The following is a 57671-nucleotide window of genomic DNA, read 5'->3' on the forward strand; positions in this document are numbered from 1 at the left end:
GGGTATGAACATCGTCCGGACCGGGCTTTCGGGAGCGCTGCAAAATGGGTCTTCGATCCGCCAGAGAGGAGATATTTTTCCTCTCGAGATGGCTACGCGCACCGCTCAAGACCGGAGCGGTTCGGCCGAGCGGCCGGGATCTGACAAGGCTCATCGCGCACGCGGTTGCGGACACCGCTCCGGACGACTGGATTGTCGAACTCGGCGGGGGGACCGGCGCCGTCACCCGGGCTCTCCTGGAGGCCGGAATCTCGCCGCAGCGTCTTGTGGTCCTGGAACGGGACCCGGCTCTCTCCGCCTGGCTGCGCCGTGATTTTCCGGGAACCACGATCATCGCCGGCGATGCGGAGCATCTCCGGCGCCACCTCGCACGGCGCGAGATCGGCGGCGTGCGCCGGATCGTCTCGAGCCTCCCCCTGCTTTCCCTACCAAGGGCACAGCGCAAGGCCATTCTCGCCGAGGCGTTCCAGGTCCTCGGAAGCGAAGGCTCCCTGATCCAGTACAGCTACGGGCCGTCCTGCCCGGTTTCACGCGCGCTCAGAGCGGAACTCGGGATCGAGGCCCGCTCGCTCGGCTTCGCCTGGCGCAACCTGCCGCCGGCCCGGGTCTGGGAGCTGCGGAAGACGATGCGCGGATCCGCTCATCTGGAAAAGTCCCAGGCGGCTGCGTAACGCCCGCCAGGCGGCTCAGGCTTCGTGATGACGGACAATGTAGCGCCCGTCATCAAACCCGGTGAACTGTTCTGAAATGGACGGGTGATTCACCGGACCGTTGTCGCTGTCGTCGAGCAGGTTCTGCTCCGAGACATAGGCGACATAGTAGGTCTCCGGATTTTCCGCGAAGAGATGATAGAACGGCTGATCGCGGCGCGGCCGGCGATCTTCCGGAATGGCCTCGTACCATTCCTCGGTATTGGCGAATTCGGGATCGACGTCGAACACGACACCCCGGAAATCGAACATCCTGTGCCGAACAACTGCGCCGATACCGAACTTGGCTTCGACTACCTTAACCACGGCCTATCACTCCGTTGTTTTTGCTCGCGTCTCGTGGAACTTGTCCGGATTGCCGGTCAGCGTCAACCGTCGCGAGGCGACAGGCTGCGCAGAAAGACACTGTCTCGTTCCGTTTACGACGCGACAACTTTCTTGTTCAGACGCAATTTTGCATACAATGTGATGGAAAGCGAACGGTTCCGTTCGAAATCAAATAAAGTCGGGGAGGTACGAATGTCCGTTGCGGCCGTGCGCGATCAGCTTTTCGGATATCTGAATGGCCGGTTTTATTACGGCTGGGTGATCCTCTCCATCGCCGGTCTCGGGCTTTTCACCAGCGGTCCCGGACAGTCCCATACCTTCAGCGTCTTCGTCGATCCGATCAGCGCCGATCTCGGCATCTCCAGCACGGAAATCGCCTCCGCCTACGGAACCGCTACGCTCTTCGCCGCACTCTGCCTGCCTTTCGCCGGACGTCTGGTAGACCGCTTCGGCCCGCGACGGATGGCGAGTGCGATCGTCCTCTGCCTCGGCCTCGCCTGCCTCTTCTTCGGCGCTGCAGCGAATGTCATCTGGCTTGCTTTCGGATACGGTTTCCTTCGCTTTTTCGGTCAAGGCGCTCTGATGCTCACCTCCGCCAATTTGACCTCCCGCTGGTTTGCGAAAAAGCGTGGCACGGCAATGGGACTGATGGCCCTCGGATTTGGAGCCTCGATCGCCGTGCACCCTCCTCTAGCCCAGTTTCTTATCGAAACTGTCGGCTGGAGGACGGCCTGGACCTATCTTGGCCTGCTGACCTGGGTCCAGATGCTGCCTGCCATATGGCTTCTCGTAATCGACAGTCCGGAAGAAAAAGGGCTGAGCCCAGACGGCGCGATCCGATCAAGACCGACAGAGGGTGTTGGCGAGACCAAGAATGACGACATTCCCGGTCTCACACTTCCCGAAGCGCTGAGGACACCTACCTTCCACCTGATATGGTTCAGCATGGCCTCCATCGCCATGCTGGTGACCTCGCTGCATTTCTACCAGGTGAAGATCTTTACCGCACAAGGCCTCGACCCCACGGTCGCCGCTTGGGTGTTCCCTATCACCGCCGGAACCATGGTCGCGATGATGCCGGTGGTCGGCCGCGTGCTCGACCGCCTCAAGACCCGTTATGCACTGTCGCTGGCGCTCCTTGTGCAGGCTTCCGCACTGCTGATGGTGACCCAGGTCAGCAATGTTCCGACGGCGGTCTTCTATGCCGCACTCTTCGGTCTCAACAATGCCTGCAGCATGACCCTGTTCGGTTATATCTGGCCGCGCTTTTTCGGCCGGCGGCATCTCGGCAGCATCCAGGGCACGGGACAGATGATCATGGTGGTCGGCGCCTCGATCGGACCGCTGCCGATCGGCTATGCGTTCGATACCTTCGGCTCGCCGACCCTGATGATCCAGGGACTGGCGCTCTATCCGGCGGCCTGCGCCGTGCTGGCGCTCTTTATCAGGACCCCGGCGGGCGTTCCCGTCGAAGAGCATCTCGAATAGCGCACGGGACAAGCGTCATTCGAGGGCCTCAAGGCGCTCCGCAGGCAAGGTGACGGTAACGGTCGTTCCCCGATTGAGCTGGCTTTCGATCTTCAGCTCCCCACCATGCGCCTTGGCAATGGCCTGAGTCAGATAAAGGCCGAGCCCCGCACCTTCGATCGAGCGGCTGTAAGTCTCGTCGGTAGCCTGTTCGAACGGATTGAGAACCCGCTCGAGATCGCTTTCGCGAATTCCGATTCCGTTATCCTTCACCGAGAGTGCGATACCCTTTTCCGCATCGACCGTGAGCTTGAGCTCGATATCTCCCCTCGGATCGGTGAATTTCACCGCATTGGTCAAAAGGTTCATCAGAACCTGGCGCACCTGGCGCTCATCGCCCCGGAAGCCTATAGGACCGTCCGGCAGTTCCGCAGTGAACTTGTGCCCCTTCTCGACCAACTTCGGGCGGATCATGGCGATCGTCGCGGATACCGACCTGCCGATATCGAACATGTCCTCCTTCAGTCCCATTTCGCCGAGTTCGATCCGTGAAACATCAAGGATGTCGTTGATCAGCTCCAGCAGATGAGCGCCTGCGGAATGGATATGGTGGACGAACTCGACATATCGCTCGCTCCCGATCGGCCCGAACATCTCCTTCTGAAGCAGATCCGAGAACCCGATGATGCTGTTGAGCGGCGTGCGCAACTCGTGGCTCATATTTGCCAGGAATTGCGTTTTGGCGAGACTTGCGAGATCGGCCCGATGAAGGGCCTCTTCGAGCTGACGGGTCTTCTCCGCGACCTTGCTCTGGAGATCGTGAGCCTGGCGCTTGCGGATCGAAATGTCACGAAACCAGATGATCCGCGCCGCATTTCCCTCGAATGTTATCGGACGACCGCTCAGCAGCATCCAGTGCGTTTCGCCATCGGCGGCATCGTGCTGAACTTCGTACTCCGTCATGGACATGCTGAAATCCGGATCGGCCAGCACGGCCATCAGACTGTCCCGCTCCCCGTCGCCCCGACGCGGCGCCTCGGCCGCCAGTAAGTCCAGAAAATCAGAACCCAGCCAGCTTTTCAGGGGGGTGTTTGCGACCAGACAGGCATTCGTGTCGTTGCAGAGCACCAGCACCCCGACGGGACAGTCCTCCAGAATGTCGCGAAGAGAGGCGATCTCCGCCCCGCCCGACGCAATGCGGATGTCCGCATCCGACAATTCCGTCAGGACCGTCGCGAGGCCGCCGTCATGGCAGGGGCGGCTATCGACACGAACCATCCGGCCCGACTCCAACAGGACGCGCAGATCTTCCCGCGGCTCGCAAAGTGCGAGGTCACCGGTCACAAGATCGGAGGCGAACCCGTTCAGCAACTGGACGTCCTTGTGAGTCTTCTGCAAGGCATGGATATCGCTCGCGTCCATGCCCAGCGACAAAGCGCCGGCGGGAATGCCGAGCAGGTCGAGCACAGCAGCATTGAACGCCTCGAGGCGTCCGCTTCGTCCCCAGAGAACAACGCCATCCCGCGTCGGGTCGGGAGCCTTGCGGAACACGCTCTTGATAACGTCTTCCACATCCGCGGAGAGATCGGTGTTCCACAGTTCATTCATCGCTACTTGTCGGCAAAGTTGTATTCTTGCCGGCCCCAGAATATAAAAAGCAGCGATTTCAATAAAACAATCCCGGCGAATACTCCACAAAATATAAGTGAGATGTTTAACCAAGATTTCCGGTTATTTTGCGAAAATCTCCGCAGTCAATAGAGCGACCCGATCCATGCAGTCCGCTCAGAGAAGTCCGAGCTTTTGCAGCGCGTCGGCCAGATCGTCGCCGAACTGGGCTCCCTTGCGAATAACAGGCACTGAGTCAGGCAACCCGCGAAGCAGCTGATTGTCGCGCGCAAACGCCGTCAATAGCGCACAGGGGATCGCTTCCGTCGCCTTCATGGCTTTCAAGGCGCGGACAAAATCGACGCCATCCAGGCCCGGCATGTTGGCGGACACGAACACGCAGTCCGGACGGGTCTGATAGACATATCCGATCGCCTGGATGGAAGACTGCAGATGCGTGACGCGATAGCCGCAGGCTTCCAGTTCCTTCGTCACGAGCCTGGCCTGCGCCCCGCCTTCCATGATCAGGCCGACTTCGACATCCGTGATAGAGACATCCGCAACATCGAACCGGGAGCGCATCGGCAGCGAGCGGACGATTGTATCGATCGGCCCTTCGCGGGAAATACGCCCGTCCACCACATCTCCGATGCGATCCACGAAAATCCGGACATCGTCCAGCTTCAATGGCGCGGACGCGTCGGAGGCGCCGAGATAATCTTCGAAACGATGTGCCAGTACGGTCAGATTGGGATAGTCGAACGTCCCGCCGGATCCTTTCAGCGAGTGAACGATGCGCGCAATGTTCACAAGCTCCGAGTTATCGAGCCGGCCGCGTTCCGACGCGACATCGAGCATGCGGTCAAGCTGAGCAATGCTATCGTTCGCCTGGTCCAGAAACTCCTGGTGCAACTGTGCTAGATGTTTCTCGAAATCTTCCATCACCTGATCCTGACCACACTGTACAGCGGAAACGCCGCCATTGCCGGGCGGGCCCGGGAACGGCGCTTTGGTAATTCGTTAACCTGCAAACGTTACCATACGGTTAGGAACCGCATTCCCGGCCGAATTATTCTTACGCCGCCCAAAGCGGTTCCATCACTCAGTGCGTCAGGCAGATGCCGCGGCTTCGGAGAGCCCTCAGAAATGAAGAAGATACTTCATGTCGATGACGAGAAGGACATCCGGGCCGTTGCCAAGCTCGCCCTGCAGTCCGTCGGCGGCTTCGACCTGACATCGTGCGCGTCGGGACAGGAAGCGCTCGATTGCGTGGCGGAAATCGCGCCAGACCTGATCATGCTTGACGTCATGATGCCAGGCATGGACGGTCCTTCTACCTTGATCGAGCTTCGCAAACGCGAGGACGTCGCGGAAGTCCCGATCGTATTCATGACGGCAAAGACGCAGCAGGACGAGATCCGCAGTCTGCTGGACCTTGGCGCGATCGGCGTCATCGCGAAACCGTTCGACCCGATGAAACTGAGTGAGGAAGTCCGGAAGGTCTGGTCGACCTGGAAAGAGAACGAAGGGAAAGACTGAGTCCTTTGTTCAGAACGGCACGATGCCGATTTCGGGATCGGCGAACATCCGATCCGCGTCGGAGAGAAGGTTGCCATAGATCTCTGTGAGTTCGGCCAACGTCGCGTCGCCAAACCGCCCCTCTTCGCAGGAAGCTATGCTGTTACAGAACTCCTCGAGCGCACGCGCACTCCGGGAGACATCCGCGTACCCGTAGGTTCCGGAACTGCCCGCGATTGTATGGGCTTCGCGCCGCATCGCCTCCAGCGCCGCGACCCGTTCCGCCCCTTCGGCGTCGCTCTGGAGCACGGCCATCTGGCTTTGCAGTTCCTCGATACGGCCCTTGCAGATTTCGTGAAATTCGGAACGAAGCCTGATGAACGCTTCCCTCATGCTGGTATCGGACACAGTCGAATCCCTTGTTCTCAGTCCCCGGGAAATTCACGGCCGGCAACCGGCGATTGCCGGAACCAGCTTCTTCAGAATAGCGCCGGCGATCTTCCCGTTAGCAATCCTGCACGGGGCGACAAATCGCCTCAGATCGGAGCGGAAACCGCAAACGCGCAACAATCATTCGAATAGAATTACGATTTATTAATCGTCCGATAGCATTGTGCCCGCTGGCACGATTACATCAATTCATCTCGCAGAGGCACCTTGCCACAACTCGGGCGCACAATCGATTCACGTGAAAGCACGGACTTTCCGGCGAAATGGCGAATTTGACCGTGGAACAGCACGATGCCGACACTAATGACCCGGAAGCGGCCCGGCTCAGCGCCCTTCAGGGGCTGACGCGCGCCGTCTATTGGGAATGGGACCTCAAGGACCGCTGCTTCCGCGTTCCCGCAGGCCATGACTCGTCGATATGGTTTCCACGCCTTGGCCCGGAAGGCGCGCCCGATGTCTCGCTGATCGCTCCCTTACACCGCGAGCATGTCCGCCAGACGCTTGAAGAAATCTGCAACGGTTCGGCACCCCAGGAATTCGCGTTCCAGGCCCGCGCGAAAGCATCGGCGCCCTACAAGACGCTGATGCTCAGGACGGCGCGAAGAGCACCGAATCAAACTACCGAGACAGGTATCGTGCAGGACATATCAGAGAGCACGGCCCTTTCCGAAAGGGCGCGTCTCGCCGAGACAAAGCTTCTGGACGCGATAGAATTTCTCGAAGACGGGTTCGTGATCTACGACGCGGACGACCGGCTTGTCGTCTGCAACCGGCGCTACAAGCAGATTTATCCGCTCTCGGCTCATGCCATGGTCCCCGGCGCGACATTCACCGATATTCTGAAAGCCGGACTGGCGGCCGGCGAATATGCGGAGGCCGTTGGTCGCGAGGAGGCGTGGCTTTCGGAACGGCTCGAACAACATCGCCTGTCCGAACTCGAAATCGAGCAGAGACTGGCTGACGGTCGCTGGCTCAGGATTGCGGAGCGGAAGACCGCCGACGGGAGTCACATCGGGCTTCGGATCGACATCACGCGCATCAAACAGAACGCGGAAGCACTCGCGGAGCGCGCCGAGTCCATTCGCGCAATTCTGGACACTGTCGTCGATGCCATCGTGACCATCGATACCCATGGAACAATCCTGACATTCAACCCCGCAGCCGAGCAGATGTTCGCTATGAGCCGCGATGCCGCACTCGGAGAGAATCTCGGCACCCTCATGACGGGTCAGAACGCTTTCCCTCATGACGGGTTCATCTCCAGCTATCTCGGCGGGCAAGCAGCGAATGCCATCGGCAAGGTTCGCGAATTCACCGCAAAAAGGTCCGACGGGACCGAATTCCCGGTCGAACTCGCTGTCGGCCAGATGGAGGTCGGAGGAGAGAAACGCTTTGTGGGCATCATCCGGGACATATCCGAACGCAAGCAACTCGACCGGATCAAACGGGAGTTCATCTCGACGGTCAGCCATGAGCTGAAGACTCCCCTCACCTCGATCACCGGTGCGCTCGGACTGCTTCAGGGCGGACTCGCCGGAGACCTGCCGGAACAGGGACGCGAACTGCTCGAAATCGCCTACAGAAACAGCGAACGCCTGGGTGCGCTGGTTTCGGACATTCTCGACGTCGAGAAAATCGAGGCAGGCCGCATGTCCTATGACATGCGCGAATGCGATATCTCTACTCTGATCGGCGACTGCGTCTCGTCGCTCAAGACATACGCATCGACATACGGCGTCACCGTAGAGACGACCGGGCTTCCGGAAAATCCGATATTCACCGGCGATCCGGACCGGCTTACCCAGGTCATTTCCAATCTGCTCTCGAACGCAATCAAGTTCTCGCGTCAGGGACAGCAGGTCGAAGTAAGAGCCGACAGGAATGACGGTTGGTTCGTACTCAGGGTGCGCGATTTCGGAGAGGGCATTCCTCTCGACCTGCAGGACAAGATCTTCACACGCTTCTTCCGCGTCGACAGCTCCGACGACCGTCACAGCGGCGGCACAGGCCTCGGCCTCAGCATATGCAAACCGATCGTCCAGGCTCATGGCGGCACGATCTCGGTAACGAGCGCACCGGGACAAGGATCGACATTCGAGGTTCGGCTTCCGGCCTGACGGCGACGGCGCCGATCGTCAGTGAAGATGCTCCCGCGCTTCCGCGGTCTTCGAGGTCAGCGCGGACAGGCGCTTCATCAGATACTCGACATCGTCGTCCGAAAGACCGAAATCGTCCGTTTCGAACGCCGTCAGAAGACGTTCGAGAACCCTGAGACTGAACCGCTCGCGGTCGTTCTCCAGACCGTCATATTCGGTGTCGCGCATGACATCGAGGGCCTTGCGCAGGACCGGGTAGCTCCGCTTCGGCAGGCCCGTGCGGTCGAACAGCGCCTTCAGGCCGAGCGCGCCCGAGTCATCGAACAGTTTCTGGGCGTTGATCAGCGGTACGGACGCGAGCTCCGCCATCGCGGCCTGGGCAAAATCCATATCGCCGAGGCAGGCGGCACGGAGAACGATGGATTCCGTCAGCCGGCCGTTGCGGTGCAGTTCGGCGACCAGGTCTTCGACCTTCTGCGACGGCGCCCCGTTGGAGACCAGGCTCAGCGTCGCGTTTTCGCGCGCTTCGAGCAACAGGTCGGTCGCGGTGTTGGCCGGCAGGTCGTGATGCTTCACAAGATGTTCGCGTAGCCTGTCCGAGACGATGGACACCAGACGCTCAGAGATCCCGACCGGCAGTTTCTGACGGTGAACCAGCCCGTCCTGAATATTCTCATCTTCGCCGAAACGTTCGATCGCTTTCTCGAATCCGCTCTCCGAAATGGCGGCTCCCTCGTTCCGGACCAGGGTCTCGACAACCGTCTGGTTGCCCTTGTCGATCAGTGTTTCGGCCAGGGCCTCGGAGACATTGCCCCGCCGCGCAATCGCCGTCTGCTTCATCTCGTCCGCGGCGGAGGCGATCTCGATCAGGTCTTCTTCGCGCAGGACCTCGGAAAATTCCAGCACAGGCATGGCAACGGACTCGACATCCTTTGCCAGCAGAATGGCCACATCGTGCGGCAGATCCTTCGCCGATCGCGCCTCGCGGGCGAGCGCTTCGCGCACCCTGCGTTCCGCATCGCGCGCCATCACCCTGAGGATTTCCTGGGCCATGGGCAGTTCGGTTGCGGAGAAACTGGCGGCCGAAAGCTGGCCGGCAACTTTCGCGGCCGTCACCGCGCGATTTTCCGCCGACGGATCCTTCAGCAGAGCCTGCACGTCCGCGACAGAAAGGGCCCCGCCGGAGCCGCTGCCACCTTTATCACCAGAACCCACCATGCGCTTCCCCACTTCTCGCCGGAAACCAAGCGAAACAGTGTCCCGCAGCAAGGGTTAACGTTCTCTTATCAACCCGTTTTTCGCTGCGGATACATTGCAGAGTGTAACAGGTTTCACCGCGCGTCGCGCAAGTTCTGAGATGGTGCGGCGAGCAGGCCGCACCATCCCCGGTTTTTCGTCGCTCTCAGAGATTGAGCTGATAGCTTGCCGGGACCCAGCGATAGCCGCTTCCCTGCGCTTCCACGAACCCGACCGCCGGGAACGGCATGTGGTAGCCCGTCGCCGGGATCCGGTCCGCGGCCACCATATCGAGCACGCGTTTGCGGCTCGCCGCGGCGGCCTCCTTGTCCATGTCGAAACGCACATGCCAGTCGGGCCGCTGCAGCGACGCGACGTAATGGTTGGTCGTATCCGCCCAAGCGAGCAAACGGCGCCCTTCGCTTTCGAAGTGATAGGCCATATGTCCGGGTGTATGCCCCGCGGCGCCGACCGCCTGAATACCCGTGACCACATCGTCACCCGGTTTCACGAAGGTGGTCTTCTCGGCAAACGGAACGACGTTGCTCTGCACCAGCTTGCCGACGCGGGCGAGGTTTCCTTCAGCCATCGCCGGAGGTGACCAGAAATCGTATTCCGCGGCACCGGTAACGTAGCGCGCGTTCGGGAAGAGCGGCTGTCCGCCTTCCATCAGACCGCCGATATGGTCGGGATGGAAATGGGTCAGCACCACCACGTCGATCTGCTCGGCGGTGAAGCCGGCCTTGGCAAGCGTGGCCGAGAGCTGGCCCGCGTTCGGCCTGCGCCCGTCCCCGTTCCCGCTATCGAACATGATCACTTCGGAACCGGTATTGACGATCACCGGTGTGAAGGAGATTTCCATCCGGGTCTCGGGCAGGAAATTCTCCTTTGCAAGCGCAGCGACATCGTCCTGCATGACGTTCTCGCCGAAAATCGGATGCGGGCCATCGAGCTGAATGGCGCCGTCCCAGATTGTCGTCACCTCGAACGCGCCGAGCTTGAACCGGTAATGCGTCGGGTGCGCCGCCCCCTGCATCGGAGCCGCGGCCTCGGCAACGGACCGCAGCGTCGACAGGACCGCCGGCGCAGCGAGGGCTCCGGCGGCGGCCCCAAGGACCAGTTCGCGCCGGTTCAGTCCATCTTTCTTCAATGTCATTCTCGGTCCTCCCTAGACCAGAAACGAAAGCACGGACGAGATGTAGGCTGACAAGCGCCGACGAAAAGTTCCCGGATCTGCCTATCGGTACTTATCGACCATCCCTTATTGGCGCCTGGCCCTTGTCCAGTACCCGGCATGGCGTATAAAGAAGCTGGATTTCCGCGGGTTAGCGGCCGGCGGAGGGATAAATCAAGCGCATGCGGAGCCCGCTTCAGATGGCATTTTTCAAACACGGATCACGAACAATTCACTATTCGGACCGCCGTTTGGGCGACGGCCCGACACTCGTGCTTGCCAATTCGCTCGGAACCGACTTCAGGATCTGGGATCCGCTGCTGCCACTGCTGGACGGGATCGGGCGGATCGTGCGCTATGACAAGCGCGGGCACGGCCTCAGCGATGTCGCGCCGGCGCCCTATTCGATCCGCGATCTGAGCACCGATCTGAAGGCCGTGACCGAACATGCAGGCCTCGACCGCTTCCTGCTCGGCGGCGTCTCCATCGGCGGGATGATCGCGCAGGACTATGCGGCGCAGTTTCCGGAGCAGGTCGACGGTCTCGTCTGCATGGATACCGCCCCGAAGATCGGCGACGCGAAACTCTGGCAGGACCGCATCGAGGCGATCGCCAGGATCGGCCTCGAAGGCATCGCCGACGGTGTGATGGAGCGCTGGTTCACCGCCTCCTTCCGCAGCAAATACCCGGAACGCACCGCCGGCTGGCGCAATCTGCTGACCCGCACGCCGCAGGAAGGCTATGTCGGCTGCTGCGCCGCGATCCGAGACGCGGACCTGACCGAGGCGACACGCGCGCTCGCCGTTTCGACGCTCGTGATCTGCGGCGCCGAGGACGGCGCGACGCCGCCCGCCCTTGTCCGCGCGATGGCGGAGAGCATGCCCGACGCGCGCTACGTAGAGATCGCGGAAGCGGGCCACATTCCGAGCCTGGAGCAGCCGCAAGCCCTCGCCGACGCAATGAACGCGTTCTTCAGCGAAAAAGGGCTCGTCTGAGCGTCAGCGCGTCCAGTCCAGCCGGAACAGGCGCCCCTCACCGTCCAGATAGACCGCACCGGCAGATCCCGCAGGCAGCACCGCCGACACAGGTGCGCTCGGGATCGCTGTGCGGGCAATCTCCCGAGCGCCTTCCTGGTCAAGTCCGATCGCGACGAAATGGCGGTAGCCCCGGTCCGGCAGCAGCAGGTCGAGGTGACCGTCCCCATCCACATCGGCGATCTCCGAAAGGTCCTGAACCGTGGAACCGCCATGATGATTGGCGAAACCGCCGACCCGTTCCTGCTCCCTCAGGCGTCCGCCGCGCCATTCCAGAAAGACCAGTTCTCCGCGAATATGCGGGCGATCCACATATGCGATCTCGGTAAATCCATCGCCGTCGAAATCGGCAATGCCGGCAATATTGAGCCAGCGGAACGCTGATCCGATATGGCTCGACGTCGCCAGCCGAACCAGCGCCGGGTCGCCGTCGGCGTCGCGGGCCATGCCGAACACGGCGATGGCCGCCCCCTCCTCCGCCGAGGCGACGATGGTCACGATTTCCGGCCGGCCATGCGGTTCGATATCTAGGTCGACGATCCTCGGCTCGAGATCCTCGAACACCTCGTCACCGCTCATCCGGTAGACAGCGGGCTTGCCGTCATCCTCACGACCCACAAGCGCAAGGGCTTCGACCGGATCGCCAAGCGCGCCGTGACGGTACTGTTCGGTTTCTTCGGCATACCAGGCCAGAATACGACCCGTCGCATCGCTGCCGATCCGGCCGTCGCGGACCACCGGCGGCGAAAGCGCGACATCCGCCGGCGGCCACGCCGTTCCGGACGCCGCAACGATCGCGCCACCCTCCCCAAGCCGGTAGATGGAGCCATCGCCGGTCTTCACCAGAACGGCGCCATCCGCCACGGTCAGCGAGGCCCCGGCCTCGGCGAGTGTCACCTCCCTGATCTCAAGCCCCGCAGCGGAAAGCGGAGCCGACAAGATGAGCAACAGTACGGCGCTGCAGGTCAGACATCGATACATCAGGCCCCATCCCAACAGTGATAAAACGGCTTCAATATAAGGCTGGACGCCTCCGCCGGGCTGATCGATTCTGTCGCCGAGCTTCACAGCTGCGCGACCACGGGCAACGCGTCGCGCCGGTCCTCCCAAGGAAGGAGCCTGTCATGAGCTTTGTCTTTACGCCTCCCCCTGCCGTTTCCCTTCTGGTCCGGGGCCGGGACGACCGCTTCCCGGTACACCGCGTCTACTGCGTCGGCCGGAACTATGCCGAGCACGCGATCGAGATGGGGCACGACCCGGACAAGGAGCCGCCCTTCTTCTTCCAGAAAAATCCGGACAATCTCGTGGTGCCGGAACTGAACTTTCCCTATCCGCCGAAATCGAAGGACGTGCATCACGAGATCGAGATGGTCGTGGCCCTGCACAGGGGCGGCAGCGACATTCCGGTCACCGAGGCGATGGAGTGCGTCTTTGGCTACGCCGTCTCGCTCGACATGACGCGGCGCGATCTTCAGGGTGAGATGAAGAAGCTCGGCCGCCCCTGGGAGATCGGCAAGGCCTTCGAGAAATCGGCCCCCTGCGGAGAGATCGTTCCGGCAAGCGATATCGGACATCCCGAGAACGGTGCGATCTGGCTCAAGGTCAATGGGGAGATGCGCCAGGAAGGCGATCTCAATCAGATGATCTGGAAGGTGCCTGAGATGATTTCCTATCTCTCCGGACTGTTCGAGCTCGCCCCCGGCGACATCATCATGTCCGGAACGCCCGCCGGCGTCGGCCCGGTGCAGCGCGGCGACGTGCTGCACGGCCATATCGACGGCATTGGCGAATTGGTGGTCAACGTGGTCTGACCTTTTCGGGCTACCACAGAAAAGGGCGGCTCCGGTGAGCCGCCCTTTTGATTTGCAGGAAACGTCTCTGCCTAGGACTGCGCTTCCCTGGCCTTCTTCCGCTTCTTCCGGATCAGCTGCACCAGCGGCAGGAAGAGCAGAACGATCGCGATGATGGTGATCGGTCCGGCGATCGGGCGGGTGAAGAACACCGTGGCATCGCCGCCCGAGATGATCAGGCTCTGCCGCAGGGCCGGCTCGGCGATCGGGCCGAGCACGATCGCCAGCACCGCCGGCGCAAGCGGATAGTCGAGCTTGCGCAGGAGATAGGCGCCGAAGCCAAAGATCACCATCAGCCAGACATCGTGCATATCCTCCGTCGGCGCATAGCCACCCACGAGGCACAGCACGAAAATGACCGGTGCGAGGATTGTGAACGGCATCTTCAGCACCCACAGGAACACCGGGATGAAGAGGATGTTGATCACCACCGCGAAGAAGTTCGCGGCATAGAGGCTGGCCGTCAGACCCCAGACGAAGTCCGACTGCTCCACGAACATCAGCGGCCCCGGGACCATACCCCAGATCACCATGCCGCCAAGCAGGATGGCGGTCGTCGGAGAGCCCGGAATGCCGAGGGTCAGCATCGGCAGCATCGCACCCGTGGAAGCGGAGTTGTTCGCCGCTTCCGGAGCGATGACGCCGCCGACCTCACCCTTGCCGTAACCTTCCGGGTTCTTTGAGGTCATCTTGGAGATGCCATAGGCCATCAGCGAGCCCGGGGTCGCCCCCGCCGCCGGCAGGATTCCAACGAAGAAGCCGAGCAGAGAGCCGATCCAGGCCGGTTTCCACTCTTTCAAGACATCCTTCATGTGGGTGAAGGTACGCTCGACGGAGATCTGCACCTTTGACATGGAGGGATTTCCGCGCGTGGAGTCGATCGTCCAGAGCATCTCGCCGATGCCATAGACGCCGATCGCCAGCACCAGGAAGTTGATGCCGTGCAGGAAGCCTGTGATGTCGAAGAAGACAAGCCGCGGCGTGCCGCTGATGATGTCCATGCCAACGGCGCTGAACACCAGCCCGATGCAGATCGAGAAGATCGTTTTCGGGATATCGTCGCCGCCAAGCCCCACGAACGTCGCGAAGGCGAGCAGCATAAGAGCAAAGATCTCCTGGTCACCGAAATCGAGCGCGACACTGGCGAGCGCCGGCGCGAAACCTGTAAACAGGATGATCGAGACCGTTCCGCCGAAGAAAGAGGCGATTGCGGCGGCGATCAGCGCCTTGTCCGCAAGCCCCTTCAATGCAAGCGGGCGCCCGTCAAAGGTCGTCGCGACCGCCGTCGAGGCTCCCGGTATTCCGAGCATGATCGAACTGATCGCGCCGCCGTACATGGCCCCGTAATAGATCGCCGCGAGGAAGATGATCGCCGAGGTCGGCGGCACCAGAAAGGTCAGCGGCAGCAGGATCGCCACCCCGTTGACCGAACCGAGGCCCGGCATCGCGCCGATGAACAGTCCGACGGTGACGCCCACAATGACCAGCCCGAGATTGAGCGGTTCGAAGGCGATCAGGAAGCCGTCGAGAAGATGCTGGATGATTTCCATAGGTCAGTCCCCCCGTCCGGCGCTTAGAGGAAGATGTCGTAAAGCGGATAGAACAGCGGCTCCAGGTATCCCTTGGGCAGCACAATCCGCATCGCGACATCGAAGAAAAAGAAGATGATGACAGGGGCAACGGCCGCGACCGTGGCGGTCAGCCTCCAGGTGTGCCGGCCAAGCACCCGCAGATAGAAAAGCAGGAAGATCGGGACCGATCCGTAGACGCCAACGACATGCACGAGGGCGACAAGGCCCACGACGCTGCCGCCGACGAGCACGAACATCCGGATCGCGTGCGCATCCATGAACTGCTCTACGGAGCGCGACTGGGGCGTGGATCGCCGGACCCAGTTTACGATTGTCCAGATATTGCAGATCAGCATGATCCCGGCGAGCCAGAACGGCCAGGCGCCGCCTCCGGGACCTTCGTACTTCACCCAGCCGATGTTCAGCTCGGTGCTCTTCCACATCAGGTAGATGGAAAACACTGCCAATATGACAGCCGTGACCAATTCCGCGCGACGCATCTGCGGCGACCTTCCCGTTCAGTCGTGAAAAGAAAACATTGCGGGATAGCGAGATCCCGAGAACCGTAGCCCCGGAACGGCAAGCGTCCCGGGGCTGTCGGCATTGGCAATGTTACGAGGCGCCCATCTTGGCAAGCATCGCGCGATGCGTCTCGTTGTTGACTTTCCAGTAATCGCGCAGCGCGTCACCGGTCAGGAAATCACCGTAGAGGCTCTTGCTCGTCCGGTAGTCCTGCCATTCCTTGCTGTCATACACCTTCTTGAAGAGAGCGGTGTAGTAGTCCTGCGCTTCCTGGGACATGCCCGGCGCACCGACGACGCTGCGCTGCATGTAATAGGCGAAGTCGACGCCCTTTTCCTTCATCGTAGGCGCGTCCGGGAAGGCCGAGAGACGGTCGTTGGTAAAGGCAACCAGCGGCACGGCGGTCCCGGCCTTGAAGAAGCCCTCGATCTCGGACGGGTTGTTCACCGACGAACTGATGTGATTGCCGGCCAGCTGTTTGGCGACGGTGCCGCCGCCCTTGTAGGGCACATACTTCATCTTCAGGCCGAAATTGGCGTTGAGGAAGTCGGTGATCAGCTGGTCTTCCTGCAACTTGCCGGTACCGCCCATGACCCACTTGTCGCCTTCCTTCTTCACGTGATCGACCCACTGGTCGAACGTCGTGAGTCCGGAATCTTTATTGACCCAGAGCAGGAAGGTGTCTTCCGCCATCCGCGCGATCGGCGCGAACTTGAGGGAGTCCACGCCGAGCCCCGGCTGACGCATCGGAGTGGTGTAGAAGCTGTTCAGGGTCACCATGATGGTGTGATCCTGATCCTTTGCGTTCTGGACATGGACCAGGGCTTCCGCACCCGAGCCGCCCGGCTTGTTGATCGGGATCAACGGCTTGGATGCCATGTTATGCTTTTCGACGATGGTCTGCATCAGGCGCGCCATCTTGTCGGCGCCACCGCCCTTGCCGGCCATAATAACAAAATCGACCGGCTTTACGGGTTCAAACGCCTGAGCCGGTGCGACCGCACCGAAACCGACGCCAGCAAGAACCGCCAGACCTAAAAGACTCCGTCTTGAGAAATTCATGAAACACCTCCCAGTGTGGTTTCACGGGTACTATGTTTTGTTATTGTTACCCGTCGCCAGATAGTAGTCCCACTTTTGTTCGCGGTGACCAACAACTTTTCATGGCATAGAAATGGTATACCAACGCTTCGTATCTTGTATACCAGTTTCTCTGAAAAGCCCGGCTACTCCCCTCCCCACTCTTTATACCATCTGGTTCCGGCTGGATTTTTTCCTCTTTCGGCCGCCGTTTTCCGGCTCTCGACAGGCCGTCTTCGCGCGACTATGGTATACAAGATGCCAAGGTAAATGGCGCCGATGGACCGGGATCGGAGATAGACATAAATGAAAAATGGTTTTTCGATTTTTTGGCGAACATGCCGATCATAGCCACGTCGTTTCGGTGCCGGGGTGAGCAGTCCGCGACTGATGGCAGTCGCCCTTAATCCGACGCTCAGAAGCGAAATGATGGCGTGAATGGACGAAGCCTGTTCAAACCCCGCAGTTAGCGTTTCAACCGAACGCTATTGGGAGAGTGCCCTAGGTGCCGCAAGAGCGTCAGGGATGCTGAGGAAGCAACAAGAAGGCCCGACAGGAATGAATGAGATCAAGACCGGTCAGAAGATCCACCCCGGATCGGGGCGCCGAAAGGCACCGACCTTCAACAAAGGCCGTGTGCTGGACGGAACGGATCTGGAAAAGGTCCGGGCATTGCTCGGCGATCGCCCCCGACGCCGCGACCTGCTGATCGAACATCTGCATCTGATCCAGGACAGCGAGGGCTGCCTTCCGGCAGGCATGCTGCACGCCCTCGCCACCGAGATGCGGATCCCGATGGCGGAGATCTACGAAGTCGCGTCCTTCTATGCCCATTTCGACATCGTAAAGGATGGCGAAGCGCGCCCCGCTCCGGTCACGATCCGCGTCTGCGAGTCCCTGAGTTGCGCCCTTGCCGGCGCGGAACGCCTGATCTCGGAGCTGGAAAGCAATGCGGGTTCCGATATCCGCGTGTTGCGCGCGCCCTGCATGGGCCGCTGCGACCTCGCTCCCGCGGCGGAAGTCGGGCACCGTCATGTGGATCACTGCACCCCGGATAGCGTTCTCGAGGTTGCGAGAAGCGGGGATCTGCATCCTGAAATTCCTGAATATGCAGATTTCTCCGCCTATCGCGCGACCGGCGGCTACAAGGTCCTGGAGGCCTGCACCTCCGGACAGCGCAGCGTCGAGGAGGTGATCGAAACCCTGTCCGACGGGGGTCTGCGCGGGCTCGGCGGCGCCGGTTTCCCGACGGGCCGCAAATGGAGTTTCGTGCGGGCCGAGACCGGTCCCCGCCTGATGGCCGTAAACGGCGACGAGGGCGAGCCCGGCACCTTCAAGGACCGGCTCTATCTCGAAAGCAATCCGCACCAGTTCCTCGAAGGCATGCTGATCGGCGCCTGGGCCGTCGAGGCCGAGGAAGTCTACATCTATCTTCGCGACGAATACCCCGCCGCCCGCGAGATCCTCTTGAAGGAGATCGCGGCGGTAGAAGCCGCCGGGCTCGCTAAACATACGAAGATCCATCTCCGCCGCGGCGCCGGTGCCTATATCTGCGGCGAAGAGTCGGCGATGATCGAGTCCATCGAGGGCAAGCGCGGCCTGCCGCGCCACCGTCCGCCCTTCGTCTCGGTCCGCGGCCTGTTCGACCGTCCGACGCTGGTGAACAATGTCGAGACCCTCTACTGGGTGCCGGAAATCCTGAAGAACGGTGCCGAATGGTTTGCTTCCCAGGGCACGAACGGCTGCAAGGGCTTGCGCAGCTACTCCGTCTCCGGCCGGGTGAAAAACCCGGGCGTGAAACTGGTCGCGGCCGGGACCACGGCACGCGAACTGATCAATGATCATTGCGGCGGCATGGCCGACGGGCACAGCTTCAAGGGCTACCTTCCGGGCGGCCCCTCCGGCGGAATCCTGCCCGCCGACATGGCCGACATTCCGCTCGATTTCGGCCAGCTCGAGAAACACGGCTCCTTCGTCGGCTCGCATGCCGTTGTCATCCTCTCGGACAAGGACGACATGAAGGACGTGGCACTCAATCTGCTGAAATTCTTCGAGGACGAGAGCTGCGGCCAGTGCACGCCCTGCCGCAACGGCACCGAGAAGGCGGTCAAACTGATGAGCCAGCCGAGCTGGGACTCGGACCTTCTGACCGAACTCAGCCAGGTGATGGCCGACGCCTCGATCTGCGGCCTCGGCCAGGCCGCGCCGAACCCGATCAAATCGGTGATGAAATATTTCCCGGGAGACCTGAAATGAGCGAGCGCATCTCTTTCGAGTTGAACGGCGAGACCGTCGAAGCCAATCCGGGCGAAACCATCTGGCAGGTCGCGGACCGTCTCGGGACCGAGATCCCGCATCTCTGCTGGCAGCCGGAAAAGGATTACCGCGCGGACGGTAATTGCCGCGCCTGCATGGTCGAGATCGAGGGCGAGCGTACCCTCGCCGCCTCCTGCATCCGGACGCCGAGTCCCGGCATGAAGGTCCATACCGCCAGCGAGCGGGCGAAGAAGTCCCGCGAGATGGTGTTCGAACTGCTCATCGCCGACCAGCCGGAGCGCGAGACGAGCCACGATCCGGACTCCAAATTCTGGAACTGGGTCGACGCAATGCAGATCGGCGACGCCAGCCGCTTCCCGGCCGGCAGCAGGCCGCTCGCCGACAGCAGCCATTCCGCCATCGCGGTCAATCTGGATGCCTGCATCAACTGCAATCTCTGCGTCCGCGCCTGCCGCGAAGTGCAGGTGAACGACGTCATCGGCATGGCCTATCGCGGCAACGGCTCCAAGATCGTCTTTGATTTCGACGAGGGCATGGGCGAGTCCACCTGCGTTGCCTGCGGCGAATGTGTCCAGGCCTGCCCGACCGGCGCGCTGATGGAAGCGAACCTGCTCGACAAGGCGGGCCATCGCACGGAATACGCAGACCGCGTGGTCGACACGCTCTGCCCCTATTGCGGTGTCGGCTGCCAGACCCGGGTCCATGTGAAGGACGACAAGATCCTCCATATCGACGGGCGCGACGGTCCGGCCAACGTCAACCGGCTCTGCGTCAAGGGCCGCTTCGGTTTCGACTATATCCACCATCCCGACCGGCTGACGGTCCCCCTCATCCGGCGCGACGACGCGCCAAAGGCGGGCGACCAGCAGATCGGCCGCGGAGAGGTTTCGAAATATTTCCGCGAGGCCACGTGGGAGGAAGCTCTCGACCGCGCGGCGGTGGGCCTGAAGAAGGTCTTCGACCGCGACGGCGGCAGCGCGCTTGCCGGATTCGGCTCGGCGAAGTGCTCGAACGAAGAAGCCTATCTCTTCCAGAAACTCATCCGTCAGGGCTTCGGCACGAACAATGTCGACCATTGCACCCGGCTCTGCCACGCCTCCTCCGTCGCGGCCCTCATGGAAGGCCTGAACTCCGGCGCGGTAACGGCACCCTTCACGGCAGCGGAACAGAGCGACTGCATCATCGTCATCGGCGCCCGACCGGCGGAGAACCATCCGGTCGCCGCCACCTTCCTGAAGAACGCGGCGAAGCGCGGCAAGGAACTGATCGTGATGGACCCGCGAGGACAGAATAACGGCCTCTCGCGCCATGCGACCCGCGTGCTGCAGTTCAAGCCAGGCTCTGACGTGGCGCTGCTGAACGGCATGCTGCACACCATCGTCGAGGAAGAGCTCTACGACCGGCAGTATGTCGCCGCGAACACCGAGGGCTTCGAGGCGCTGAAATCCAGCATCAAGGATTTCTCGCCGGAGAAGATGGAGGAGATCTGCGGCATCCCGGCCGAGACGGTTCGCTCCGTCGCGCGGCTCTACGCGACCTCGACCGCCTCGCTGATCTTCTGGGGCATGGGCGTCTCGCAGCACATCCACGGCACCGACAACGCGCGCTGCCTGATCGCTCTGGCGCTCACCACCGGTCAAATCGGCCGTCCGGGCGCCGGCCTGCACCCGCTGCGCGGCCAGAACAACGTCCAGGGCGCCTCCGACGCCGGTCTGATCCCGATGGTCTTCCCCGACTACAAATCGGTCGAGGATGCGGATATCCGCTCCCATTACGAGGAGTTCTGGGGAACCCAGCTCGATCCGAAAAAGGGGCTCACCGTCGTCGAGATCATCGACGCGATCCTCGCCGACGAGATCAAGGCGATGTACATCCTCGGCGAGAACCCGGCGATGTCCGATCCGGATCAGAACCATGCCCGCGCCGCGCTCGCGAAGCTCGAGCATCTCGTCGTGCAGGATATCTTCCTGACCGAGACCGCCTGGCATGCCGATGTTGTGCTGCCCGCTTCGGCTCATGCCGAGAAATGGGGCACTTTCACCAACACCAACCGGCAGGTCCAGATCGCCCGCCCCGTGGTTCCCGCCCCCGGCCAGGCCCGGCAGGACTGGGAACTGGTGCAGGAGCTGGCCCGCCGCATCGGGCTTGACTGGAACTACGGCCATCCTTCGGACGTCTTCGCCGAAATGACCGAAGTCATGCCGTCGCTGAAGAACATCACCTGGCAGCGGCTGGAACGCGAGGAAGCCGTCACCTACCCGTGCGATGCGCCGGACAGGCCGGGCAATGCGATCATCTTCGGCGACCGCTTCCCGACCGCCACCGGGCGGGCCAAGATCGTGCCCGCCCAGGTGACGCCACCGGCCGAACTTCCCGACGCGGACTATCCGATGGTGCTCACCACCGGACGCCTGCTGGAGCACTGGCACACCGGGAGCATGACGCGCCGCTCGGCGACTTTGGATGCCCTGGAACCGGAAGCGATCGCCGCCCTCAACCGCTGGGACATGAAGCGGATGGGCGTTTCGGCGGGCGATTTCGTACGCGTCTCCACCCGGCGCGGAGAAGTCACCCTGAAAGCACGGCAGGATGTCGACGTCCCGGAAGGGATGATCTTCATCCCGTTCTGCTTCGCCGAGGCGGCCGCCAACCTTCTTACCAACCCGCAGCTTGATCCGATGGGCAAGATCCCGGAGTTCAAGTTCTGCGCTGCCAAGATCGAACCATTAACGGAAAAAGTCGAAGCCGCCGAATGAACCAGGCGGCAGGGGGAGGAAGAAATGGCAATCAAGGATCTGGCCGTAGCGTTCAACGGCGGTGAAAGCTCGCGCGCGGCTCTTCGTCTGGCCGTGCGGATGGCGGACAAGTACGGCGCGACCATCACCGGCCTGCATGTCAGCCCGCCGATGAAGCTGGACAGCCTGACCCGTCAGTGGATCCCGGAAAGCACACTCGAATCCCTCAAGCAGGCGGAAGCCGACAATGTCGCCGGGATCGAGGCCAAGTTTCGCGAGGACCTGAAGGCGCTCGGCCACAAGAACAACGGCGACTGGTCCGCCGAAAAAGGCGAGCCGACACGGGTTCTCGCCAAGGCCGCCCGCTATTTCGACATTCTTCTGACCGGGCAGGTCAATGGCAGCAGCGGAACCGCAGACATGTTCCGGCCGGAAGACGTGGTGCTGCTCTCGGGCAAACCGGTAATCATCGTGCCGACGGCCTACAAGGACCGCGCCTTCAACGAGTTCGCGGTCGTCGCCTGGGACGGCAGCCGTCCGGCGGCCCGCGCCCTGACCGACGCAATGCAGATACTCGAAACCAAGAAGCGCCTGGACCTCGTAACCGTGGTACCGGACGACACACCGCCGGATTGCGGCCACGATATCCTGCGCCACCTGCGCCGCCATGGCATCGATGCGCGTCAGGTCGTACTTCGCGAGGAAGGCGGGATCGGCAAGACGATCCTCTCCCACTGCGCCAAGACCGATCCCGATATCATGGTCATGGGTGCCTACAGCCGCACCCGGATCCGGGAGGACATTTTCGGCGGCACGACGCGCGACGTGCTCGAAAACATGACCGTCCCGGTACTCATGGCGCACTGAGCCTGCGGCCAAGCGTCACGAAAGAGTCAAATTGGGCTCCAATCCGCGACTCTTTGCTTTCAACGGCGCCTTTCTTTGAGTAAACAGCTTGCGTCCCGTTGCACCTTCGCAGGTGCAACATTCAGACGGTGCCGTGCGTCCCGGACGCGAGTGCCCTGGACGCAAGGCACCGGAACCATGACTTGGAGAGAGCGACTTGGCCAAGTGGGTGTATAATTTCGGAGCTGGAAAGGCCGACGGTTCGGCCAAACTGCGCGAGCTGCTCGGCGGCAAGGGCGCCAACCTGGCCGAAATGGCCAGCCTCGGCCTGCCGGTTCCGCCGGGTTTCACGATCTCGACCGAGGTCTGCACGCACTATTATGCCAATGGCCGCACCTATCCGGGCGATCTGGAAGCCCAGGTCGAGGCCAGCCTGAAGGCGGTCGAGACCCAGCTCGGCCGCGGCTTCGGCTCCACCGACAAGCCGCTCCTCGTCTCCGTCCGTTCGGGCGCCCGCGCCTCGATGCCGGGCATGATGGACACGGTTCTCAATCTCGGCCTCAACGACGACACCGCCGCGGCGCTGGCGCGCGAAACCAGTGACGAGCGTTTCGCCTATGACAGCTTCCGCCGTTTCATCCAGATGTACAGCGACGTCGTGCTCGAGGTCGAACACTACAATTTCGAGGAGATCCTCGAGGACTACAAAGACCTCAAGGATTACAGCCTCGACACCGAGATGACGGCCGACGACTGGAAAACCATCGTCAAGGAATACAAGGCCCGGGTGAAAGAGGTTCTCGGCAAGGACTTCCCGTCCGATCCGAAGGAACAGCTCTGGGGCGCCATCAGCGCCGTGTTCGGCTCCTGGATGAACCAGCGTGCCAACACCTACCGGCGCCTGCACGGCATTCCGGAGGAATGGGGTACAGCCGTGACCGTGCAGAGCATGGTGTTCGGCAATATGGGCAACGACTGCTCGACCGGCGTCTGTTTCTCCCGCAACCCGTCGACCGGCGACAATCATTTCTACGGCGAGTTCCTTGTCAACGCGCAGGGCGAGGACGTGGTGGCGGGTATCCGCACGCCGCAGCCCCTCACCCTCAAGGAACGCGAGGAAAGCGGCAGCACCCTGGTCTCCATGGAAGAGGCCCAGCCGGACGTCTTCAAGGAGCTTTGCGACATCCGCGCGAAGCTCGAGGGCCATTACCGCGACATGCAGGACATGGAGTTCACGGTCCAGCAGAACCGGCTCTGGATCCTGCAGACGCGCAACGGCAAGCGGACCGCCAAGGCCGCGCTCAAGATCGCCTGCGACCTCGTGCGCGAGGGCGTGATCGACAAGCGCGAGGCGATCAAACGCATCGACCCGGCGCAGCTCGACCAGCTGCTGCACCCGACGCTCGACCCGTCCGCAAAGCGTGACGTCGTCGGGCGCGGCTTGCCCGCCTCTCCCGGCGCCGCCAGCGGCCAGATCGTCTTCACCGCCGACGAGGCAGAAGAATGGGTCAAGGCCGGCAAGAAGGTCGTCCTGGTCCGCAACGAGACCAGCCCCGAGGATATCGGCGGCATGCATGTCGCCGAGGGAATCCTGACCACGCGCGGCGGCATGACCTCCCACGCGGCGGTCGTCGCCCGCGGCATGGGCACGCCCTGCGTCTCCGGCGCCGGCGAGATCAAGGTCGACGCGAAGAACAAGGTGATGCTGGCCGGCGGCCGTGAATTCGCCGAAGGCGACGTCATCACCCTCGACGGCACCACCGGTGAGGTGATGAGCGGCGAAGTCGCGACCATCAAGCCGGAACTGACCGGCGATTTTGGCGAGCTGATGAGCTGGGTTGACGAGTTCCGCACCCTCGGCGTCCGCGCCAACGCGGAAACCCCGCTCGATGCGCAGACCGCGGTCGATTTCGGCGCCGAAGGGATCGGCCTCTCGCGCACCGAGCACATGTTCTTCGACCCGGAGCGCATCGTGCACATGCGCGAGATGATCCTCGCCCGCGATCCGGAGGCCCGCCGCGCGGCGATCGCCAAGCTGCTGCCGTACCAGCGCGAGGACTTCACCGCCCTCTTCCGCATTATGAACGGCTTGCCGGCGACCATCCGGCTGCTCGACCCGCCGCTGAACGAGTTCCTGCCGCACACCGAAGAGGAAATGCAGGATGTGGCCGACGCGGCCGGTGTCTCGCTCCGCGCGCTGGAACTGCGCAAGGCGGAACTCGATGAAGCCAACCCGATGCTCGGCCATCGCGGCTGCCGCCTCGCGGTGACCTATCCGGAAATCTGCGAGATGCAGGCCCGGGCCATCTTCGAGGCCGTCATCGCGGTCAAGAAGGAAGGGATCACGGCCATTCCGGAAGTGATGATCCCCCTGGTCGGCACCAAGGCGGAGATGGACGATCAGGCGACGATCGTCCATCGCATCGCCGATGCCGTGAAGAAGGAAAGCGGCGAGGAATTCGACTATATGGTCGGCACCATGATCGAGCTGCCGCGCGCCTGCATGGTCGCGGACGAGATCGCCAAGACCGCCGAATTCTTCAGCTTCGGCACGAACGATCTGACACAGACCACCTTCGGCTTCTCGCGTGACGATGCCGGCTCCTTCATCGAGGAATACCTGCAGCGAGGGCTGCTTCCGGCCGATCCCTTCATCACCATCGACCGTGACGGTGTCGGCGCCCTGGTGCGCATGGGAGCGGAAAAAGGCAAGAAGACCCGCCCGGACCTAAAGATGGGGATCTGCGGCGAGCATGGCGGCGATCCGGAATCGGTCCGCTTCTGCCACGAGGTCGGCCTGACCTACGTCTCCTGTTCGCCTTACCGCGTGCCGATCGCCCGTCTGGCCGCGGCCCAGGCCGCAATCGACGAGGCGGACGCGGCCGGAACGCGCAGCGCAGCGTAATCTGCGCAAGACAGACGATTGCGAGACGCCGCCCCCTCCGGGCGGCGTTTTCGTTTCTTTTCTGTGCGATGTTCCGCCGCCCCGACCGTCCCTGACGAGCCCCATTGCACCCGGGAAGGTTTCGGCCTCTCCCGCAAAAATTTCAGTCTCGTTCAGATAATTTAAATAAAATCCAATCAATAACAGGCCGTCACTTACAGCAGCCAGGACCAAGAGGCGGCCCATGACGATTCCACGAATCCCGATGATCCTCATCGCGGCGATCACGGTTGCACTGATCGGCGAATATCTGCTGATCACAAGCCAATTCAACGAGACGATCGTCCGGGCCATCACTAATTCCTCGCAGGCCGCGAATGCGACGACGACCAAGCTGTTCATCAACGAAGTCTATCCGCGCCTCGAAAGCCAGTTCGGCCTGAAGCACGACAAACCGGATGCTCCCGAAGACCTGAACGGCGAAGTCCTCCAGCGCGTCGACGAGACGATCCGCACCTTCATGCTCGGTACGGACATCATGAAGGTGAAGATCTTCAATACCGACGGGCTGACGGTCTATTCCAGCGACCCCGCACAGATCGGCGAGAATTACGGCGATCACCCACCGTTCATCGCGGCAACGCAGGGTAAACCGGGCAGCCAGATCTCGCACCGCGGAACCTTCTCTGCGCTCGACGGCCAGGTCTACGACCGCGACCTCGTCTCGAGCTACATTCCGATCGATGACCCCAACGGCGTGATTGTCGGGGTGGTCGAGATCTACACCGACCGGACCGGCACCCTGGAGCGGAGCATGCAGGACCTCCGGTCGATCAATTTTCTGGTGATGACCGCACTGATCGTCACGTTCGTCCTGATGATCGTCCTGTCTTGGTCCTTCTGGTGGTTCATCTCCAACGCGGCCCCCATAGAAGCCCTCGACCCGACCGCCCGCGACGACCGGACTTAAAAATGAAGCGTCGGATCGCTCCTTCGTTCGTCATTCTCCTTACGCTTGGAAGCGTGTTGTTCTGCGGCACGATCATCTCGATCGTCTTCTGGAACCAAAAAAAGCTTGAGTTCCAGTCCTATGAGCTGGTCGCGGAGGCCTATTCGAACTCGATATCGACATTCCGGGAGTTCTACGGAACGGTCATTCTCGACCGCGTGCGGTCAACGGATATCGACGTGACGCACGATTATCTGGCGAGAGAAAACGCCATCCCGATCCCGGCGACCATGACCCTGGACCTCACCCAGTTCCTCAACAGCCGGAACGCCAACGTGAACCTGCGCGTCACCAGCGAGTTCCCGTTCCCGTGGCGCTCCGAGCGCAAGCTGACGGACTTCGAGAAGGAGGCACTTTCGAGATTCCGGAGCAGCTTCGACAATCGCTATTCCCGGCTTTCGGAAACCGAGGACGGCGAGATCTTCCGTTTCGCAACCCCGATCCGGATGAAGGAGAACTGCGTCGCCTGCCACAACAGTCATCCGTCCTCGCCAAAAACCGACTGGAAGATTGGCGACATCAGGGGACTTCAGGTCGTCTCCATCGACCCGAACCAGGGACATGGTTTGCAAAATCCCGACGGGGCCTATTTCGTCGTCATCGCGACGCTTCTGTTCTTCGGCTTCACGTTCTCGGTGATCTTCTGGCTGCTCTCCAAGAACAACCTCTCCTTCCGCCTGCTCATCCGCGAGAAGGAACAGCACCAGAAAGCCCGCGAGGAAGCCGAGCGGTCGAGCCAGGCCAAGACACGTTTCCTCGGCGTCGTCAGCCACGAGATGCGGACACCGCTGAATGCCGTGAACGGCATGCTACGGGAAATCGAATATGCCACGTCCGACGAGCGCATCCTGAAAATGGCACGGGTCGCCCATGCCTCCTCCGACATGCTGTGCGGGCTGATCGAGGACGTGATCGACGTGACCCGGCTGGAGAACGACAAGTTCACCTTCAATCCTTCCGATTTCAGCATCCAGGCCCTGATCGACGAGGTTGCAAGCCTGCTCGCCGAACGCGCACGGGACCGGGGTAACACTGTCGAGTTCGTCGAGGGCTCCGACGATACCAGGTACGTCCGGAGCGACCGGAACCGGCTGAAACAGGTTCTCGTGAATCTTGTCGGCAATGCGATCAAGTTCACCCAGCAGGGCATGATCGTCATCGGCTTCCGACTGCAGCCGGAAGCGGACGGCGTCCGGCTCTTCATCGACGTCTCGGATACCGGCAAGGGCGTTGCTCCCGAGGAGATCGATGAGATCTTCGACCGGTTCTACCAGTCACGAGTCGGCGACGGTCTCGGCCTCGGGCTGTGGATCAGCAAGGACATCATCAACCGGCTCGGCGGGGACATCACTGTCAGCAGCGAACTCGGCCAGGGAAGCCGGTTTACGGTCAGCATTCCGGTCACTCTCGCCGAGCGGCCGGCACTTCCCTCCGACACCAGGATCTTCGGACAGCCGCTCGACGGCATCACGCTTCTCGTCGCCGAGGACAACAGCACGAACAGATATGTCATCGATCACATCATCGGCCGCCTCGGCGGCGCGGTGGAATTCGCCGAAGACGGCGAGATCGCCGTCAGCAAGGCCCTCAGGAAGCGCTACGACGTGATCCTCATGGACATCAACATGCCGGGTATGGACGGCATGACCGCCTTCGGGAAAATCAGCGAGCAGGCCGGCACCGCTATGCCGCCGGTCATAGCGCTGACCGCGAATGCGCTGGCCGAGAACGTCGCGGAATATCTCGGTATCGGGATGAAGGCCTGCGTCACCAAGCCGATCGACGAGGCGGACCTGATCGCTGCCGTTCTGGCCGCCCTCGGCAGATCAGTGCCGGAGTTCATGCCATCCGGGCAGACCGACAATGGGCCGGCGCAGCTTTCCGAAAAGCAGAAGAATGCACTCGCCGACTTCATGTCGGACTTCGACGACAGCTGAGAGCGCCGGGGCGGCTCCGGGCGCTTGCCGCCCGGGAAGTGCATTTTGAATTGATCATCGCCCGGGCGGGCGACATCCTGATTCCGGTCGTCTTACGACCTTTCACCATGGGTGCGGGTGTCCTGCCCGCGTCGTTCCAACGGAGAAATTCAAATGGTTGCCGTCTATTCACACGGCCGTCCGACTGTACGTGCTGTCGGCGGAATTGTCTCTTCCGCTCACCCGCTCGCCTCGGCGGCCGGCGCGAAGATGCTGGAGGCCGGCGGCAATGCGTTCGATGCGGTCGTCGCCACTGCCGCAGTCCTGAATGTCGCAGAACCTTTCATGTCCGGTCTGGCCGGCCTCGGCTGCGCCACGCTGTTCACGGCGAAGGACGGAAAAGTCCGCGTTCTCGACTTCCATCCGCCAGTGCCCGCCGCCTTCGACGCCGACAAGCTCGATAGTCTCGATATCCGCGACGGCGCGAATGCCAGCGGCACGCCTGGCAATCTCGCGGGCTGGTGCAAGCTCGCTTCCGAGCTCGGCACTCTCCCCCTCTCCACCCTGCTGGCGCCGGCGATCCGGCATGCCCGGCAAGGCGTTCCGGTATCCCCCTTCTTCGTCGAAATGGTCGCCGTTAGCCGACCGAGAACGATGCAGCCGGAATGGCTCTCGACCTATATCGAGCCGTCCGGCAATGCCACGCTCAACACGGTCTTCAAGCAGCCCGATCTCGCGAATACCCTCGAGGCCATCGCCGCCGAGGGCCCGTCCTATCTCTACGACGGGCCGCTCGGCCGGCAGATGGTGTCGCATCTCCAGTCGCTCGGCGGCTGCATGTCCGAGGACGATCTCGCCGCCGTCGAGGCGGTCTGGGAAGAACCGGTGGTCACGAATTATCGCGGCCTCGACATTCACGTGCCGCCACCGCCCGCCGAGTCCTTCCAGTTCCTGCTGACCATGAAGCTGCTTGGCGGCATCGATTTCGCCGGCAAGGAACATCTCTCTGCCGATCATCTGGATACGGTGTTCCGGGCCGTCCGCCTCGCGGCGGAAACCCGCATCCGCAACAACAAGTGCAGCCCGGAGATGGTCGCGGAGCTTCTGAGCGACCGCTATATGGACCCGCTACGCGACCTCCTGCTCGCCCCGGCGCCAATCATCGGACGGACGGAGCAGTTCGGTACCGGCCCGCTTCCGGACGGCGTCAAGCTGCGGGAGCACACGACGTCCATGTCCGCCGTCGACCGCGACGGCAACGCGATCTGCCTGACCCAGAGCCTCGGATCGATGTTCGGGTCCGGTGTCGTCATTCCGGGCACGGGCGTGATCATGAACAACTTCATGAACTGGGGCGATCTGCATCCGGACTCGCCGAACCGCCTCGTCGGCGGTCAGCGCTTCGGCATGTGCCTCGCCCCCTCGATCTCTCTCACGGACGGCGAAGTCGTGCTCGCGCTTGGCACGCCCGGAAGCTATGGCATCCTTCAGACCCAGGCGCAGGCCATGGTCCATCACCTCGATTACGGCCTCGAACTCCAGGCCGCCATCGATGCGCCGCGCGCGCGGCTCTGGGATGGCGCCAGAGTCAATCTGGAATCGCGCGTGGAGGAACCGGTGATCGAGGAACTGAAGCGGCGCGGCCACGAGATCGCGCTGGTCAAGCCGTTCTCGATGGAATGCGGCGGCATGCATGCGATCCGCCGCGATCCGAAAAGCGGCGCACTCTCCGGCGCCGCAGATTCCCGCCGCGACGGCGCGGCGATCGCGATCTGAAGATCGTCCGCGAAGGCCCCCTCAGGCCGCCTTCAGCATCTCGTAATGCGGGATGCCGTCCTCGTCGTAAGGGCCGCGGACGATCTCGTAGCCGACGCTCTGATAGAAGTCCTTGAGATAGGCCTGCGCATTCAGACGCAGCGGCACGTCTCCATAAAGCGCCGTCGCCCGTGCATGGCCTTCCGCCATCAACGCGCGCGCAAGACCTCGGCCACGCGCCTCCGGAGTCACCAGAATGCGGCCGAGCGCCGGCTCGTCGTAATAGTCGCCGGGACCGAGAATCCGCATATAGGCGAGAAAGGTGTTATGCGCTCCCCGACCGATCAGATGGCGGGCGACCTGGTCCTTCCCGTCGATGTCCGGATAGAAGCACTTCTGCTCCAGGACGAAAACGTCCTGACGATGGCGCAGGATGTCATAGAGATCCGCGCCAGTGAGTTCGTCGAAAGTTACGAATGTCCAGTCGATCAAAGCGACTTCCTTTTTCGATCCTCAGGAGCGTCCCGCCGCCTGCCAAAGCGCGGGATAGCGCCTGCGGACAAGCGCCGTAACCGGCACGATAGCAAAACCGCGTGCCTTTGCATCGGGAATCCAGTCCCGGAGAACCGTGATGGTCGCATCGTGCGGATGCCCGATGGCGATCGCCGCGCCTGTCTGGCGGGCGATCTTCTCCACCTGCTCCAGCCGGTAGCGGACTTCTTCCGGCGAGTCCTCGTTGTCGAGAAAGACATCGCGCTTCAGCACCGGAACGCCCGCCGCCAGAGCCGCCGCAGGTCCCGCGGTATCCGGTGCAGTGACGGAATCGAGAAAGAACAGGCCGCGCGGCGCCAGTGCCGCCATCACCGCATCCATTCCGGCGCGGTCGGACGTGAAGCGGCTTCCCATGTGGTTGTTGATGCCGACATAGCCCGAAAAGCGCGACAGGCCCCAATCGAGCTTGCGGGAAAGTTCCGCCCGGTCGTCCCGGACCCTGAGGACATTCGGCCCGGGATCCGCGTCCGCGCTCTTGGGCTGCATCGGGATATGCACCATCAGCTCGTGCCCATGGGCACGCGCGGCGGCGACCTGGTCTGCTATATCCTGCGCGTAGGTCAGAAAGGACAGCGTCAGGGGACCAGGAAGGGCGACGACGGCATCGGAACGGCGCCTATCGACACCGACATCGTCGATCACCAGCGCGATCATCGGCAGACCCGGCTGCGGCGTGACGGAAACGGCGTTCTTTACCCAGGCAAGCTGATCGTTACGAGCGGTCGGCTTGATCGGCAGAGAGGGCGCGGGCACCGGAAGCGGTGTCGCGACCGGTTCCGGTTCCGGCTCGGGTTCCGCGATCCGGGCCACCAACCGGTCCATCGCCGCCTGATCCGACGGCCCCGGAGCAGGGGGCGGAACCTTCTTCTGAACAGGCGCGGCGACATGCGGGGCGGCTGCAACGGGCACGCGTTCCGGATCGCCCCCGAACTGCATCCCCGCCCAGAGTCCCGCCGCGAACACCGCCGCGACGAAACCGCCGGCGCCAAGCGCGACCGCCGCACCGCCAAATCTGCTGCTTGCCTTGCGTTTCCGCGCCATGCACCGGACCCAAAAAAATTTGCCAAGCCCTGTCTCGCGGGGCAGTCTCTATCCGCAAGCTTGGCCACTTGCTATAAACACTAGAAGAGCCTTCGATCTTACTTCAACTGAATTCGATAACAGACTGAAAATGTTCATACTTATCGACAACTACGACAGCTTCACCTACAATCTCTGGCATTTTCTCGGATCGCTGGGTGTCGAGGTCGTCGTACATCGCAACGACAAGATCTCGGTCGATGAGGTGATGGCGCTCAATCCGCAGGGCATCGTGCTTTCCCCGGGACCTTGCGATCCGGACCGCGCCGGCATCTGCCTGCCGCTGATCGAGGCGGCGGCCGGAAAGGTTCCGGTCTTCGGTGTTTGTCTCGGCCTTCAGTCGATCGGCCAGGCCTTTGGCGGCAAGATCACCCGCGGCCCGGTGCCGATGCACGGCAAGATCAGCAAGGTCAGCCATACCGGCAAGGGTGTGTTCGAAGGCCTGCCCAGCCCCTTCGACGCGACGCGCTACCATTCGCTCGTGGTCGACCGCGCGACGCTGCCCGCCTGTCTCGAGATCACGGCAGAGACCGAGGACGGCATGATCATGGGCCTGCAGCACAAGACGCTGCCGGTGCATGGGGTGCAGTTTCATCCGGAAAGCATCGCCTCCGAGCATGGCCACAAGCTGCTGCAGAACTTCCTCCGCATCGCCGGCGTCAATGCCGAGCCGCTGAAACCGCTCGACGTTCTGGAATCCGAACTGAGGAAGACCGGCACATGAGCGGCGACATCCAGGACATGAAGTCGCTCATCGGGCATGTGGCGACGGGGGCCACGCTGTCCGAAGAGCAGGCCGAGGCCGCGTTCGACATCATCATGACGGGCAATGCCACGCCCGCGCAGATGGGCGGTTTCCTGATGGCGCTCCGGGTCCGGGGCGAGACCGTCGAGGAAATCACCGGTGCCGCCCGTTCCATGCGGGCGAAAGCGCTGCGTATCAAGGCACCGGCCAATGCGATCGATACGGTCGGCACCGGAGGCGACGGCGCCAAGACGTACAATATCTCCTCTGCCAGCGCCTTCGTGCTCGCCGGGGCCGGCGTGCCGGTCGCCAAGCATGGCAACCGTGCCCTCTCTTCCCGCACCGGCGCCGCCGACGTGCTGAGCGCGCTCGGCATCAACAATGAATGCGACATGAGCCTGGTGCAGAAGGCGATCGACGAAGCCGGGATCTGCTTCCTGATGGCGCCGCGGCACCATTCCGCGATGCGTCATGTCGGCGGCACCCGCGTCGAGCTCGGCACCCGGACGATCTTCAACCTCCTCGGCCCGCTCTCCAATCCGGCCTTCGTGAAGCGCCAGCTTGTCGGCGTCTTCGCCCGCGAATGGGTCGAGCCGGTCGCGCATGTGCTCGGCAGGCTCGGGTCCGAAAAGGCCTGGGTGGTGCACGGCTCCGACGGGCTCGACGAGGTGACGACGACCGGTCCGACCTACGTCTCCGCCCTGGAAGACGGCGCGGTGCGCTCTTTCGAGATCTCCCCAGAAGATGCCGGCCTGCCGCTGGCCAAGGCGGAAGACCTGAAAGGCGCCGGCCCGGAAGAGAATGCGAAGGCCCTTCGCGCCCTGCTCGAGGGAAAACCCGGGGCCTACCGCGACATCGTGCTGTTCAACAGCGCCGCGGCACTGATGGTTGCCGACAAGGTCTCGAACCTGAAGGACGGCGTCGCGATGGCCGCCGAAGTGATCGACAGCGGCAAGGCGCTCGCGCGTCTCGAAGACCTGATCCGGGTCACCAACAGCCTGAACGGGGCGGCGGACGATGAGTGACGTTCTGGCGAAGATCTGCGCCGACAAGCGCGAGCACATTGCTGCCTGCAAGGCTGCGCGCCCGCTTGCCGACATCAAGGCCCGTGCCGGCGACGCCGCGCCGACCCGCGGCTTCGCCAAGGCCCTGAAAGCGGCCTCGCGCACAGGCTACGGACTGATCGCGGAAATCAAGAAGGCCTCGCCGAGCAAGGGGCTGATCCGCGCCGATTTCGACCCGCCCCGCCTCGCCGAAGCCTATCAGGCCGGCGGCGCGACCTGCCTTTCGGTGCTGACGGACGTTCCCTATTTCCAGGGCCACGACGATTTCCTCGTCGCCGCGCGCTCCGCCGTCTCCCTGCCGGCGCTGCGCAAGGACTTCATGCTCGATCCCTATCAGGTGTGGGAAGCCCGTGCGCTCGGCGCGGATTGCATCCTGCTGATCATGGCGGCGCTGGAGGACGCGGAGGCGAAGGAACTGGAGGCGCTGGCTTTCGAGCTCGGCATGGACGTGCTGATCGAGGTGCATGACGGGAGCGAACTGGACCGTGCGCTGGCGCTGAAATCGCCGCTGCTCGGCATCAACAACCGCAATCTCAAAACCATGGTGACGGATCTCGCGGTAACCGAGGAACTTGCGGCACGAGTGCCGGGCGGGCGGACGCTCATCTCGGAGAGCGGCCTCTACGCGCCGTCAGACCTCGCCCGGATGGCAGCCGTCGGCGCGCGATGCTTCCTTGTCGGCGAGAGCCTGATGCGGCAGGCCGATGTCACCGCTGCCACCAGGGCTCTGCTGAGCGACCCCGTACCGGCGGTCGCCTGAACCAGAAGGCCGGAAGAGCCATCGGGAGGAAGTGTTGGGCGAACTCACCCATTTCGACGAGCGCGGCAACGCCGCCATGGTCGATGTCGGCGACAAGGAAATCACGGAACGGATCGCGACCGCAGCCGGCACCGTGACAATGGCTCCGGCGACCATGAAGCTGATCGTGGATGGCGGCGTGAAGAAGGGCGACGTGCTTTCCGTCGCGCGCCTCGCCGGGATCATGGGGGCGAAAAAGACGCCGGACCTGATCCCGCTCTGCCACCCGCTCGCCCTCACCTCGGTGAAGGTCGATCTCGTCTGCGATCCCGCGCGAAATGCCGTCGACATCACCGCCACCTGCAAGCTCAAGGGCCGCACCGGCGTCGAGATGGAGGCGCTCACCGCCGTCAGCGTCGCCGCCCTCACCGTCTACGACATGTGCAAGGCGGTCGACCGCGGCATGAAGCTGGAGAATATCCGCCTGATCCGGAAATCCGGCGGCAAATCCGGAGACTGGCATGGCGAGTGATCTGCTGGCCGTCGAAGAGGCCCTGAAGCGCATCCTCTCGGCGATGCCGCTGATGCCCGCCGAGGAAGTCCCGCTGACCGAGGCGCATGGCCGTACCGCCGCGGCAGACATCGCCGCCCGGCGCACGCAGCCGCCGGAAGCGGTCTCGGCCATGGACGGTTATGCCGTGCGCGGCGCCGACGTAGCGCAAGCCGGCGCAAAGCTGAAACGGATCGGCACGGCGCCCGCCGGACATGTTTTCCAAGGGACCGTCGGGCCCGGCGAGGCGGTCAGGATCTTCACCGGCGGCGCCCTCCCCGAAGGCGCCGACACCATCGTGATCCAGGAAGACGTGATCGCCAGCGCCGAAGCGGACGGCGCCATGCTCGAGGTCACGGAAGCAACGAAATCCGGCGCCTTTGTGCGCGCGGCAGGTCTGGATTTCCGCGAGGGTGACATCCGCATCAAGGCCGGCAAGGTGATGACCGCCCGCGATGTCGGCATGGCTGCCGCGATGAACGTTCCCTGGATCGAGGTCCGGAGGAAACCGCGGGTCGCCATCCTGCCGACCGGCGACGAGATCATCCGGCCGGGCGACCCGACCGGCCCGAACAAGATCGTCAGTTCCAACAGCTACGCGCTCGCCGCTCTGGTGCGCGCCTGCGGCGGAGAGCCGACGCTGCTCGGCATCGCGCCCGACACGGTGGAGGGCATCCAGGCCATGGTGCGCGGCGCCCGCGGTACCGACATTCTGATCACCACGGGCGGCGCCTCGGTCGGCGAGCACGATTTGATACGCCAGGCCCTCGGCACGGACGCATTCGGACCGGACGGGCTGGAGCTCGATTTCTGGAAGATCGCCATGCGGCCCGGCAAGCCGCTGATCTTCGGGCATATCGCCAGAACGCCGCTGCTCGGGCTGCCCGGAAATCCGGTCTCGACCATCGTCTGCGGCACCATTTTCCTGCGTCCGGCGATCGCCACCATGCTTGGGCGGACCGAACCGCATACGACCGTCCTGAAGGCCCGGCTGGCGAAACCGCTGAAGGAAAACGACCGGCGGCAGGATTATCTGCGCGCGGTTTACCATCTCGACGAGAACGGCGAGGCCGTGGCCGAGGTGTTCGAGCGCCAGGACAGCTCGATGCTGGCCCTGCTCGCGGACGCCAACTGCCTGCTGATCCGACCGCCGCATGCGCCCGCGGCCCCGGCGGGAGAAAAGGTCGACATCATTCCGCTCGGCATCGGTTCCATTTCAATCTGATCTATCCGTGCAATCAAAGCCTTGACGCACCACAGGAACCAAAGTAGAACATTTCCGATGTTTATCTTTTGTTCCTGAGGGAATCGGCACGGGAGTCTCTGATGCTTACGAAAAAACAGCACCAGCTATTGCTGTTCATTCAGGAAAGATTGGAAGCGACCGGCGTTTCTCCCTCTTTCGACGAGATGAAGGATGCGCTGGACCTGAAATCGAAGTCAGGCATCCACCGCCTGATCACGGCGCTGGAGGAGCGCGGCTTCATCCGCCGCCTGCCGCACCGGGCCCGGGCCCTTGAGATCCTCCGCACGCCCGAGTCCAGCTCGTCCGCGCCTGCTGCAGCAGCGTCCCATCCGGCCGCGCTCGACCGCCCGGCAAGCCGCGGTTTCACGCCCAACGTCATTCCGGGGAACTTCGCCCGGGCCACGCGCGACGAGGAAAGTGTGCCGGAGAGCAAACCGTCGGCACCGGTCTATTCCGACGAGGAGATGATCGATCTGCCGATGATGGGGCGGATCGCCGCCGGCACGCCCATCGAGGCCTTGCGGGACGACAGCGCGCGGGTCGCCATCCCGGGCTCGATGATCCATGCGGGCGATCATTACGCGCTGGAAGTCGCCGGTGATTCCATGGTCGATGCCGGCATTCTCGACGGCGATACGGTGATCATCCGGCGCTGCGATACCGCCGAGAACGGCAGCATCGTCGTTGCGCTCGTCGACGAACACGAGGTCACACTGAAGCGCCTGCGCCGCCGCGGTCACGCGGTTGCGCTGGAGCCCGCCAACCCGAATTACGAAACGCGGATCTTTGGCCCGGATCAGGTGCGGATCCAGGGCTGTCTTGTCGGCCTGATGCGGAAATATTGAGGGAACGAGAGGACGGCTTTCGCGGACTGCCGGCCTAAGGGATGGGGATCAGCGGGTGTTGCCGCCCCAGATCATCCCGAGATCGGCGATCCGAACTTCCGCCTGCTTCTTCTCCCGGGCACGCACCGAGAGAACATGGCGCTTTTCTTCCTGCGCCTTGTTGATGGCGACGCTCTTGATCTCACGCCGGTTGGTCAGCGGAATCTGATCGAACACGGAGGTCGCCCACTCGTGGCGAGCGGCATTCTCTACCTCGTCCGAAGCTTTCTTGATCGCGATATAGGCAAGGTTTTTCTGCCCTACGACGTCGGAAACAGACGCGGCCAGAATACTCAACGCGCGCTTTTTAACTGTATCCGCCACCTCGGGCCCACCTTCCTGAGAAAGACACTCGCTAAGGAGTTGAATTCTATTGCTTAATAATATGATCTATTTTTTGAGAAAATTCAATCTTTTTTAGCTTTGAGAAAAGACTTTCGGCCGGTCCAGGGCCGGTCGCCACGGACATATCTTGAGTAGACCACTTTGGGCCTCGCTCCATCGAACCAGACCGCGATGGAGCCTCCAGGACGCAGATCCCGCGGCCCGAGGATAAGCCTCGGAGACGCGCACCCTTCCGGCACCCGAATACGCGTCACAAGGATATCGGCATGCAGGCAATCGTCGCCCAGAGACTGCGCGCTGGACGACCATGCCACGGTGCCTATACCGGCGGCCTCGAAAACGCAGCCAAGCGGGTCGCAATCGAAGCGGCGTCCGGTACTCTCCTCCGGCAGTCCAGCGCGGCGGCGCCAGACGAGCGCCTCGAACCCGTTCCGCCCGGAGTTCGTCGCCAGCTCACTGCCAGAATGCACCCCGATGACCCGTCCCCTGTCGCTGATCAGCAGGGCTGGCGGTGGCCAGGGCGACAGCAGCAGAAGCGCAGAGGCGGCGATCAGGGGCGGTGCTCCGAGATAGCGCCATCGCGACCTCCAGAGGCAGAGCCACAGGCCTGACAGGGCCGCCGCTCCGGCCACCCACCCGGGGCTTGCGCGAACCGCCTGCGTCGCCAGCGGCCAACTCCCGATTTCCAGGGCGAGGGAGAGCACCAGATCCAGTCCCCAGCCCATGGGCTTCAGAGCAAGGGCTTCCCATCCAAGCGGCATCAGGACCAGGGCAGCAACGCCCCAGGGCATGATCCACATGCCGGCCGCCGGGACGGCGATCAGATTGCTTGCGATACCGTAGAGTGCCGCTTTCTGGAAATGATGGAGCGCGACCGGCAGAGTCGCGAGCGTCGCAACCAACGAGGTGAGCGCCAGCAGGAGCAGCTGACGGACGCCCTTGCGGAACGGCCCGTCGGAACCGGCCACACCGCTCCAGCGCCCGGCTTCATAGACAGCCACAAGCGCCGTAACCGCCGCGAAGGAGAGCTGGAAACTCGCGCTCAGGAGATAATCCGGACGGAACAGGAGAATGGCCATCGCCGCGAACGCGATCAGCCGCATCGAGATCGCCCGGCGGCCAAGCACCATCCCGGCAAGCACGATCGCGGTCATGACATAGGCGCGCAAGGTCGGCACGGCCGCGCCGGAGAGCAACAGATAGAATGTCGCGAAGGCCAGCGCCGCGACCGCGGCGATCACCCGGGTCGGCCAGAGCAGCGCCGTTCGCGCCGAAAGGCTGAGGAGCAACCGTACGAATCCGAAGACGCACCCGGCTACCAGTCCCATATGGAGCCCCGAAATCGCCAGAAGATGCGCGATCCCCGCATCGCGCATGGCCTCTTCCGCCTCCTCCGAGATCCAATCCCGGTCGCCGACAAGAAGCGCCGCCGCAAGTGCGCCGGTATCGCCCGGCAAGTGACCGCGAATGCGCGCCGAGAGAACCTGCCTGAGCTCCTCCAGCGCTTCGCTTTCCGAGGATATGGCCGCATCCGTCTCGACGGAATAAGGCGCCAGGGCAAACCCGACGGCACCAATGCCTTCGAAGAAGAGCGCGCGCTGGAAGTCGTAGGCATAGGGTGAAACAGGCGGCGGAGGCGGCTGGAAGCGGCCAAACACCCTGATCCGGCTGCCCGGCGCCGGCGCTGGATCCTTTTTCAGCAGCAGCACACGCGCCCGCCCCGGCAGCTTCTCCGCCGGCAGGCGCCCAAGGCTTTCCACCTGCAGGATAATCCTTCGGCCGCGCGGCGTCATACCGACCGATTCCACCACACCGGCAACAGCGGAGGTGACGCCTCTCTCGAGTACCGGTGCTGTCACATTCAGGGTGCGGACCTGAGCCGCCGTGAATCCCGCGACGCCCGCCACCAGAAGAGCCGCGAGGAAAGCAGGCAGCGCCCGCTGGCGCGCCGCCAGGAAAACGAGTATTGCGCACAGCATTGAGACCGGGCCGGACAGAAGATGCGGTTCGACCGGCAGATCGAAATAGATCAGGATCCCTGCCGCCAGGGCGACAGGAAGCCAGAGTCCGGCCCGTTCGCGCTCGGCCTCCTGAAAATGCGCCAGTCCTGCCGCGGCTCTTGCGGCCAGAGGCAGGAGGCTTTTCGTCCAATCTCGCACTGCCCCGGCCAATGTGCTAAATAGCCCCGCGCCTGCGGGATTCTGCCCCCGCCGGCATTGCCAGACCCACAGGAATCACGAGAAACCGCCCCATGTCCGTCGTTACGCGTTTTGCCCCCTCGCCGACCGGCTTCCTCCATATCGGTGGAGCCCGGACCGCGCTCTACAACTGGCTCTATGCGCGGCACATGGGCGGAAAATATCTGGTCCGGATAGAGGATACCGACCGCGCGCGCTCCACGCCGGAAGCCGTGCAGGCGATTTTCGACGGTCTCGACTGGCTCGGTCTGCTCGGCGACGAGGAGCCGGTCTATCAGTCGGCCCGCCTTGAGAGGCATGCCGAGGTCGCCCACGAGCTGGTGAAGATGGGCCGGGCCTATTTCTGCTATTGCACGCCGGAAGAACTCGCGGCCATGCGCGAGGAGGCCAAGGCCGCCGGCAAACCGATGCGCTACAACGGCATGTGGCGCGACCGCGATCCCTCCGAAGCGCCGGCGGGCGTCGATCCGGTGGTACGCCTCAAGGCACCGCTCGAAGGTTCGACCATGCTGGTCGATCATGTCCAGGGTGAAGTCACCGTGCAAAACCAGCAGCTGGACGATTTCATCCTGCTGCGCGGAGACGGTACGCCGACCTACATGCTCTCCGTTGTAGTCGACGACCACGATATGGGGATCACCCATGTGCTGCGCGGCGACGATCACCTGAACAACGCCTTCCGTCAGGCCGCGCTGTATCGTGCCATGGACTGGGATGTGCCGGAATTCGGGCATATCCCGCTGATTCACGGCCCCGACGGCAGCAAGCTTTCGAAGCGCCACGGGGCGCTCGGCGTCGATGCCTATCGCGATATGGGCTATCTCCCGGAAGCGCTGAACAACTATCTGCTGCGTCTCGGCTGGGGCCATGGCGACAACGAGATCATCTCCTCCGCGCAGGCGATCGAATGGTTCACGCTGGAAGCGGTCGGCCGTTCGCCCTCACGCTTCGACCTCGCCAAGCTGGAGAATCTCAACGGCCATTACATCCGTGAGGCCGATGATGCCCGTTTGACCGATCTCGTGGTCGACGGACTCGGCGACATCAGCGAGGTTGGCCGCAGCCGGATTCTGAAAGGCATGAACGGGCTCAAGCAGCGCGCCAAGACGATTGTCGAGCTGACGGAGAATTCGGCCTTCTACGCAGCCTCGGTGCCGCTCCCCTTCACGGAGAAGGCCAACGGCCTGCTGACCGAAGAGACGATCGAACATCTGAAGACCCTCACCCAGCGCCTCGAGGCTCTGCCCGACTGGTCTGAGGAAGCTATCGAGAACGCCGTCCGCGAAGTCGCCGAGGAGGCGGATCTGAAGCTTGGCAAGCTCGCCCAGCCGCTGCGCGCGGCCCTCACCGGATCGACCGTTTCCCCCGGTATTTTCGAGGTGGCGGCGGTGCTGGAACGCGCGGAAACCCTTGCCAGACTCAAGGCTGTTTGCGGCACTGCACAATAACGACTAATATCCGCCGCGATTTAGCGGCAATGTTGCTCCGATGGAACGCGGAGCGGCCGCTCAACAAGAACTAAGGGAAGCTCAGGATGAACAAATCAAACACCGGCAGCTTTACGCTCACCGACAATCAGTCCGGAAAGAGTTACGAACTCCCCGTCCTGAAAGCCTCGGTCGGCCCGGACGTGGTCGATGTACGGAAATTCTACGCTGAGACCGACCACTTCACCTATGACCCCGGCTTCACCTCGACCGGCTCCTGCGAGTCCGGTCTGACCTTCATCGACGGCGACAAGGGCATCCTGCTGCATCGCGGCTACCGGATCGAGGACCTCGCCGCCAATTGCAGCTTCCTCGAAGTTGCCCATCTGCTCCTCAACGGCGAACTGCCGAACAAGGAGCAGAAGGCCAAGTTCGACCACGACGTCACCTACCACACGATGGTGCACGAGCAACTGAGCAACTTCTATCGGGGCTTCCGCCGCGACGCGCACCCGATGGCGGTGCTGTGCGGTGTCGTCGGCGCGCTGTCGGCCTTCTATCACGACTCGACCGACATCAACGATCCGCATGCCCGGATGGTCGCGTCCTTCCGTCTGATCGCGAAGATGCCGACGCTGGCAGCGATGGCCTACAAGTACTCCGTTGGCCAGCCGTTTAATTATCCGAAGAACGATCTGACCTATGCCGAGAACTTCCTGCACATGATGTTCGCGGTACCTGCGGAGGAATACAAAATGAACCCGGTCCTGGCGAAAGCCATGGACCGGCTGTTCATCTTGCATGCCGACCACGAGCAGAACGCGTCGACGTCGACCGTCCGCCTCGCCGGTTCCTCCGGCGCCAACCCGTTCGCCTGTATCGCAGCCGGTATCGCCTCGCTCTGGGGTCCGGCCCACGGCGGCGCGAACGAGGCCGTTCTGACGATGCTCAACGAGATCGGCCACAAGGACAACATCAACGAGTACATCAAGAAGGCGAAGGACAAGGACGATCCGTTCCGCCTGATGGGCTTCGGCCACCGGGTCTACAAGAACTACGATCCGCGCGCGAAGGTCATGCAGGAGAGCTGCCACGAGGTGCTCGAGGTGCTCGGCGTCGAGGATCCGTTGCTCGAACTGGCGATGGAACTCGAGAAGATCGCGCTCGAGGACGAATATTTCGTCGACCGCAAGCTCTTCCCGAACGTCGACTTCTATTCGGGCATCGTGCTGAAGGCGATGGGCTTCCCGACCTCCATGTTCACCGTGCTCTTCGCCGTCGCGCGGACCACGGGCTGGGTCGCGCAGTGGAAGGAGAGCATCGAGGATCCGCAGGCGAAAATCGGCCGCCCGCGCCAGCTCTATACCGGCCCGACCGAACGTTCGTTCGTCCCGCTGGACAAGCGCTGAGAGCTTTCCGGATACATGAAATCAGACGGCGGCACCCCAGTGCCGCCGTTTTTTTTATCGGAGAGACTTGAGGCTTCCGACGTTAACGGCGGGCGATCCCGGCTGCTTCGGCAACGGCCATTGCGGCGGTATCGGACGGGGAGACCGCTCCGGTGCTGAGTTCTTCGCGCAGATCCCGGGCCGCCGCTGCGCAGTCGGCGCGGGCACGGGTATCGTCGAACATCCTTGCTGCCGCGACCGTGAGCGCCTGTGGCGTGCAGTTCTCCTGCAGGAAGAACGGCTGCACCACCCGGCCCAGAATCCGGTTTGCCAGGACCACGGAGTCGAGATTGACCAGTCTCCGGCCGATCGGTGCTGAAAGCGGACTGACCTTGTAGGCCACCACGGTCGGCACACCGGCAAGCGCCAGTTCGAGCGTGACGGTCCCGGAGGCCGCGAGCGCCACGTTCATCGCATCGAACGCGTCATATTTCTCCGCCTCGCCCTCGAGGACCACCGGCTTACCCGGCCAGTCCTTAACCGCGTCTCTCACCTCCTCGGCGACACCGGAGACGGTCGGCACCAGAATGCGGAGATCCGGATAGCGCGCGGTCAGACGGCGAACGGTATCGGTAAAAGCCGGCATCAAGCGGCGAACCTCGCCCGGGCGGCTTCCCGGCAACACGCCCAGCACCGGTGCCCTCGGAGGGATCTGCGCGCGGGCGCGAAGGCGGGATCCGTCCCCCTGCGGCTGAACCGACGCCGGATGACCGACGAAAACCGTCTTAAGCCCGTGCTCTTCGAAATAGGGCGGCTCGAACGGAAACAGGACTAGAAGCCGGTCGAGGAAACGGGAGATTGTCTTGGCCCGCCCGGGGCGCCAGGCCCAGACCGTCGGCGCAACCATGTGCACAAGCGGGAAATCGACCGCTCCTCCCTTGGCACGAAGCTTGTTCAGACGCTTCTGCACCCGGAGGCTGAAGGCCTTCGAATCCACGGTGACGAGGATGTCAGGCTGCTTCGACAGGATGTCCGTGACGGTCTGCCGGATCCGGCGGAGCAGTTTCGGCGCGTGGGGTAGAATTTCGAACACCCCCATGACCGCCATTTCCGAGATCGGGAACAGGCTTTCCAGCCCCTCCTCGCGCATCAGCTTGCCGCCGACACCGGCAAAGCGGACATTGCCGCCTGTCATGCGCTTCAGGGACCGCATCAGACCGGCCGCGAGCACGTCGCCGGAGGCCTCCCCCGCGATCAGATAGACGAGCGGCGTCCGCGCCTCTTCCGCGCTCATCTCGTTTCGCCCCGCACCGGGGAAATTCCGGTCAGGAACAGCCCTTCTTCATCCGCCGCGGCAACCACGGCATCACGGTCCACCAGAATGGTCGAACCGGCCTCGACGGCGATGCCCCGGAACCCCGCGCTGACGACTGCACGGACCGTATCGACACCGATCGTCGGCAAATCCGCGCGTCGTTCCTGGCCGAGTTTCTTGATCTTCACCAGAACCGGGCCCGTCGCCCCGCTCCGCTTCAGATGCCCGGCCCGTGCGACCATCGCATCGGTGCCCTCGACAGCCTCGACCGCAAGCACCAGCCCCTCCTGCACCGCGACCGCCTGCCCGACATCGGCCGGGCTAAGCGCCGTCAGGACTTCGAGACCGCGGGCGATGTCCTCTTCGGCCTCGCCGTCCGGAATGGCCGCCGTGAGCGTGCCCTTCGGCATGAGATATCCGCCCAGGACATCGTCGATCCCGACCACGCGGAAACCGTCCCGCTCCAGCTCCTCGATGATCAGGGAGAGCAGTCCGTCATCGCCGAAAGCCTTGCGGCCCGCGCGGGCCAGGGCCTTGGCGGAGCGCAGGTCAAGACTGAGATCGGAGAAAGCCGGACGGCGCATCGGCCCCGCCATAACCACTTCCTCGACCGAGGCTTCCTGAAGTTTCTTGAGCGTCGCGCTGGTCGCCCCGAGACGCATCCAGGCATGCTCCAGCCCCTCGACCGTCTCCGGGTCGGTCTGCCCCTCGAAGGCGATGACGAAGACACCGTCGCCGCTATCAAGACGGCGTTCGGCGATCCGCCGGGGAAGAACCCCGCCGCCGGCCAGAATTCCGAGCTTGGGCATGGCCCGACCTCAGTCCTTGCTGGGCTGGCAGATCGCGCCGCGGCTGCTGGTGGCGCGAATGAAATCCACGATCTCGGCGACCGCATCGTGGTCCTTGTATTCCCGCGCGACCTCGTCGACCCGCTCCTGGAATGTTCCCTCATCCGCAAAGAGCAGGCGATAAGCCTTACGCAGCTCGGAGATCTGCTCCGGCGTATATCCGCGCCGCTTGAGGCCGATCAGGTTGAGACCGGAAAGCCGCGCGCGGTCGCCCATGACGAGGCCGAAGGGGATAACGTCGTTTTCCACACCGGTGAGCCCGCCGACCATTGCGTGCTTGCCGATACGGCAGAACTGACGCACCGCGCTGAGACCGCCGAGGATGGCAAACTCGCCGACAGTCACATGCCCGGCCAGAGTGGCGTTGTTCGCCAGGATCACATTGTCGCCGACATGACAGTCATGGGCGACATGGGAACTCGCCATGAAGAGGCAACCGTCACCGACCTTCGTCAGCATCCCGCCGCCTTCCGTCCCCGGGTTCATCGTCACATGTTCGCGGATCACGTTTCGCGCACCGATGTGGAGTTCCGACGGTTCGCCGCCATATTTCAGGTCTTGCGGGATGTGGCCGATCGAGGCGAAGGGGAAAATCTCCGTTCCGGCGCCGATCCGTGTGCGGCCTTCGACCACCACATGGGATTTCAGGCGACAGCCGTCGCCGAGCACGACATCCGGCCCGATGACGCAATAGGGGCCGATCTCGACGCCGCTGCCGATCTCCGCCGCCGGATCGACGATCGCGGTCGGATGGATTTTCCGCTCTGCTGATGTCATCGGCTCTATTTGTCCACGATCATGGCGGAAAAGGTGGCCTCCGCGACGAGGTTGCCATCGACTTTCGCCGCGCCGGTGAATTTCCAGACCGGCCCGCGGTTGCGCGCTTTCTCGACATGAATCTTGATCTGGTCGCCCGGCACAACGGGCTTGCGGAAGCGGGCATCGTCGATGGTCATGAAATAGACCAGCTTGCCCTCTGCGTCCGGACCGAGCGTCGCCACCACGAGACAGCCCGCCGTCTGCGCCATCGCCTCGATGATCAGCACACCCGGGAAAACCGGACGGGCCGGGAAATGGCCCTGGAAGAAGTTCTCGTTGATGGAAACATTCTTTATGCCGACCGCCTTGACGCCAAGCTCGATCTCTTCGATCCGGTCCACCATCAGGAAGGGATAGCGGTGCGGGATCAGTTCCATCACCCGGTTTACGTCGATATCGGTCTGCGTGACGTTGTCGGTTTCTGAATCTGCGGCGCTCATTTGCTCTCCTGGTCTTTCTTGCGTCGCCCCAAGGCTCTCAACGCCCCAACCTGACGGCGGAACTCATTGATGGGCACGGCAGGCGCACCGCCTATTTTCTGCCCGGGGTCCACCGAATTGCTGATCCCGGACATCGCCGCGGCCTGCACTCCGTCCCCGAGTTCCAGATGGCCGGCGACGCCGACCTGCCCGGCCAGCACTACGTAATTGCCGATCCGCGTGCTTCCCGCAACGCCAACCTGACCGCAGATTATGCAGCCTTTTCCGATTTGTACGTTGTGGCCGATCTGCACAAGATTATCAATCATGGTACCGCGGCCGACCACCGTGTCGGGCCCGCTTCCGCGGTCGATGCAGCTGTTCGCGCCGATCTCGACATCGTCCCCGATGATCGCCCGTCCGAGCTGCGGCATCTTGATCAGCCCGGTCTCGTCGACCTCGAAGCCGAAGCCGCAGGTTCCGACCCGGGCGCCGGGATAGATCACGACCCGTTCGCCCACCAGGCAATGACTGAGCGACGCATTCTCGCCGATCACCGTTCCGGCACCGATCTCGACGGCGCGCCCGACGGAGGCACCGGCACGGACACGGACACCGGCACCGAGCTTGGCACCGGCAGCGATCGTAACGCCGGGGCCGACGAAACACCCCTCGCCGAGCGTGGCGCTGGGATCAATATGGGCGGACGGATCAATGCCGGCGGGTTCCTCTTCCTCCGGGTAGAACAGCGCCGCGATCTTTGCGAAGGCCCGGCGCGGCCGCTCGCTGACGATCAGCGCGACCGTTTCGGGCGCCCGGTCCGCGATGTTACGCGGCAGAAGGCATACGGCGGCCTTGGAGGTCGCTAGAGCGCCGACATAGCGGCGGTTCTCGACGAAACAGATATCCGACGCCGTGGCCTCCTCGACCGCGGCCACATCCTCGATCATGAAGCCCGGATCGGAGCAATTGATCAGCTCGCCGCCGACCCGCTCCGCCAGTTCCGCGATCGAATAGGTTCCAGATTTCCTGAAGAATCTCTTGTCCGGCATGTGCGGCGGCCAGCGCTAGTTCGCAGCTTCGGAGAAGGTCACGTCGACCTTCGGCAGGCGCTTGTTGAGCCGGACCATGACCTCTTCGGTCAGGTCGATCTTCCGGTCTCCGAGAAAAATCTGGTTCTTGAACAGGACGAGACCGACATTCGCCTCCTTCGCCACTTCGGCGACGATATCGATCATCGCCTCGCGCACCTTTCCGTTGGCGCGCCCGAAAGCCTGGTCGAGCTGCCGCTTCATCGACTGCCCGTCACGCTGAAGCGAAGCGACCTTCTCCTGATGCTCACGCAACCGCGCCTGGAACACGTCGTTCGCAAGAATCGCGCGCTGCTGCGGCAGCGCCTTTTCCGCTTCGCGGACCTCGGCCTCGCGTTGCTGATATTCCTTCTCGTAGATCTTACGGCGCGCTTCGACCTGCTCGCGGATCATCTTCGCGGCGTCCGACTGCCGCATGATGAGCTGGGCATCGACCACGGCAACGCTGACCGGCTCGATCTTGTTCACCGCGCCCGCGGGCGCAATGCAGACCGCGACCGTCAGAACGAAAGCAAGCCCGATCCCGGTAAGTAACCTAGAAGCGCGTTCCGAAACTGAACCTAAAGATTTCAGTGTCATCGACATCTTCCTTCAAAACTGCTTGTGCGACATCGATGCGAATCAGGCCGAAAGCCGTAGCCCAAGCGATGCCGGTACCGACAGACGCACGCAATTTCGAGCTGTCGACAATCTCGGCGCCGCTGTCGTCGATGCCATAGAGCGATCCGACGTCCGTAAAGACGAAGCCTTTGATTCCAAGATCTCCGGGAAGCCCCAGCGGAAATCCGACCTCGGCGGTACCAACATAGTAAGTATTTCCGCCCAATGCATCACTGCTGGTCGAGTCTCGCGGACCGATACCGTTACGGGCAAAGCCGCGGAAATTGTTGCCGCCGACGAAGTAGCGCTCGGCGATCCCGACATCGTCTCCGAGGCCGACGATGTGGCCGCCCTCTCCGATCAGCCCGAGAACGTAATCCTCATAGATCGGAACGTAATAGGCGCCGCGAACATTGGTGCGCAGATGGGCGACCGTGCCCCCGAGACCAGCGATATCGTTCGAAATGCTCGCGAAATACCCCTCCGTCGGATCCGTACGGTTGTCCCGGGTGTCGTAGGACAGCACATGCCCAACCTGCGAGACCGTCTCGGAGCCTTCCTGGTCACGGACAAAACGCGAGGCATCGTCCTCGACATCCCGGATCTCCGTCGTCTTCAGGAGATAGTTCACGGAGTGCTGCAGGTCGTTCGCCAGCTCATATCCGGCACGGAAGCGGATACCCGTGCTTTCCTCCTTGAAAGAGCTGTCGTCGGTTTCGTCGCGGATGATGCGGAACAGATCCACTCCGGCCGAAACGTCACGGTCCATGAAATAGGGTTCCGTGAAACCGAGGTCGAACTGCTGGCGATTGACTGAGCCCGAGAACTTGAGCCGGAGATCCTGCCCCCGGCCGAGCAGGTTGCGCTCGCGGATGCCGATATCGCCGATGATGCTGTCCACCGTGGAGAAGCCGATGCCGAAGGAAATCTCCCCGGTCGACTGCTCCTCGACATTCGCGGTGATGACGGTCCGGTCCGGCTGTGAGCCTTCCCGGTTGGTCACCTCGACCTTCTTGAAGAAGCCGAGATTGCGGATCCTGCGGTTCGACCGGCGCATCTTCGAGGTGTTGAAGGCGTCGCCCTCCGCGAGCTGGAACTCGCGCCGGATTACCCGGTCCAGAGTCCGGACGTTACCCTCGATATTGATGCGCTCGACGAAGACCTTTGGTCCCTCGCCGACGAAATAGGTGATGCCAACGGTCCGCTCCTCGCGGTTCTGGGTCGGCTGCGGTCGCACATCGACGAAGGCGAAACCGAGGGTCCCGAGATAGTCAGTGATCTGATCGACGGACTCGTCGACCAGATCGGCGTCGTAGGTTTCGCCTGGGATGGTCTGGACCAGAGGCCGCATCGCTTCCGCCTCGATGCCTTTCAGCCGGATGTCGAAATCCACGTCACCGAAGGTGTACTGCTCACCCTCCTCAAGTGTGAAGGTGACGACGAAATCCTTCTGGTCCGGCGTCAGCTCCGCAACGGCGTTGACGACCTTGAAATCCGCGTAGCCCTCGCTGAGGTAAAACCGCCGGAGCAGTTCCCTGTCGAAGCTCAGCCGATCTGGGTCATAGGTGTCGGTCGTGGTGAGAATCCGCCAGAACGCGTATTCCTTGGTCTGGATCTTGTCCCGCAGCTTCGAGTCGCTGAAAACCTTGTTGCCGATGAAGGAAATCGAGCGGATCCGGGTCAGCGGTCCCTCGTCGATCTCGAACACGAGATCGACCCGGTTCTGCTCAAGCTGGATCACCTTCGGCTCGACGGTGGCGGCGAAACGGCCGCTCAGACGGTAGACGTTGAGAATGCGCTGGACGTCCTGCTGGACGCGGGTCCGGGTGAAGACCCGTCGCGGCCGCAGCTCCACTTCACGCTCGAGTTCCTCGTCCTTGATCCGCTTGTTGCCTTCGAAGGCAATGCGGTTGATAACCGGGTTCTCGACCACCGTGACGATCAGGCGCCGTGCTTCCGGCCGGATGCTGACATCGGCGAAGAGGCCGGTTCCGAAGAGCGATTTGAGGGAGCGGTCGAGCATGGCCGCGTCCACGCTGTCGCCGACCTTCACCGACATGTAGGACCGGACCGTCTCCGGATCCACGCGCTGGGTTCCAATCACCTCGATCTCGTCGACCTGCATGGTCTGCGCCACGGCCGGCGAGATGCCGCCAGGCAGCAACGGAGTCCCGAGGAAACACGCCGCAACGACCGCAATGGCAACAAACGAACGGGCAAGCGCCAGTCGTGCCGACACGTCAAACTCCGCCATCAATTCTTATAACCCTGTGAAGGTCACCTTGGGGGCGGACTATAGACGGGATGGAACACTCATTAAACCGGTGATTCCGTTGAAAATTCGAAATCGTTCCCCGCATGGTGCCGGACTCGCCCCGGCTCAGCCGAAAATATCGCCAATTCTCTGCACGAGCGGGTGATTGACGATGTCGTTCCAGGTCACGAAAACCATCAGAGCGATCACCAGCGACAGACCCGCGACGGACGCATATTCGCGGAAGCGCTCGTTCAGCGGCTTTCCTCGAATCGCTTCGGCCGCGTAGAAGACGAGATGACCGCCGTCCAGGACCGGAATCGGGAACAGGTTGATCAGGCCCAGATTGACCGACAGCACCGCCATGAACCAGAAGGTCATCGCCCAGCCGGTCTTCGCCACCTCGCCGGACATCTGCGCGATCTTGATCGGCCCGCCGAGTTCCTCGGTGCCCCGCGCGCCGGTGACCATCTGGCCAACTGCCCGCAGCGTCTGCGCCGTCAGATTGTAGGTTTCGAGCGTTGCGTTCCAGAGTGCGGCGGCCGGGCCATGCTTCACGAACTCGACATTGTTGCTGCGCACGCCGAGCTGGCCGAAGCGCAGCACATTCCCGAAATTGTCTTCGGTCACAACCTCTTTGGGGGTCACGGAAAGGGTCAGTTCCGCATCGCCGCGTTGCACGCGCATCGGCAGCGGCGTACCCGGATTTTCCCGCACGACAATCTGCAGGTCGGCAAAGCGCGTCACTTCGGTGCCGTCGACCTCAAGCACCCGGTCGCCGGCGACCAGCCCCGCTTCGGCGGCGGCGCTCCCGGCCATCACCTCATCGATCGTCGCCGGCGCATAGCGCTGTCCAACGACCATGAACATGCCGGCGAGCAGGACGATGGCGAAGAGGAAGTTCGCGGCCGGACCTGCCGCGACAATGGCGGTCCGCTGCGCGACCGACTTGTAGTGGAACGAGACCGCCTTCTCTTCCGGCGTCATCTCCGCGAGGCCTTCCGAGGTGGCGCTGGCCGGATCGGCATCGCCGAACATCTTCACGTAACCGCCGAGCGGTATCGCCGAAAACTTCCAGCGGGTCCCGTGCTTGTCGTCGAAGCCGAAGATCTCCGGGCCGAAACCGATCGAAAACACCTCGACCCGGACGCCGGTCCGCCGCGCGACCCAGTAATGTCCGAGCTCGTGTACGAATACGAGCACGGTCAGGATCAGCAGAAACGGGATGAGGCTCCCGGCGAAACCGGACAGGAATTCCATGATGGACACGACCTTCGGTGTTTTCGTGGATGTTGGTACTATTTAGAGACGACCGGCACCGATCTCAATGGCGCTGTCAGCTTCCGTGAGGCTCAAATCGGCCGCCGCGCGCCGCTCAAGCCGCCGCGCCGCTTCTCCCCGGATCTCGCGGTCGAGTCCGATCACGTCGTCGATCGTACCCGGCGCCGCCGGATCGACCGCCGCCATCACCTCCTCGACAAGCTCGGCAATGCCGGTAAATCCGAGCTTGCCCGAGAGGAAGCCCTCGACGGCAATCTCGTTCGCCGCATTGAGGACGGCCGGCATCGCACCGCCCGACCTGAGCGCCGCGCGCGCCAGGGCAAGCGCCGGAAATCGCTGCATGTCAGGCGCAGAGAACGTCAGAGTCGCGATCTCCGAGAGGTCGAGCGGGCGGACATTGGTCTGCATGCGTTCGGGCCAGGCCAGCGCATAGGAGATCGGCGTGCGCATGTCCGGCGTGCCGAGCTGCGCCAAGACGGATCCGTCCCGGTAGGCGACGAGGCTGTGAATGATCGATTCCGGATGCACCAGCACATCGATCCGGTCCTCTGGCAAGGCGAAGAGATGCGCCGCCTCGATCACTTCCAGGCCCTTGTTCATCATGGTCGCGGAATCGACCGAGATCTTGGCCCCCATGTCCCATCGCGGATGCGCGACCGCCTCGGCGGGGGATTTGCCGGCCATTTCGGCAAGCGTTGCCTCGCGGAAGGGCCCGCCGGAGGCCGTCAGCACGATCTTGTCGATCGCTTCGCGCCGGTCCTGCTCGAAGACCTGGAAGATCGCGTTGTGCTCGGAGTCCACCGGCAGCAGCGTCGCCCCTGCGCCCGCGACCTCGCGCATCATGATGTGGCCCGCCGAAACGAGGCATTCCTTGTTGGCGAGAGCCACCGTGGCGCCGCGGCGCACCGCCGTCAGCGTCGGCAGCAGCCCGGCGCAGCCGACGATCGCCGCCATCACCCAGTCCGCAGGACGGTCCGCGGCCTCGCAGACCGCCTCGTCGCCCGCGGCAATCTCGATCCCGCTGCCGGACAAGGCCTCTTTCAGCGCGCCGTAACAGGACGGATCGGCAATGGCGACGAACTCCGGGCGCAAGGCCCGGGAAAGCTCGGCAAGCCGCGCCACATTGCGGCCGCCGGTCAGCGCCTTGACCGAGAATCGCTCCGGGTTCGCCAGAAGCAGATCGACGGTGCTGCCGCCGACCGATCCGGTCGCCCCCAAGATGGAAACCGACTTCCTGTCAGAGTCTTGCATTTCGTCTGCCGATTGCAGTTTCGCGTTCACGGCCATGACCAGAGCAGCATGCTCTTGCCGGAGAGCAGCATCAATGCCGCCGCCAGAGGCAGGACCGCGATCTGTCCGTCCACCCGGTCGAGAATACCGCCATGCCCCGGGATAAGCCGTCCGGAATCCTTTGCCCCGAAAGCGCGCTTCACCGCGGATTCGGCAAAATCGCCTGCCTGCGCGACAATTGCGATCACCGCCCCGATACCGGCGAGCAGCACCGGATCCGCCGTTTCGATACTTGTACCCAGAACAGCGCCGAGACCGGCGCTGCCGGCCATGCCGCCGAACAGTCCCGCCCAGGTCTTGCTGGGACTGACACGCGCCCAGAGTTTCGGCCCGCCGATGGTCCGTCCGGCGCCATAGGCCGCGACATCGGTCACCACCACGGAAAAGGCGAGCCAGAGCGCGGTTTCAAGACCCAGTTCCGGCATTTCCCTTATCCAGTGAATCGCAATCGCCGGACAGAGCGCGAGAAACAGGCCCGGCAGCAGCTGGGGCGCCCAGTTGCCTGAGCCGATCCTGACAGCGAATGCGAAAGCGAGGGGAAGCGCGATCAGCATGATCAACGCTGCCGGCTTCTCGAAGGCCAGCGACGCCGCGAGCACCATGAGCGCGCCGATCAATCCGGCGAGGCGGCGCAGGCTCGCTGGACAGCGCGGCGCGACGAGATTTGCCCACTCCCAGGCCATCACCGCCGCGACGACGGTCACCAGCGCCAGGAAATAAGGCCCACCGACCCAGAACAGCAGAATGACGGGCGGCAGAATCACGGCCGATGAGAGGATTCTCAGAAGCAGCTCGCGGGAACGGCCCGCCGGATCGGGTTTCCGTCCGGCATTGTGGCTTGCCGCGCCGTTGTCCCTGGCCGGCATCCCGCGTCAGCCGACGGCCGCGCCGAAGCGCCGGTCCCGCTGACAGAATTCGTCGATCGCTTCGACCAGCTGATCCTTGCCGAAATCGGGCCAGAGCGTCGGCAGGAAGACGTATTCGGAATAGGCACACTGCCACAGCATGAAGTTGGAAATGCGCTTCTCGCCGCTCGTCCGGATCAGAAGGTCCGGATCGGGAATGTCCGCGGTCTCGAGGTTCTCCGCGAAGACCTGCTCGCTGATCTGGTCCGGCCGGAGCGCGCCTTCGGCCACCATCGCCGCGAGGCGGCGGGCCACACCGGCGATCTCGTCCCGCCCCCCGTAGCTGAGAGCGATTGTCAGCACCAACGCCCGGTTTCCGACGGTCAGGCGTTCCGCCTGTTCGATCAGCGAGACGATGTCGTCATCCAGCCGCGCGCGGTCCCCGATCACCCGGAAGCGGACGCCCTTCTCGTGCAGTTCGGCGATCTCGCTCTTCAGGTAGCGCCGTAGCAGCCCCATCAGGTCGAGGACTTCGGTTTTCGGCCGTTTCCAGTTCTCGGACGAAAAGCCGAACAGGGTCAGATAGCCGATCCCCAGTTCAAGGGACGCCTCGACCGTGCGCCGGACCGCTTCCGCGCCGCGCTGATGGCCGACCGTGCGCGGCAAACCGCGTGCGCTAGCCCAGCGCCCATTGCCGTCCATGATGATGGCGACATGACGCGGATGTTTTTTTTGTTCTCGTGCGTCAGATTCCGCCATCGATCAGACCTGCATGATCTCCTTTTCCTTGACGCCGAGCGCCTCGTCGATGCGGGAGACGAACTTGTTCGTCATCTCCTGCACTTCCTCTTCGTAGAGGTGCTTCTCGTCCTGGGAAAGGTCGCCGTCCTTTTCGGCCTTTTTAAGGCTGTCCATACCGTCGCGGCGCACGTTGCGAACGGCGATGCGGGCCGACTCCGCGTATTTTGCCGCGACCTTCGCCAGCTCTCCGCGGCGTTCCTCGGAAAGATCCGGCAGCGGGATGCGCAGCAACTGGCCGTCGACCTGCGGGTTCAACCCGAGATCGGATTCCCGGATCGCCTTCTCCACCGCCTTGGTCATGGACTTGTCCCAGACCTGGACAGTGAGCATGCGGGGCTCCGGAACGCCCACGGTGCCGACCTGGTTGATCGGCATCTTCGCGCCATAGGCGTCGACCATGATCGGCTCGAGCAGGTTTACCGACGCGCGGCCGGTCCGCAGGCCCTGGAATTCCTTTTCGAGAGCGGTCAGGGCGCCTTCCATGCGGCGCTTGAGATCGTCGAGATCGGGTCCTTCAGACATTGTTAGTCGGCCTTTTCGCTTATGATTGTGAAGGTACCGCGTCCGCGGATGACATCCGCGAAGGCTCCCACATTCTGTATCGAGAAGACAAGGATCGGAATGCCGTTCTCCCGGGCGAGAGAGATGGCCGAGGCATCCATCACCCGGAGGTCGCGGGACAGCACGTCCATATAGGTCAGATGGTCGTAGCGGACCGCGTTCTTCTCCACGGCCGGATCGGCGTCGTAGACGCCGTCGACCTTGGTCGCCTTGAGCATCGCGTCGCAGCCCATTTCGGAGGCCCGCAGCGCAGCGGCGGTATCGGTGGTGAAGAACGGATTACCGGTTCCGGCCGCGAAGACCACGACCCGGCGCTTCTCCATGTGCCGCATGGCGCGGCGGCGGATATAGGGCTCGGCCACCGCAGAGATCGGAAGAGCCGACAGCACGCGGGTCGGGACGCCAATGGCCTCAAGCCCGCTCTGCATCGCCAGCGCGTTCATCACCGTCGCCAGCATGCCCATATAGTCGGCGGTGGCCCGCTCCATACCCTTGGCGGCAGCGGACACGCCGCGGAAGATGTTGCCGCCGCCGATGACGACGCAGACCTCGCCACCCAGGTCCCACACGGACTTAATTTCGTGAGCAACCTGGGAGACCATGTCCGGGTCGAGGCCGTAGGACCTGTCGCCCATCAGGGCCTCGCCCGAGATTTTCAACAGAACCCGTTTGTACCTGGGAGCCGCCGGCTCCTGAACTTGTTCGATCGCCGTCATTTCGTGCTCCCTCGGTATCAATCCGGTTCCGTCTTTGCCGATCAGCTGCCCAGGGTGGCGGCGACTTCGGCGGCGAAGTCTTCTTGTTCCTTTTCAATGCCCGCGCCAAGCACGAAATGGCGGAAGCCGGCGAGTTTCACCGGAGCACCGATTTCCTTGGCGGCATTCTCGACGACCTTGGAGATCTTGGTCTCGTTGTCGATCACGAAGGTCTGCTCGAGCAGGACGACTTCCTGATAGAACTTGCGAATCCGGCCCTCGACCATCTTCTGGGCGATTTCCTCGGTCTTGCCGGAGGCTTTCGCCTGATCGACCAGAACGGCGCGCTCGCGCTCGACGACTTCCGGATCGAGATCGTCGGTCGAGAGGCTCTGCGGGGAGGTCGCGGCGATGTGCATGGCGATCTGCTTGCCGAGATCGGCCAGCTTGTCCGCATCGCCAGTCGACTCGAGGGCGACCAGAACGCCAATCTTGCCGAGGCCCGGAACGACCGCGCTGTGCACGTACGGCACGACCACGCCGTTATCGACCGAGATGGTCGCGGCGCGGCGGATGCTCATGTTCTCGCCGATGGTGGCGATGTTGTGGGTGAGCTGCTCCTCGACGGTGCGGCCGGTGCCCGGATAGTCGAGGCCCTTCAGCGCGTCGATATCGTCGCCATTGGCGAGAACCATGCCGCCGAGCGTGGAGACGAAGCCCTGGAAATCGGCGTTGCGGCCGACGAAGTCGGTCTCGGCGTTTACTTCGATCAGCGCGCCCTTGTTGCCCTCGGTCGCGGCGGCGACGAGGCCCTCGGCGGCGACCCGGCCGGATTTCTTGGCGGCAGCGGCGAGACCCTTGGTGCGCAGCCAGTCGATCGCGGCTTCGATATTGCCGTCGGTTTCGCCCAGCGCCTTCTTGCAGTCCATCATGCCCGCGCCGGACTTCTCGCGCAGTTCCTTAACCATCGCAGCGGTGACAGCAGCCATCGTCTTCCTCTTTTCTTGTTCAAGCGGCCCACGCACCCTACTGGCGCCGTCGGACCTGTCAGACAATCGTAACTTTTCGAACCCACCTCGTAACGGCGGCGGCCCCGCCCTCGCGTGCCGCCGCTGTCACGAAAAAGTGTACCAAACCGAACCGGTTTAGGCGCTCGCGGCTTCCGCCTCGGCCTTTTCGCCTTCGGAAGCAGAAGCTTCCTCGGCGGCTTCAACGGCCGGCTCGACCGGGGCTTCTTCCGACTCGCCGATATCGGCACCGGAAGCGGTCATTTCTTCCTGCAGACCGGCGAGAACCGCCTGGCCGATCAGGTCGCAGTAAAGCGTCACGGCGCGCATGGCGTCGTCGTTACCCGGGATCGGATAGGTGATGCCCTTCGGATCGGAGTTGCTGTCCAGCACCGCCACGACCGGAATACCGAGCGTGTTGGCTTCCTGGATCGCCAGCTGTTCCTTGTTGGTGTCGATCACGAACATGATGTCCGGAAGGCCGCCCATCTCCTTGATGCCGCCGAGGGCACGCTCGAGCTTCTCGCGCTCGCGGGAGAGGTTCAGCTGTTCCTTCTTGGTCAGGCCCTGCATGCCCTGCTCGAAGCGCTCTTCCAGCTCCTTCAGACGACGGATGGAGTTGGAGATCGTCTTCCAGTTGGTCAGCATGCCACCGAGCCAGCGGTGGTTGACGTAGTACTGGCCGGTCTTCGACGCGGTCTCGGCGACGACGTCGGCCGCCTGACGCTTGGTGCCGACCATGAGCACACGGCCGCCGGACGCGGTCACGTCGCGGATCGCGGCAAGGGCGCGATGCAGGAGCGGCACGGTCTGCTGCAGGTCGAGAATGTGGACATTGTTACGGACGCCGAAGATGTATTCCTGCATCTTCGGGTTCCAGCGGCGCGTGTGGTGGCCGAAATGGACGCCGGCTTCGAGCAGCTGGCGCATCGTAAACGTGGGAACGCTCATCTTTCCGTCTTTCTCCGGTTATGCCTCCACGGGTTTTGCCGGGACACCTGCCCCGACACCGGAGCGCTGCGCCAGGATGTCTCCCCGGCACCGCGCACACCCGTGTGCGTGATGAATGCGGCGGGTTCTAATGCCCCCGGCCGAGAAATGCAAGGGTGAAGAGCGCTTTGCTCAGGCGGAGACCTCGGTCACCCCGATCATCGCATCCCGATGGACCAGTGCGGCGAGCTCCGCCTCGCTCATCCCCTCGGTCCCGGCGGGACGCATCGGCAGCACGAAATAGCGCATGTCCGCCGTGCTATCGTGAACCCTCACCTCGCGATTGTCCGCGATCTCGGTACCGAACTCCCGGAGCACCGTGCGCGGTTCCCGGACCACGCGGGAGCGGTAGGAGCGGCTCTTGTACCAGTCCGGCGGAATGCCGAGGATCCAGCGCGGATAGCAGGAGCAGAGGGTGCAGACGACGACGTTATGCACCTCGGGCGTATTCTCCAGCACCACCAGCCTCATCGGACCGATGTCGTGGCCGACTTCGGCGATCGCCTCCTTCGGCGTCTCGATGAGCCGCGTCTTGAACTCCGGATCGGTCCAGGCCCGCGCCACGACCTTTG

51 protein-coding genes (1 of these 51 only partly in view) are annotated in these 57671 nt (G+C 63.0%); 21 read left to right on the plus strand and 30 right to left on the minus strand.

Annotation, left to right across the window (positions count from 1 at the left end; genetic code table 11):
- Positions 1-44 precede the first annotated feature (44 nt).
- Positions 45-671, plus strand: a complete 627-nt coding sequence (locus JJ959_RS01515; RefSeq protein ID WP_292879493.1) for a phospholipid methyltransferase — start codon at positions 45-47, stop codon at positions 669-671.
- A gap of 15 nt (positions 672-686) precedes the next feature.
- Here JJ959_RS01515 and hspQ read toward each other — a convergent pair whose 3' ends face one another.
- Complete coding sequence (gene hspQ, locus JJ959_RS01520; RefSeq protein WP_292879494.1) at positions 687-1016, minus strand: heat shock protein HspQ; 330 nt, start codon at positions 1014-1016, stop codon at positions 687-689.
- 213 nt (positions 1017-1229) lie between these two features.
- Between hspQ and JJ959_RS01525 the strand changes: the two genes are divergently transcribed.
- Positions 1230-2525 carry an MFS transporter gene (locus JJ959_RS01525; RefSeq protein ID WP_292879495.1) on the plus strand — a complete coding sequence of 432 codons (1296 nt, stop codon included), beginning with the start codon at positions 1230-1232 and terminating at the stop codon, positions 2523-2525.
- Between the two features lie 15 nt (positions 2526-2540).
- Here the strand turns inward: JJ959_RS01525 and JJ959_RS01530 are convergent, their stop codons facing one another.
- Both JJ959_RS01530 and JJ959_RS01535 read right to left on the minus strand, forming a co-directional pair.
- The gene (locus JJ959_RS01530; protein ID WP_292879496.1) at positions 2541-4226 is read right to left on the minus strand and encodes a PAS domain-containing sensor histidine kinase; all 1686 of its coding nucleotides are present in this window, start codon (positions 4224-4226) and stop codon (positions 2541-2543) included.
- Between the two features lie 63 nt (positions 4227-4289).
- Positions 4290-5054 carry an Hpt domain-containing protein gene (locus tag JJ959_RS01535; RefSeq protein ID WP_292879497.1) on the minus strand — a complete coding sequence of 255 codons (765 nt, stop codon included), beginning with the start codon at positions 5052-5054 and terminating at the stop codon, positions 4290-4292.
- A gap of 204 nt (positions 5055-5258) precedes the next feature.
- Between JJ959_RS01535 and JJ959_RS01540 the strand changes: the two genes are divergently transcribed.
- Positions 5259-5651, plus strand: a complete 393-nt coding sequence (locus JJ959_RS01540; RefSeq protein WP_292879498.1) for a response regulator — start codon at positions 5259-5261, stop codon at positions 5649-5651.
- A 9-nt stretch (positions 5652-5660) separates the two neighbouring features.
- On the opposite strand, the gene JJ959_RS01545 is transcribed toward JJ959_RS01540, so the two are convergent.
- A complete protein-coding gene (locus JJ959_RS01545; RefSeq protein ID WP_292879499.1) occupies positions 5661-6038 on the minus strand; it encodes an Hpt domain-containing protein in 378 nt (125 codons plus the stop codon).
- 305 nt (positions 6039-6343) lie between these two features.
- On the opposite strand from JJ959_RS01545, the gene JJ959_RS01550 reads away from it, so the two are divergent.
- Positions 6344-8197, plus strand: a complete 1854-nt coding sequence (locus JJ959_RS01550; protein WP_292879500.1) for an ATP-binding protein — start codon at positions 6344-6346, stop codon at positions 8195-8197.
- 18 nt (positions 8198-8215) lie between these two features.
- On the opposite strand, the gene JJ959_RS01555 is transcribed toward JJ959_RS01550, so the two are convergent.
- Positions 8216-9391: a DUF2336 domain-containing protein gene (locus JJ959_RS01555; protein ID WP_292879501.1), complete on the minus strand. Its 1176-nt coding sequence runs from the start codon at positions 9389-9391 to the stop codon at positions 8216-8218.
- Positions 9392-9578: 187 nt separating this feature from the next.
- A complete protein-coding gene (locus tag JJ959_RS01560) occupies positions 9579-10568 on the minus strand; it encodes an MBL fold metallo-hydrolase (protein ID WP_292879502.1) in 990 nt (329 codons plus the stop codon).
- Between the two features lie 218 nt (positions 10569-10786).
- Between JJ959_RS01560 and pcaD the strand changes: the two genes are divergently transcribed.
- Complete coding sequence (gene pcaD, locus JJ959_RS01565) at positions 10787-11581, plus strand: 3-oxoadipate enol-lactonase (RefSeq protein WP_292879503.1); 795 nt, start codon at positions 10787-10789, stop codon at positions 11579-11581.
- A gap of 3 nt (positions 11582-11584) precedes the next feature.
- On the opposite strand, the gene JJ959_RS01570 is transcribed toward pcaD, so the two are convergent.
- Complete coding sequence (locus JJ959_RS01570; RefSeq protein ID WP_292879504.1) at positions 11585-12601, minus strand: VCBS repeat-containing protein; 1017 nt, start codon at positions 12599-12601, stop codon at positions 11585-11587.
- Between the two features lie 143 nt (positions 12602-12744).
- Between JJ959_RS01570 and JJ959_RS01575 the strand changes: the two genes are divergently transcribed.
- Positions 12745-13431 carry a fumarylacetoacetate hydrolase family protein gene (locus tag JJ959_RS01575; RefSeq protein WP_292879505.1) on the plus strand — a complete coding sequence of 229 codons (687 nt, stop codon included), beginning with the start codon at positions 12745-12747 and terminating at the stop codon, positions 13429-13431.
- A gap of 71 nt (positions 13432-13502) precedes the next feature.
- On the opposite strand, the gene JJ959_RS01580 is transcribed toward JJ959_RS01575, so the two are convergent.
- From JJ959_RS01580 to JJ959_RS01590, 3 genes are all read right to left on the minus strand, one after another.
- Complete coding sequence (locus tag JJ959_RS01580; protein ID WP_292879506.1) at positions 13503-15020, minus strand: tripartite tricarboxylate transporter permease; 1518 nt, start codon at positions 15018-15020, stop codon at positions 13503-13505.
- A 23-nt stretch (positions 15021-15043) separates the two neighbouring features.
- The gene (locus JJ959_RS01585; protein WP_366816895.1) at positions 15044-15541 is read right to left on the minus strand and encodes a tripartite tricarboxylate transporter TctB family protein; all 498 of its coding nucleotides are present in this window, start codon (positions 15539-15541) and stop codon (positions 15044-15046) included.
- 112 nt (positions 15542-15653) lie between these two features.
- Positions 15654-16625 (minus strand): tripartite tricarboxylate transporter substrate-binding protein, encoded by a 972-nt coding sequence (locus JJ959_RS01590; protein ID WP_292879508.1) that lies wholly within the window; start codon positions 16623-16625, stop codon positions 15654-15656.
- A 576-nt stretch (positions 16626-17201) separates the two neighbouring features.
- Here JJ959_RS01590 and JJ959_RS01595 point away from each other — a divergent pair.
- From JJ959_RS01595 to JJ959_RS01625, 7 genes are all read left to right on the plus strand, one after another.
- Complete coding sequence (locus JJ959_RS01595; RefSeq protein ID WP_292879509.1) at positions 17202-18899, plus strand: NAD(P)H-dependent oxidoreductase subunit E; 1698 nt, start codon at positions 17202-17204, stop codon at positions 18897-18899.
- Entirely contained in the window at positions 18896-21676 is a 2781-nt protein-coding gene (gene fdhF, locus JJ959_RS01600; RefSeq protein WP_292879510.1) for a formate dehydrogenase subunit alpha, read from the plus strand. Before JJ959_RS01595 ends, fdhF begins: the two co-directional genes overlap by 4 nt.
- 24 nt (positions 21677-21700) lie before the next feature.
- Positions 21701-22522 (plus strand): universal stress protein, encoded by an 822-nt coding sequence (locus tag JJ959_RS01605; RefSeq protein ID WP_292879511.1) that lies wholly within the window; start codon positions 21701-21703, stop codon positions 22520-22522.
- 196 nt (positions 22523-22718) lie between these two features.
- The gene (gene ppdK / locus JJ959_RS01610; protein ID WP_292879512.1) at positions 22719-25406 is read left to right on the plus strand and encodes a pyruvate, phosphate dikinase; all 2688 of its coding nucleotides are present in this window, start codon (positions 22719-22721) and stop codon (positions 25404-25406) included.
- A 223-nt stretch (positions 25407-25629) separates the two neighbouring features.
- Positions 25630-26355, plus strand: coding sequence for a hypothetical protein (locus JJ959_RS01615; protein WP_292879513.1), 726 nt, complete (start codon positions 25630-25632; stop codon positions 26353-26355).
- A 2-nt stretch (positions 26356-26357) separates the two neighbouring features.
- Positions 26358-28331: an ATP-binding protein gene (locus tag JJ959_RS01620; RefSeq protein ID WP_292879514.1), complete on the plus strand. Its 1974-nt coding sequence runs from the start codon at positions 26358-26360 to the stop codon at positions 28329-28331.
- A gap of 153 nt (positions 28332-28484) precedes the next feature.
- Positions 28485-30086 (plus strand): gamma-glutamyltransferase family protein, encoded by a 1602-nt coding sequence (locus JJ959_RS01625; protein ID WP_292879515.1) that lies wholly within the window; start codon positions 28485-28487, stop codon positions 30084-30086.
- 21 nt (positions 30087-30107) lie between these two features.
- Here the strand turns inward: JJ959_RS01625 and JJ959_RS01630 are convergent, their stop codons facing one another.
- Together JJ959_RS01630 and JJ959_RS01635 are read right to left on the minus strand one after the other, a co-directional pair.
- Positions 30108-30557, minus strand: coding sequence for a GNAT family N-acetyltransferase (locus JJ959_RS01630; RefSeq protein ID WP_292879516.1), 450 nt, complete (start codon positions 30555-30557; stop codon positions 30108-30110).
- 21 nt (positions 30558-30578) lie between these two features.
- On the minus strand, positions 30579-31658 hold the full coding sequence (locus JJ959_RS01635; RefSeq protein ID WP_292879517.1) for a divergent polysaccharide deacetylase family protein: 1080 nt from the start codon (positions 31656-31658) through the stop codon (positions 30579-30581).
- A 130-nt stretch (positions 31659-31788) separates the two neighbouring features.
- Between JJ959_RS01635 and JJ959_RS01640 the strand changes: the two genes are divergently transcribed.
- From JJ959_RS01640 to lexA, 6 genes are all read left to right on the plus strand, one after another.
- The gene (locus JJ959_RS01640; protein WP_292879518.1) at positions 31789-32421 is read left to right on the plus strand and encodes an aminodeoxychorismate/anthranilate synthase component II; all 633 of its coding nucleotides are present in this window, start codon (positions 31789-31791) and stop codon (positions 32419-32421) included.
- A complete protein-coding gene (trpD, locus tag JJ959_RS01645; RefSeq protein ID WP_292879519.1) occupies positions 32418-33467 on the plus strand; it encodes an anthranilate phosphoribosyltransferase in 1050 nt (349 codons plus the stop codon). Before JJ959_RS01640 ends, trpD begins: the two co-directional genes overlap by 4 nt.
- On the plus strand, positions 33460-34266 hold the full coding sequence (gene trpC, locus JJ959_RS01650) for an indole-3-glycerol phosphate synthase TrpC (RefSeq protein WP_292879520.1): 807 nt from the start codon (positions 33460-33462) through the stop codon (positions 34264-34266). Before trpD ends, trpC begins: the two co-directional genes overlap by 8 nt.
- A 34-nt stretch (positions 34267-34300) precedes the next feature.
- Complete coding sequence (moaC, locus tag JJ959_RS01655; RefSeq protein WP_292879521.1) at positions 34301-34777, plus strand: cyclic pyranopterin monophosphate synthase MoaC; 477 nt, start codon at positions 34301-34303, stop codon at positions 34775-34777.
- On the plus strand, positions 34767-36020 hold the full coding sequence (gene glp / locus JJ959_RS01660) for a gephyrin-like molybdotransferase Glp (protein WP_366816896.1): 1254 nt from the start codon (positions 34767-34769) through the stop codon (positions 36018-36020). Before moaC ends, glp begins: the two co-directional genes overlap by 11 nt.
- Positions 36021-36121: 101 nt before the next feature.
- Entirely contained in the window at positions 36122-36886 is a 765-nt protein-coding gene (gene lexA, locus JJ959_RS01665; RefSeq protein ID WP_292879522.1) for a transcriptional repressor LexA, read from the plus strand.
- A gap of 48 nt (positions 36887-36934) precedes the next feature.
- Here the strand turns inward: lexA and JJ959_RS01670 are convergent, their stop codons facing one another.
- Together JJ959_RS01670 and JJ959_RS01675 are read right to left on the minus strand one after the other, a co-directional pair.
- Positions 36935-37249, minus strand: a complete 315-nt coding sequence (locus JJ959_RS01670; protein WP_292879523.1) for a hypothetical protein — start codon at positions 37247-37249, stop codon at positions 36935-36937.
- 83 nt (positions 37250-37332) lie between these two features.
- Positions 37333-39429 (minus strand): ComEC/Rec2 family competence protein, encoded by a 2097-nt coding sequence (locus tag JJ959_RS01675; protein ID WP_292879524.1) that lies wholly within the window; start codon positions 39427-39429, stop codon positions 37333-37335.
- A 92-nt stretch (positions 39430-39521) separates the two neighbouring features.
- Here JJ959_RS01675 and gltX point away from each other — a divergent pair, with 92 nt between their 5' ends.
- Both gltX and JJ959_RS01685 read left to right on the plus strand, forming a co-directional pair.
- Entirely contained in the window at positions 39522-40916 is a 1395-nt protein-coding gene (gene gltX, locus JJ959_RS01680) for a glutamate--tRNA ligase (protein WP_292879525.1), read from the plus strand.
- A gap of 86 nt (positions 40917-41002) precedes the next feature.
- Positions 41003-42304 carry a citrate synthase gene (locus tag JJ959_RS01685; protein ID WP_292879526.1) on the plus strand — a complete coding sequence of 434 codons (1302 nt, stop codon included), beginning with the start codon at positions 41003-41005 and terminating at the stop codon, positions 42302-42304.
- Positions 42305-42386: 82 nt separating this feature from the next.
- On the opposite strand, the gene lpxB is transcribed toward JJ959_RS01685, so the two are convergent.
- The 16 genes from lpxB to nthA form a co-directional block, all read right to left on the minus strand.
- Positions 42387-43577, minus strand: coding sequence for a lipid-A-disaccharide synthase (gene lpxB / locus JJ959_RS01690; protein ID WP_292879527.1), 1191 nt, complete (start codon positions 43575-43577; stop codon positions 42387-42389).
- A complete protein-coding gene (lpxI, locus tag JJ959_RS01695) occupies positions 43574-44407 on the minus strand; it encodes a UDP-2,3-diacylglucosamine diphosphatase LpxI (RefSeq protein ID WP_292879528.1) in 834 nt (277 codons plus the stop codon). The genes lpxB and lpxI overlap by 4 nt, the downstream gene beginning before the upstream one ends.
- Before the next feature lie 9 nt (positions 44408-44416).
- Positions 44417-45223 (minus strand): acyl-ACP--UDP-N-acetylglucosamine O-acyltransferase, encoded by an 807-nt coding sequence (lpxA, locus tag JJ959_RS01700; RefSeq protein ID WP_292879529.1) that lies wholly within the window; start codon positions 45221-45223, stop codon positions 44417-44419.
- A 5-nt stretch (positions 45224-45228) separates the two neighbouring features.
- On the minus strand, positions 45229-45705 hold the full coding sequence (gene fabZ, locus JJ959_RS01705) for a 3-hydroxyacyl-ACP dehydratase FabZ (RefSeq protein WP_292879530.1): 477 nt from the start codon (positions 45703-45705) through the stop codon (positions 45229-45231).
- Entirely contained in the window at positions 45702-46736 is a 1035-nt protein-coding gene (gene lpxD, locus JJ959_RS01710; protein ID WP_292879531.1) for a UDP-3-O-(3-hydroxymyristoyl)glucosamine N-acyltransferase, read from the minus strand. Before lpxD ends, fabZ begins: the two co-directional genes overlap by 4 nt.
- Before the next feature lie 15 nt (positions 46737-46751).
- A complete protein-coding gene (locus JJ959_RS01715; RefSeq protein WP_292879532.1) occupies positions 46752-47354 on the minus strand; it encodes an OmpH family outer membrane protein in 603 nt (200 codons plus the stop codon).
- The gene (gene bamA, locus JJ959_RS01720) at positions 47311-49614 is read right to left on the minus strand and encodes an outer membrane protein assembly factor BamA (protein WP_292879533.1); all 2304 of its coding nucleotides are present in this window, start codon (positions 49612-49614) and stop codon (positions 47311-47313) included. The genes JJ959_RS01715 and bamA overlap by 44 nt, the downstream gene beginning before the upstream one ends.
- A 141-nt stretch (positions 49615-49755) precedes the next feature.
- Positions 49756-50889: an RIP metalloprotease RseP gene (gene rseP / locus JJ959_RS01725; protein WP_292879534.1), complete on the minus strand. Its 1134-nt coding sequence runs from the start codon at positions 50887-50889 to the stop codon at positions 49756-49758.
- A gap of 42 nt (positions 50890-50931) precedes the next feature.
- A complete protein-coding gene (locus JJ959_RS01730) occupies positions 50932-52161 on the minus strand; it encodes a 1-deoxy-D-xylulose-5-phosphate reductoisomerase (RefSeq protein ID WP_292879535.1) in 1230 nt (409 codons plus the stop codon).
- Between the two features lie 26 nt (positions 52162-52187).
- A complete protein-coding gene (locus JJ959_RS01735; protein WP_292879536.1) occupies positions 52188-53066 on the minus strand; it encodes a phosphatidate cytidylyltransferase in 879 nt (292 codons plus the stop codon).
- 6 nt (positions 53067-53072) lie between these two features.
- Positions 53073-53804, minus strand: coding sequence for an isoprenyl transferase (locus JJ959_RS01740; protein WP_292879537.1), 732 nt, complete (start codon positions 53802-53804; stop codon positions 53073-53075).
- Between the two features lie 3 nt (positions 53805-53807).
- Positions 53808-54368 (minus strand): ribosome recycling factor, encoded by a 561-nt coding sequence (frr, locus tag JJ959_RS01745; RefSeq protein ID WP_292879538.1) that lies wholly within the window; start codon positions 54366-54368, stop codon positions 53808-53810.
- A 2-nt stretch (positions 54369-54370) separates the two neighbouring features.
- A complete protein-coding gene (pyrH, locus tag JJ959_RS01750; RefSeq protein ID WP_292879539.1) occupies positions 54371-55123 on the minus strand; it encodes a UMP kinase in 753 nt (250 codons plus the stop codon).
- Between the two features lie 41 nt (positions 55124-55164).
- Positions 55165-56091, minus strand: a complete 927-nt coding sequence (gene tsf, locus JJ959_RS01755) for a translation elongation factor Ts (protein WP_292879540.1) — start codon at positions 56089-56091, stop codon at positions 55165-55167.
- Positions 56092-56247: 156 nt separating this feature from the next.
- Entirely contained in the window at positions 56248-57060 is an 813-nt protein-coding gene (gene rpsB, locus JJ959_RS01760; protein WP_292879541.1) for a 30S ribosomal protein S2, read from the minus strand.
- A 171-nt stretch (positions 57061-57231) separates the two neighbouring features.
- Positions 57232-57671 carry the 3' portion of a nitrile hydratase subunit alpha gene (gene nthA, locus JJ959_RS01765; protein WP_292879542.1) on the minus strand. The gene runs 235 nt beyond the window's last position, so 440 of the gene's 675 nt are visible here — the last part of the coding sequence; the start codon falls outside the window, past its right edge — the gene reads right to left on this strand; it ends in the stop codon at positions 57232-57234.

It is taken from the genome of Nisaea sp., assembly GCF_017640745.1.
Classification (GTDB): domain Bacteria; phylum Pseudomonadota; class Alphaproteobacteria; order Thalassobaculales; family Thalassobaculaceae; genus Nisaea.

Coding starts and splice junctions, on each gene's coding strand:
- tsf (WP_292879540.1), bottom strand. CDS start 56,091: ATGGCTGCTGTCACCGCTGCGATGGTTAAGGAACTGCGCGAGAAGTCC.
- JJ959_RS01735 (WP_292879536.1), bottom strand. CDS start 53,066: ATGCCGGCCAGGGACAACGGCGCGGCAAGCCACAATGCCGGACGGAAA.
- JJ959_RS01590 (WP_292879508.1), bottom strand. CDS start 16,625: ATGAATTTCTCAAGACGGAGTCTTTTAGGTCTGGCGGTTCTTGCTGGC.
- JJ959_RS01560 (WP_292879502.1), bottom strand. CDS start 10,568: ATGACATTGAAGAAAGATGGACTGAACCGGCGCGAACTGGTCCTTGGG.
- JJ959_RS01640 (WP_292879518.1), top strand. CDS start 31,789: ATGTTCATACTTATCGACAACTACGACAGCTTCACCTACAATCTCTGG.
- pyrH (WP_292879539.1), bottom strand. CDS start 55,123: ATGACGGCGATCGAACAAGTTCAGGAGCCGGCGGCTCCCAGGTACAAA.
- rpsB (WP_292879541.1), bottom strand. CDS start 57,060: ATGAGCGTTCCCACGTTTACGATGCGCCAGCTGCTCGAAGCCGGCGTC.
- JJ959_RS01550 (WP_292879500.1), top strand. CDS start 6,344: ATGGCGAATTTGACCGTGGAACAGCACGATGCCGACACTAATGACCCG.
- trpC (WP_292879520.1), top strand. CDS start 33,460: ATGAGTGACGTTCTGGCGAAGATCTGCGCCGACAAGCGCGAGCACATT.
- fabZ (WP_292879530.1), bottom strand. CDS start 45,705: ATGAGCGCCGCAGATTCAGAAACCGACAACGTCACGCAGACCGATATC.
- JJ959_RS01575 (WP_292879505.1), top strand. CDS start 12,745: ATGAGCTTTGTCTTTACGCCTCCCCCTGCCGTTTCCCTTCTGGTCCGG.
- trpD (WP_292879519.1), top strand. CDS start 32,418: ATGAGCGGCGACATCCAGGACATGAAGTCGCTCATCGGGCATGTGGCG.
- JJ959_RS01535 (WP_292879497.1), bottom strand. CDS start 5,054: ATGGAAGATTTCGAGAAACATCTAGCACAGTTGCACCAGGAGTTTCTG.
- JJ959_RS01515 (WP_292879493.1), top strand. CDS start 45: ATGGGTCTTCGATCCGCCAGAGAGGAGATATTTTTCCTCTCGAGATGG.
- JJ959_RS01595 (WP_292879509.1), top strand. CDS start 17,202: ATGAATGAGATCAAGACCGGTCAGAAGATCCACCCCGGATCGGGGCGC.
- JJ959_RS01580 (WP_292879506.1), bottom strand. CDS start 15,020: ATGGAAATCATCCAGCATCTTCTCGACGGCTTCCTGATCGCCTTCGAA.
- JJ959_RS01740 (WP_292879537.1), bottom strand. CDS start 53,804: ATGGCGGAATCTGACGCACGAGAACAAAAAAAACATCCGCGTCATGTC.
- fdhF (WP_292879510.1), top strand. CDS start 18,896: ATGAGCGAGCGCATCTCTTTCGAGTTGAACGGCGAGACCGTCGAAGCC.
- JJ959_RS01525 (WP_292879495.1), top strand. CDS start 1,230: ATGTCCGTTGCGGCCGTGCGCGATCAGCTTTTCGGATATCTGAATGGC.
- JJ959_RS01625 (WP_292879515.1), top strand. CDS start 28,485: ATGGTTGCCGTCTATTCACACGGCCGTCCGACTGTACGTGCTGTCGGC.
- lpxB (WP_292879527.1), bottom strand. CDS start 43,577: ATGAGCGCGGAAGAGGCGCGGACGCCGCTCGTCTATCTGATCGCGGGG.
- JJ959_RS01635 (WP_292879517.1), bottom strand. CDS start 31,658: ATGGCGCGGAAACGCAAGGCAAGCAGCAGATTTGGCGGTGCGGCGGTC.
- JJ959_RS01730 (WP_292879535.1), bottom strand. CDS start 52,161: ATGCAAGACTCTGACAGGAAGTCGGTTTCCATCTTGGGGGCGACCGGA.
- JJ959_RS01570 (WP_292879504.1), bottom strand. CDS start 12,601: ATGTATCGATGTCTGACCTGCAGCGCCGTACTGTTGCTCATCTTGTCG.
- JJ959_RS01620 (WP_292879514.1), top strand. CDS start 26,358: ATGAAGCGTCGGATCGCTCCTTCGTTCGTCATTCTCCTTACGCTTGGA.
- lpxD (WP_292879531.1), bottom strand. CDS start 46,736: ATGCCGGACAAGAGATTCTTCAGGAAATCTGGAACCTATTCGATCGCG.
- JJ959_RS01540 (WP_292879498.1), top strand. CDS start 5,259: ATGAAGAAGATACTTCATGTCGATGACGAGAAGGACATCCGGGCCGTT.
- JJ959_RS01715 (WP_292879532.1), bottom strand. CDS start 47,354: ATGACACTGAAATCTTTAGGTTCAGTTTCGGAACGCGCTTCTAGGTTA.
- glp (WP_366816896.1), top strand. CDS start 34,767: ATGGCGAGTGATCTGCTGGCCGTCGAAGAGGCCCTGAAGCGCATCCTC.
- JJ959_RS01685 (WP_292879526.1), top strand. CDS start 41,003: ATGAACAAATCAAACACCGGCAGCTTTACGCTCACCGACAATCAGTCC.
- lpxA (WP_292879529.1), bottom strand. CDS start 45,223: ATGACATCAGCAGAGCGGAAAATCCATCCGACCGCGATCGTCGATCCG.
- rseP (WP_292879534.1), bottom strand. CDS start 50,889: ATGGAATTCCTGTCCGGTTTCGCCGGGAGCCTCATCCCGTTTCTGCTG.
- lexA (WP_292879522.1), top strand. CDS start 36,122: ATGCTTACGAAAAAACAGCACCAGCTATTGCTGTTCATTCAGGAAAGA.
- JJ959_RS01615 (WP_292879513.1), top strand. CDS start 25,630: ATGACGATTCCACGAATCCCGATGATCCTCATCGCGGCGATCACGGTT.
- gltX (WP_292879525.1), top strand. CDS start 39,522: ATGTCCGTCGTTACGCGTTTTGCCCCCTCGCCGACCGGCTTCCTCCAT.
- frr (WP_292879538.1), bottom strand. CDS start 54,368: ATGTCTGAAGGACCCGATCTCGACGATCTCAAGCGCCGCATGGAAGGC.
- JJ959_RS01605 (WP_292879511.1), top strand. CDS start 21,701: ATGGCAATCAAGGATCTGGCCGTAGCGTTCAACGGCGGTGAAAGCTCG.
- lpxI (WP_292879528.1), bottom strand. CDS start 44,407: ATGCCCAAGCTCGGAATTCTGGCCGGCGGCGGGGTTCTTCCCCGGCGG.
- pcaD (WP_292879503.1), top strand. CDS start 10,787: ATGGCATTTTTCAAACACGGATCACGAACAATTCACTATTCGGACCGC.
- JJ959_RS01585 (WP_366816895.1), bottom strand. CDS start 15,541: ATGCGTCGCGCGGAATTGGTCACGGCTGTCATATTGGCAGTGTTTTCC.